Here is a 57,671-nt window from a genome sequence, read left to right as displayed (position 1 = left end):
GTTTGAAGTAATTTGTCATCACAGCCAGTACGTGGAGGGTCGACAACAATTACATCTGGACGCCAGCCTTCTTTTACCCATTTTGGAAGAAGGTGTTCTGCTTTACCTACTGCATAAGTTGCATTTTTAAAACCGTGGTTCTTGGCATTCTTTCTTGCGTCTTCAATAGCATCTGGTATTACTTCGATTCCTCGTATTTCTGCGGCTCCTTTTGCAAGCCATAGTCCGATTGTTCCTACACCGCAATAAGCATCAACGATTTTTTCTGTTCCAGTTAGTGCTGCGGCTTTTTTTACTTCGTCATATAATTTAATGGTTTGTTCTGGATTAAGCTGAAAGAATGCACGAGCAGATAGTTCAAACGAGAGATCTCCTAGTGTTTCTTGAATTACCTCGTTTCCGTGTAGGCGAATCGTTTCATCACCAAATATGAGGGAGGTTTTTTGCCCGTTAATATTTTGGATGATTGATTTCACTTCCGGTAATCTTTTTGTTATCTCTTCGATTAGCAATTGTTTACGAGGTATTTCTTTTTCTGCTGTAATTAAGACTAATTGAACCTCACCTGTTTGAATACCAACTCTTGTTACTATCGTTCTGACTAGTCCTTTTCGAGTCCGTTCATTATAGATTGAGATTTTAAAATCCTGTAGGATTGTCTTCACAGTTTGAGTTACCTTACTGGTTGCAGGATGCTGAATCATACAGTCTGCAATATCAATAAGTTTATGAGAGTTGAGACCATATAACCCCGCAATTACCTTCTGTTTTTCCTGTCCGACTTGGAACTGACTTTTATTTCGATAACTCCATGGATTTTCCATTCCAATTGTATCTTTAATATTGAGTTTTTCAATTGGCGTTTTACTGTATCGTTCAAAGGCTTGTATAACAATATCTCGTTTTTCTTTAAGTTGTTGTCTATAATCAAGATGCTGAAGCTGGCACCCGCCACATTGTTCATAGATGGGGCAAGGTGGCTTTACCCTGTGCTCAGATGGTTTTCTAATTTTTTTTATTTTACCCTCCGAAAACTTGGGTTGAACCTTGGTTGCTTCAACGACAACTTCTTCTCCTGGTAATGCACCCGGAACAAAGACGACCTGACGTTTAAAATACCCCACACCTTCTCCATTGATACCTAGTCTCTTTATCGTAAGGGGAAAGGTTTGGCCCACTTCAAGTTTTGCTTGGTTCTCTTTTTGTTGTTTCATCTATACACTCAACTTTCTTTATTCAATACTTCTCCATAGATATAAGGATGCGTAGCTTAAATACGGCTCCCACTTTTTACTTAAAAGCTCCATTTGTTCATAGGTTGGCTTTTTATCTATTTTATATAATTTTTTAATCGCATTTTGAATTCCGATATCGGCCATCGGAAAAAGATTTTGCCTACCTAAGGCAAATAACAGGAAATTCTGAGCTGTCCACTTGCCAATACCGCGGATTTTTACAAGAGCATCCATTACTTCGCTATCTGATTTTCGGGCTAACTCCCGGAGGTTTAATTCCCCTGAAGCTATTAGTTTTGATGTATCAATCACATATTCTGCTTTTCTTCCACTAAATTGAAGTTCACGAAGTTCTTCTATAGTAAGAGCTGCAACTTTTTCCGGTGTTGGATAGATCCATGTACCTTCTATCTCTTGTCCATATTTCTTCACAAAACGCGAAGTTAATGTATATGCAAACGACATATTTAATTGTTGATGAATAATGCATTTCATCAATGAAAAATAAGGATCAAAATCTAGTACTAATGGTGTTCCCCGATTTTCAATAAATATATTTTCTAAATCTGTTTGTAGAAAATGGTCTTGAATATCTACTAATGGAACGTCCCATTGAAAAATATGAGTAACACGACCTAAACAATATTCTTGAGAGTTATCCTTTTCACCTGACACAAAAAATGTAGGCTCGTCAATGGTTCCTGTTGACTTCACCGTCACAACAACAGGTTCCCCTTCATAATAAAAAGGAACATTTACACTACTTTCTTTTTGATTAATAGTTATAAGTGGATCTAATGATAACCGTTCAAGGACTCTGTCAAAATCATAAGGTGGCTGAATATCAACTTTTTTCTCCCACATGAAAAATCAATCCTTATACAATAGTTAGTACACATTATACCATTTGAGGATGATTTAAATCCCTTAATAGATTTATTAACGAATAAAAGCTACCAAATGAAAAAACCTTTGAACAATCGCTCAAAGGTATCTTACTTATTCAATATCAAGTAAAAGCTCTTCTTTAATTGACTTTTGCGCCATTAAATAATCTAGACTCCGGAATGTATATCCCTCTTCACGCAGGTCATCTATTGCTTTATCAAGCGCTTCTGCATTATCACTGGAAACGGTATGTAGAAGCAAAATTGCACCTGGGTGAATTTGTTTCATTATATTATTGTACGCATACTCCCACCCTTTTTGATTGTTAATATGCCAATCAACAAATGCAAGAGACCAAAATACATTTTGATACCCGAGCTCGTTTGATAGTGCTAACGTACGTTCACTAAAGATTCCTCGTGGTGGGCGAAGGTAGGATACGTCCTGACCAGTAAGGATTTTTGTTTCCTCTCTGACAGAGTCTAATTCCTTTTTTAAACGTTCATCACTCACTCTAGTTAAATCAGGATGATACCAAGAATGATTCCCAACTATATGACCCTCTTTTGCCATTCGCTTTACAAGTTCAGGCTGATCCTTTAAATAATGACCCGTTACAAAAAACGTTGCGGGAACTTTTTTATCTTTTAGTACGTCAAGCACCTTTTCTGTATATCCATTTTCATACCCATTATCGAATGTTAAATAAATATCCTTCTTTGTTGTATCACCGAGATAGAAGGCACCGTATTTTCCTAGAAGTTTATCATATTCCTCTCCAGCAGATGCGGGTTCATGATCTCTGCTTTTCTTAAAGCCCCAATGTATAGGTGTGTTGGAATATGCTGCTGCAGTTTGTGCACCTAGTAGTGAAAGGGAAACTGTTATGAGTAAAATTAAGCCGCAAACCCTTTTCAATGTAAAACCTCCCAAACTCCGTTTGTAGTAAGGTTAGTTTTTCCACAATTAGGGAGTCTATATTCAGGGAAGAGTTTTCCATATAACTTTCTAGTGAGGATTCCTTACAATTTTAATCATTATCATAGTCGTAATCATAGTCATTTGAGTCATCTGCATTTGAATTGTCGTCCTCTCGTTGATTATCATCGTCCTCATTTAATCGGTCAAGAATATCATCTTTATCGTAATGTGATGCTGACTGACCTCCCTTATTCCCCCACAATCTATTTAGAATACTTACAAATACCCACACAACTAAAATAACGCCACCTAACCATAATAGATCCCCCAACCTGCCACATCCCTTCACTTTGATACTTAAACTATATGAAGGAAAAACTAGGTCTTATGTATTAGATGAAAACTTTTTTCACTACTTTAGTATTATGTGCGATTAGTTTGTAAACTAAATTGGCGAAGGGATCTCAAGAAAAAAAGACCCGCTACTTTAATCGTAACGGGTCTGGAGACTTTATTAGAATACTCGCTCTTTGAATTGTTCAAGTTTTTCAAGGGATGATTTATCAACATCTTGATGTAGGCTATTTCCGTGTGAGTCCATTGTTACAACTGCAGTAAAGCCTTCAACTGATAGATGCCACATTGCTTCTGGAACACCAAATTGCATTAAGTCAACATCATCAACAGATTTAATACAATCAGCATAATATTGTGCGGCTCCACCGATCGCATTTAGATAAACACCGCCGTGCTCTTTCAATGCTGCAAGTGTTTTCGGTCCCATACCACCTTTTCCGATTACAGCACGAATGCCGAACTTCTTCATGATGTCCCCTTGGTAAGGCTCCTCACGAATACTTGTCGTTGGGCCAGCTGCTTTTACATGCCAGTTTCCTTCTTCATCCTTAAGCATAACTGGCCCACAGTGGTAAATAATTTGACCATTCAGATCAACAGGTGCATCATTTTCAGATAGATGTTTGTGAATCGCATCACGTCCAGTAAACATGCGTCCATTAATACGAACCACGTCACCTACTTTTAACTCACGAATTTGCTCTTCAGTGATAGGAGCTTGAAGAACAACCTCTTTCGATTCAGATTTTACTTCTTGTACTTCTTCTTGTTCCTTGGAGAAATCAATTTCTTCTCCTTCTTGGTATAACCATTCGTTGATGTCACCTGTTTCAGCATTTAGAGTGACACCCAAGCGGCGATATGCCCAACAGTTATAGGCAACTGAAACAAAGAAACTAGCAGGAATACGGTTCATAACTCCAACCTTACAACCAAGTAGAGTTGTTTCTCCACCGAAGCCCATCGTACCAATTCCAAGCTTATTTGCATTTTCCATTACATACTCTTCAAGCTTACGTAAATCTTCATTTGGATTTACATCTTCAACACTACGGAAAAGCTGTTCTTTGGCTAACTCGTAACCTGAAGTACGGTCTCCTCCAATGCCGACACCGATAAAACCTGCACTACAACCTTGTCCTTGAGCCTGATAAACAGAATGCATAACACACTTACGTATTCCATCTAAATCACGTCCCGCTCTACCAAGACCTTCTAATTCACATGGCAAGCTATACTGTATATTTTTATTTTCACAGCCGCCCCCCTTTAGGATCAGGCGAACATCAATATAATCTTTTTCCCATTGGTCAAATTTAATAACTGGAGTCCCTTCACCCAGGTTATCTCCACTATTTTCACCTGTAAGTGAGTCTACTGAATTTGGACGTAGCTTTCCTTCCTTCGTAGCCTCTGAAATTGCGTTTTTAATTGCCTCTTTAATTTTTAATTGATTTACACCAACTGGTGTCTTTACTTTAAATGTAGGAAGACCAGTATCTTGACAAATTGGTGATACATTTACATCTGCCATAGATATATTATTGGTGATTGTTGAAAGAGACATAGCAGCACGTGTACCAGCGCTCTCACTCGCTTTCGCACGAGCAACCGCTCTTCGTACATCCTTTGGAAGTCTTGTTGATGTCTCTACAATTAACTTGTACATACTCTGTTGTAGCTTATCCATCTGTATTCCCCTTTCCCAAAATCCCCTTGTTAGAAAAGCGCAAGCGCCTTGGTCTGCCCCGACAAGCGCTGGCCGACTAAAGTCGCCACGTCCTGCGGCAACGTCGGCACTAGCACATCCTGTGCGTCGAAACCCTGACGAGGAGGCTCGAAAAAAAGCAAAGCTTTTTTCCTGCGAGGATTATCCTCACGAAGCATTCCTTAGTGTTGCCGCCGCAGGAGGGGTGAAGCGACCTCTCGCTGCTTAAAAGCAAGCTTTTGCGCAAGATAATCGCAGAAGCCTCTTCAGAGTTGAAAACTGGCTAGGCGCTGGAGCTAGACATAACAAATTCTTTAAAAGATTTATCTGTAATTCACAATTTTCATTATACTCCTTGAACTTTACTTGCGAAAGAGATTTGCAAACGATTCCAGAAAATGATTTATTAAAAGGAAAACACATTTTTCTGGTGAATTCTAATTAGATAGGTAAAATTCATTCATGGAAGAGGCGTTAACATGACGGATATACAAGCAAAGATTGAAGAGCTCGAAAAAGAACTTTTGGAAAAGAAAAAAGAACTTGTTCAGTTACGAAAATCGTTACCTGAACGAAAAATAGAAAACTATTCATTTATTACGTCTACTAATGAGCAAGTGACCTTACTTGAGTTATTCGGGGAAAAGGATGAGTTGATTATTATTCATAATATGGGTAAAAGCTGCTCTTATTGTACAATGTGGGCAGATGGATTCAACGGGGTATATCACTATCTAATTGCGAAAGCCGGCTTCGCTGTTGCTTCTCCAGACACTCCTGAGGTACAGGAGAATTTTGCAGCAGAACGAAAATGGCAATTTCCAATGATATCTGTAAAAGAAAGTTCATTTACAAAGGACCTGGGTTTTATTAAAGAAAATAAATACTACTACCCCGGTGCTTCAACATTTCGAAAAGATGAGCACGGAAATATACTTATACACGCTCAAGCAACGTTTGGACCTGGTGACGATTACTGTGTTCCTTGGCATTTATTTGACCTACTTCCTTCAGGATCAGAAGATGTAAAAACTAAGAGAAAATTAAATGAGCATTCCCCATTCCAGCTTACAAACAATATTGCAGTTGGTGTTAGAAACTATGAGGAAGCATTATTATTTTACAAAACTGTTTTAGGCATGAAGGTTGAACAAACCTTTGATAACGAGACTAAGTTTTCTATTAGCGGATCAAATTTTTTCTTTGAGAAAAACGAAGAAAACTATGTATCCTTCGAATTCGCTGTGGATAAGATTGAAGAAGCAAAATCTATTCTATCTCAACATGGGTGTAAAATTACAAGAGAATATTCCTCAACTAGCATCATGATTCAAGATCCATTTGGACTGAAGTTTCATTTATATGAAAGTAAGTAAATTGGTTATTAAAAAAGCGCTTGGACATCCAAGCGCTTTTACATTATTTACTCATTTTTAAACTGATCATATTTGCCTTCAATATCATCCAGCATACTTATTAGGCGGTCAATATCATCAACGTCTGTTGATTCAGGGTCTAATGAATCAATTGTTTCTAAAAACATATTTAGACGGTCTTTTAAATACTTTAATTGTGAATCCTTATCATGAACTGCATTTTCCAAATTGCAACTTTCCTTTCAGTTGAATACTTTACGTTCGTTATTAGCTTATCCAAACAAGCCATGATTGACAACAACAAAAAACCAAATTAGATTTACCGACCTATTAAATCTAAAGAAAAATACGACAGAGCCCCTGTCGTATTTTATCTTGGTGTATCTGTTACAATGAACCCAAAGGATGCATGGTCTTGAACAGGTATCCATGCTCCTATACCTTGATGCGTTACATTTTTAACTACAATTAATTTTTTACTACCTTTCAATACTAAATAAACTTCACCATATGTAACCTTTCCTTTTTCATTAACCGCTGGTGCATATGAGTAAAGATAACCTAGTTTTTTAGGAGGAACATTATAAATTTGATCCTTTTTTGTGCCCCCACCAATTATAGTTGTAAATGAAAGTGGAAGCTTCGATTTCTGTGCAGCTTTGATTAACATCATTTTCTTAACATCATCTGCATCTTGAATTTCTGCCGTAAGTCCACCCTTTACAATCTTCTGCATCTCTTGTTTGTAATGAATCTTATATGGAGACTTTCCACCACGGTTATCATAATAGTTTGTATTGATCTTTTCATATTCCCAATTTGTACTAGTTTCAGACGATTCATAGCTTAACGGCCATTGTCCAAGATAAATCGTTGCTCGATACCCGAGTGCTAACGGAGTGGTTTGTATGGCTGATTCGTTAAGTAATCGAATCAAGTTTGGGTTCTCAATTGGAACATCTGCACTGTTGATCAGTTCTTGTGCAAGCTTACTTGGCTGGAGATACGGCAAATCCTGTGTGGGATTTGGATACGTATTGTCCTGCGAAATATCTAAAACAGAGCTAGGAATCTTTGCCTTAGCTTCTTCATCTTTCTTCTTATTGGTACCTTCTGCCATCACATTAGATGTCATTCCCACTAGCATGAAAACGATAGCAACTATAAAAAGAATATTTCGTTTCATAGACGGTACTCCTTTCGTTTACTTTGTGCATAGTTTTTTCGAAGTATCTATTTATTATCCACTCTTAAATTAGAAATATTTTACAGAAGGTAAATGCACAAGAACCGTTGATAAGGATTGATAAGGAAACCTCGATAAGATACCACCACATCCTGCGCAAATAAAAAAGCTAGTACAGAATTAATCCGTACTAGCTTTTATACCTTTTCCCATAAGGCGTTCAAAATAAGGGAAAAATAGTTGAATCAACGGTCCTATTGCTACTGTGCATAAAATTGTACCAATACCAATCGGGCCATTAAATAAGAAGGCTAAAATGAGACCTGTAAGTTCGGCCACTGTTTTTGCAACCCCTACTTTTAATTTAAACCTCGTGCTAATGGCGATCATTAGATTATCTAAAGGCGAAAGGGGGAACTTTGCTTGAAGATAGATTGCAATCCCAAGTGAAGCAACTACTAAACCTAAAAGAAATATAAGTAACTTCAGAATAAAGTCAGCCGGAGTTAATCCAACTAAAATAAATATCAACCAAAAATCAATAAAAAAACCAATTAGAATAATGGTTCCAATCGCTAAATAGGCTGGTTTTCTCTGAAGAAGAAATGCATTTAGCAACATAACCAACACTCCGACAATAATAACCCAGCTACCAACTGTAAGACCAAATGTTTTAGATAAACCAACATTTAGTGCATCCCAGGCACCTGCACCTATGTTTGCTTGAATCATTAAACTGATTCCTAACGATAAAATAAATAATCCTATAATAAAGAACAATAGTCGTCTTGTCATCACTTTTTATTTTATACTCCCTCTAGGTTTGAACCTTTAAAAATTGAATTATGATTGCGTTTATTATATCCGTGAAAAGGATATCATACGATTTTTTTACTTTTTTGTAAATAAAACTGAATATTTTTAATGTTAGGTAAATATGATGTAATATACCTTACTTAAAGGAGGGATAAAGAGAACCATACCTTTTACGGAGGGGGTATGCTATCGAAGTGCAGACCGAAGAGGACACCAATGAATGTTATCCCTGATTAAAAAATACTTAGGAACCTTGGTAATGGCTTGTCAGATGAAAAATTGGTATCGAAGTTGTTATGAAAGGTAAATGCAGAACGTAAAAAATAATACCAAACGACTCTGTGTGATTACACACAGAGTCGTTTTTTGTTTATTTACAATAGATAAAAACCAATTCCCATGATGGCATAAGCCGCTAATAAAGTACCACCTTCAAACCAGTTTGTTTCACCATCATTCGTTATAGAGATAGTAAGAAATACTGCAGTAATCATAGAAATTAACTCCGGCATCGTAAATACTAACGCCATTTTTGTATCAAAGAAGAGGGATATAAGTACGAGCAAAGGCGCTACAAACATGGCGATTTGCAGGGTTGAACCAATTGCAATTTCAACAGCTATATTCATTTTATTCTTATATGCCATGATAATTGCAGAAGCATGTTCTGCGGCATTACCAACAATTGCTACTATGATAATACCAATAAAGATTTCACTCCAACCGAAGGCTTCCGCAACAACTTCAAAAGTATGAACCAAGTTTTCTGATACATACCCCACAGCTACTGTGGCTAATGCCAAAATAGTTAGTGCCTTTCCCTTACTCCATTCTGGTTCCTCGTGTTCTTCTACTTGGTCCGATTCATGTTGATAAATACCTCTATGCGATACTAACTTAAAGAAAAGAGCCGCCAAATATAATAGGATTAAGATAATTGAGATACCGATACTTAAAGTAAAGGTTTCTGAATCAGTCATCTCCATCGAAAAAACTTCTGGAATAACAAATGCAAGAATGACAGAAAAAATCAACAATCCTGAATTATGTCTTGCATCATATACATTAAAAGATTGGCGTTTATATTTAACGCCACCAATTAAAAACGAAAGTCCTGCTACTAGTAATAAATTTCCTAATACTGAACCAGTCAGTGAAGCCAATACAACGGTAACAAGACCAGCTTTTAAAGCAAAAATGGATATAATCAGTTCAACCGCGTTGCCAAAAGTGGCATTCAATAGCCCGCCAATACGGGGACCTGCTACAATAGCAAGGCTTTCTGTCGCTCTTCCCATGTATCCAGCTAACGCAATAATTGTTAAACAGTAGATGACAAACATAAGTACAGAAGGCCAATGAAGAAGGCTGCCAATAACTGAGAGAGGTACCCCCACCGCAACCATAATAAAAAATATACGATTTACCATAAGTCACTTTCCCTTCTTTATTCTTCGATAATCTCAAACGTCTCGTTTATTTCGATACTTCCTTTGACGGATTGTGCCATTGAACAATTCTTGTGTGCAATTTCGATTGATTGTTGTACTTTATGGTCTGTTAGTTCTTTGCCTTTTATTATGTAATGTATTGATATTTTCTCAACACGATTAGCTTCTGCCTCATTTCGTTCAACCGCAGTCTTAATTGTAATATCTTCTACCTTCAATCTTTTTTTCTCAAGAATCTTTCGTAAAGTACCTCCACTACAAACCACTATAGAAGCTACTAATAATTGGTATGGCCGAAAACCATATTCTTCATCCCCCGCTACATGGAGTTGGCCATATTCTAAATCTGTGTAAAAACCTACTTCTTCTTTCATTTTAAAGATCACCGTAAACACCTCTACTTTTTATACATATTTAACCATATTTATCGCTAACTACAAAGAAAATTTTTCCACAAGAACTTTTTACAATATTTGATAAGCTTTTACATTTTCATCTTTCGTATATTTTTGTATGATTAGAAAGGAATTATTATGAAATCGGGGAAAAAAATAATGAAAATACGATTTTGGATTTTAGTGAGTATTGTAGCGATTTCTGGGTTCAGCCAAGGAATGCTTCTTCCGCTGATCGCTGTTATATTCGAGAACAGTGGCTTGTCCTCCACCTTAAATGGACTAAATGCAACAGCTCTTTATATTGGGATATTATTAATTTCACCTTTTATGGAGTATCCTTTACGAAAGTTTGGATATAAGCCTGTGATTATTTTTGGCGGATTATTGGTCGTGATTTCTCTTGCATTATTTCCATTATGGAAGTCCTTTTGGTTTTGGTTTGTTTTACGACTGTTAATCGGTATTGGTGACCACTCCTTACATTTCGGGACTCAGACGTGGATCACATCTTTTTCACCAGAAAATAAACGCGGAAGAAATATTGCTCTATACGGATTGTTTTTTGGGCTCGGTTTTGCAACCGGACCATTAATGACACCTTTAGTCACCATTAATGAGTCCCTACCGTTTCTGGTGTCTTCAGCCCTCTGTTTAATAGGTTGGGTCTTTCTATTTTTATTAAAAAATGAATACCCTGATCAAGAGCTTGGAGTTAATTCTTTTTCAGAAACCATTAAACGATTTTCGATGGCATGGAAGTATGGATGGGTTGCATTTTTACCACCACTTGCTTATGGTTTCCTAGAATCTTCGTTGAACGGAAGCTTTCCAGTCTATGGACTGCGAATTGACTTAAGTGTTTCCTATGTATCAATACTGTTAACTTCTTTTGCTATTGGAAGTATAGTTACCCAGCTGCCATTAGGTATTTTGAGTGACAAATTTGGCCGCAGAAATATCTTGATGGTTGTGTTATTTCTAGGCTTTTTAAGTTTTTCTACAGCAAGTTTCTTAGAAGAATCAGCTGTAGGACTTGCAATCTGTTTTACAGTTGCGGGGATGGTTGTAGGATCAACCTTTTCACTTGGAATTTCTTATATGACTGATTTAATGCCGAGAAACCTTCTTCCTACCGGTAACCTATTATGTGGTATCTTCTTTAGTATTGGTAGTTTGATTGGTCCTTTTGTAGGAGGTTTATTTATTCAGTTTTTCACAACGATAAGCTTCTTTACTATTATCGCTACTATCCTGCTGATTATCTTTTTAGTGATTACTGTCTTCGGCACAAGAACGTTAGACGCAGTGAAGGAATAAGATCTTATTTCTATATGAGGCTCCTGTTATACAACTATATACCGGGAGCTTCTATTTTTTTGCTTACCTAAAGAATGAAAGAAACTTACTGTGCCTAAGTTGTACATCATACTATTTTTGGCCTATTTTATAAAAATCCGTTGACCATTTTATTTTAACTGTTATATAATACATTAAAAGATAATACACTGTATTAAAACAGTTGTATAGGACGAAAAAAAACAAAGGAGATGGATGATATGAGTAGGCAAGAGCGCAAGAATATGGTGGAGTTTATTGAAAAGGTGAAAGGCTTTGATAAAACAGTTCTTATGTACATGACAGATGCAGATATCGAGCATATCTACAATACGACTTATTTCCATTTTGAAGAGATTGTTGAATAAATTAGGTTACAAGCCCACCATTTGATGGTGGGTTTTTACTTTTTTCAGAGGGAAACCTCCTGTCAATCTCCAACTCCATTCCTTATTTAAAATAATTTTAAAAAACTACTTTTTAACTATAGGTCGTTATGTTATAATTAATAATAATTATAAAGTAAAAATAACTAAAAGTAATTACTGCTTCTTAAAAAGAATGCAGTTTTCTTATTTTAACAGGTTATTGATTATGATTACTCTTCTCAACTAGAACTTTGATTGTGATTACCATTCTCATTTAAGATGTTTATTTTGATACTTTTTCTCAATTAGGATGTAATGGAGGCGAGAATTATGAATACAGAAGTAAAAACAGCACCAAAACAACAGGGTCTATTTAAAACACAACGTAAACCATATCCTTTTAAAGAGTTATTTAAGGTTCATGGTGAATTGATAGCGGCTATTACAAGTGGCGTGTTAATTGCAATTGGTTGGTTATTGAATCATTATGAACAGACTACACCTTCAATTGTGATTTATATTCTCGCATTTGTAATCGGAGGTTTTGCAAAGGCAAAAGAAGGTGTTCTAGATACGATTGAAGAGAAAGAGTTAAATGTTGAGATGCTTATGATTTTCGCAGCAATCGGATCTGCAATAATAGGATATTGGAATGAAGGTGCTATACTGATTTTCATTTTTGCACTAAGTGGCGCACTAGAAACTTATACGATGAACAAAAGTCATAAAGAGATCTCCTCTTTGATGGAATTACAACCTGAAGAAGCCACTCTTTTAGCATCAGGCATCGAAAAGGTCGTTCATGTTTCCACCTTAAAAATTGGCGACATTATTCTCGTTAAACCAGGCGAGAGAGTGCCTGCAGACGGTAGACTTGTTAAAGGTGAAACAAATATTGACCAGGCAGCCATTACCGGTGAATCCATTCCTGTACACAAAACAGTTGGTGATGAAGTATTTTCAGGTACCGTAAACCTCAGAGGCTCTATCTCGGTTGAAGTAACGAAACCTAACGATGACTCTCTATTCCAAAAGATTATTAAATTGGTTCAATCTGCACAAAGTGAAAAATCACCTTCACAGCAATTTATTGAAAAGTTTGAAGGTGCTTACGTAAAACTTGTATTGCTGGCAGTAGGTTTAATGATGTTCCTTCCCCATTTCCTACTAGGCTGGTCATGGACAGAAACCTTTTACAGAGCAATGATATTACTAGTTGTTGCTTCACCTTGTGCGTTAGTAGCATCCATAATGCCCGCTACTTTATCGGCCATCTCTAATGGTGCGAAGCGAGGAATATTAGTTAAAGGTGGCGTACATTTAGAACAATTAGGAAACTTGAAGGCGATAGCTTTCGATAAAACAGGTACTCTTACGATTGGGAAACCTGAAGTTACAGATGTGATTGTTGAAGAAGGAGTAAATGAAGACTATTTCCTACGTGTTGTTGCATCGATTGAAAATCAGTCAACACACCCGTTAGCTCAGTCAATTGTTTCTTACTCAAAAGATAAAGGACAGTCACTGATCTCTATTGAAGGAATCGAAGATATTCCAGGATTCGGAGTAAAAGCAATTGTGGATGAAGTCGTTTGGTATATTGGAAAGTCTGATTTTGTTGGTAAGAATGCTTCATTCTCATTTAATAATGGTATAGCTAAAAACCTCGCTGCCGAAGGAAAAACAATTGTATTTGTAAAACGGGACGATAAGATTGCCGGCATCCTTGCCCTAAAAGACATTGTACGCGATGATGCAGCAATAGCTGTTTCCGAATTAAAGAACTTAGGTATTTACACGGTTATGTTAACAGGTGATGGAGAAAAAACTGCCGAAGCGATTGCTGGCGAAAGTAAAGTGAACCAGTATATATCTGAGTGCTTACCAGAAACAAAAGTAAATTATATTAAAGATTTAAATTCGAGATTTGATACAGTCGCAATGGTTGGAGATGGTATTAATGACGCACCTGCACTCGCAACTGCAAGCGTTGGAATTGCAATGGGGCAAGGCACAGATGTAGCACTTGAAACAGCGGATGTTGTACTAATGAAAAATGACCTGCCACAAATTGCAGAAGCGGTTAAACTCTCAAAACGAATGAACCGCATCATTAAACAAAACATCGTCTTTTCAATCAGCGTCATCATGCTCTTAATACTCTCAAACTTTTTCCAAATCATCGACCTCCCATTCGGAGTCATCGGACACGAAGGAAGCACCATCCTCGTCATCCTAAATGGGCTGCGACTCCTGAAATCTTAATGGTGCCAGGCACCATAAAAAGACATTTGTCTTTCTGGAGAGGACACCTAGAAATAAGTAAGGACTTGGGCGACGATGATGGCCCAAGTCCCTTTTTTCTAATGGTAGCCGTTGCTGCCGTTAGCAGAACCGCTCGTTTTATGTTTTGGATGATTCTTTTTACCTTTTTGTTTTGTGCTACCGTCTTTTTTCGTATGTTTTGTCATGACGAAAGCCTCCTGAATGTATGAGATTGGGATACTAATTCCAATCCACATTAAGTGTTAAGACATATTCTGTCTTACAACACTATTATCTCTCCTATCTCTTTAATCCATGAAGGTAACTTACGGTAAATTACCTACCGTCTCTTACTCGGTGACAATTAAGAATTGCATTGATTTCTCCACCCAAAATAATGATCATTCCAGAAAGATAGAACCAAATCATTAGTACAATAATTGCCCCAAGGCTTCCGTAGGTAGTCGAATAATTACCAAAGCTGTTTACGTAGTAAGAAAAAGCAAGTGAAACAAACATCCATCCAAATGTAGCAAAAAAAGACCCTGATATGACCTCTTTTGGTTTTAGTCGTTTATTGGGAGCAATAAAATATAGGACTGTAAATACGATAAACAGAATTGTTGCACTGACTATCCATCGAATAGCGTTCCAAATATCAAGGAACTCATCGGACAACCCCATTGTTGAAAAGATAAAAATCCCAATTTGTTTTCCAAACACAGGTAGCAATAGTGCAACAATTATCACAATAATCATACCGAAAGTAAGTAAAATGGAAATTAGTCTTGCTACAAAGAAATTCCGACTTTCCTTCACATCATAAGCTCGATTAAATGCTCGTACAACAGCATTGATTCCATTTGAAGCTGACCAAATGGTACCAATAATACCAACCGATAAAAGGCCCTTATTCTGTGATCCAATAATAACACTTAGATTTTCATCCATCATTTCTACTGTCCCAGCTGGTGCATATTGACTAAGAAATTGAAAAACATCCACCTGAGTTATGGGAAGATAACCTACCAATGTTACTAAAAACAGTAAAAAAGGAAATAAGGATAGCAAGAAAAAATACGCTAGTTCAGCCGCTAATCCGCCAACCTCATCTTCCTTATATCGTAGTATTAGTTCCTTAATAAACCTCAAATCAAAAGTCTTTATTTGGGTCATTTTTTCACCTCTCTATATTATCCTCCCTAACTAAATCCGATTTATTAGTAGCAAATACGTCCTTTGTTTCTTTGACTAATTCAACAATTTCGGGTGTTGTCTCAGCAATTTCATTTACCTTTGTGGTTACGAAACGCACATCCTCTGCAACTTGCTCCACAGTTGTACGGACTGTGTTAAACTGGTCCTTTACAAGATCTGTGTACACCCCAGGGTTCTTCAAGATATCCACAGTCTTTTTCCCTACTCTTTTACTAGTATGTAGAAAAGACTCTCTTGTTTCCTTATCAAATAAAGATATAGCAGCACCAATTGCTGCACCTATTAACATACTCTTTACCATTTTGTTTTGGTTTGACATGAAAAGACACTCCTTTTAAGAAAGATGGTTCTCTTTTTTTATTACCTCAAGCAAATTATTACAACCACTGCGTACTAAGTCATATACTTCTTCAAAGTTCCCTGTGAAATAAGGATCCGGTACATCTGCAATTTGACTATCTGCTACAAAGTCAAGGAGTCTACCAATGAAGCCTGTTTTGTCATATCCGGCCATACGTCGAAGGTTTCCTAAATTCTCCGCATCCATTGCAATAATATAGTCAAAATTCTGGAGGTCTTGTTTTGTAACTTGACGGGCTTTTATCCCATCAAAAGAAACTTTGTTCTTTGTAAGGATAAGTTGTGTTCCTTCATGAGGTGGTTTACCTATATGCCAATTGCCAGTACCTGCTGAGTCAACCTGAATCTGGTCTTGAAGTCCTTCCTTTTCAACAAGATTACGAAATATTGCTTCAGCCATAGGTGAACGACATATATTGCCCAAACAAACAAATAGTACATGTATCATATGAGATTCTTCTTCCTTTCTTTTCTTAGGTGCAACATTGCATTTCTGTTATATTTTTCTTTGTTCTTCCATATTTAATAATAACAGAAATCGAAATGTAGGATTTATTCTTACTAAAACATGCTACAATAAGAATACACTGAAAAACGAAGGGATGAAAATATGGATCTTTCACAAAAGTCGGTAGAAAATGTGGAGTTTATGATAGAACGCATAAAAGAGAAGCTTAAAGTTTTAAACCTGGGAGCGATTAAGCCTTCACATTTTGATGAAGAAATGTATGAGGAATTAAAGGATATTTATGATTTAACGATGAGAAAAAACTCTTTTAGTCCTAACGAAATGCAAGCACTCGTTGAGGAACTTGGGAGCTTACGTAAAAATAAATAATGTGGATACATACCAAGTAAGTGGCGGTTGTCACTTGCTTTTTTTATTTTCTTTTTCTTGATGTCAGAGTCCTTTACTATGCAATATAGCCTTTGGCTATTACCACAAATACTGAATTTTGTGTGAATTTAAGTGTTTCCTATGCATATATGTATAAAGAGTGGTTATACAGCCTGTGTAAATTTAATTACATCGCGCATTTTTGTACTTATGGTTTTCTTACCACTAACCACCATCAAAAAGGGGGAATGCACATGGTAGGTCTTTGGCTAACCTTAATTGGATTTGTCTTCTTACTATTTTTAACAACCGGAATTTTCGTATACTTTCTAGGCACATCCCTTAACACCCACGACGCAAAAAAAGTCGACCCACTACCCAAAATCAAACAATAACCCAGCGCATGCACTATCCACATATCCACATTACTCACAATGGTGTTCAGCTTTAGCGCCTAGCCAGTTTTCCTACCTGAATAAGCTTCTTTGAGTATCTTGCGAAAAAGCTCTGCTTTTAAGCAGATCGAGACAAGCTTCACCCCTCCTACGGCGGCAACATTAAGGGATGCTTCGTGAGGATATCATCGCAGAAAAAATGCTTTAGCATTTTTTAGAGCCACCTTCGTCAGGGTTTCGACGCACAGGACGTGCTAGTGCCGGCGTTGCCACAGGACGTGGCGACACTAGCCGGCCAGCACTTCTCGTGGCTGAACAAGGCGCTTCAACATTTCGGCGTGTCAGGCACCAAAGAAATACATTTGTCCGCCTCAGGAGGACACTCATAAAAAAAGCCGCATTCTAAACAAAGAACGCGGCTTTTGTTTATTGCTTTTTCAAATGATATACGACTGATTCATATGGTCGGAGCTTCATCCCGTTTGTAATATCTGTTACTGAGTTACTATAGTTAGATATCAATAAATCACTAGTATGGCCATTAATATCTAATTCAGTTGGAATGTCAAACTGTGTTTCTTTACCATAGAAGTTGTTGATTACTAGTAACTTTTCATCATTCCAATTTCGGATATATACGAATAAATCAGGATGTTCTTCTAGTAAGAGTTGATAGTCACCATATGTGATGATATCGTACTCTTTGCGTAGTTTTATTAATTTCTGATAGTGGTAAAAAACTGAATTTTTGTCTTTCACTGCATTTTCAGCATTAATCGTTTTGTAGTTGGAAGCAACGTTTATCCAAGGTGTACCTTTTGTAAATCCAGCATGCTCACTTGCATCCCATTGAACTGGGGTACGCGAGTTATCTCGAGATTTACTTTTTAGAATCTCAATGATTTCTTCCTTACTCATTCCCTGCTCACGTTTTATTTCATACATATTTAAAGACTCTACATCACGATACTCAGAGATATCTTCAAATTTCGGGTTTGTCATGCCTATTTCTTCGCCCTGATAAATATAGGGTGTGCCTTGCATCATATGGATTGTAGTCGCGAGCATCTTAGCAGACTCAGTTAAATAAGTATCGTCGTTACCGTACCTAGAAACAATACGAGGTTGGTCATGATTACACCAAAACAGTGCATTCCAGCCGCCACCCTTATTCATCTCTTCCTGCCAAGTTGATAGAATGCGTTTTAAAGCAAGAAAATCAAAGTCTGCTACTGACCATTTCTCACCATTTGGATAATCAACCTTTAAGTGATGGAAGTTAAACGTCATGCTTAGTTCATGGCGGTCCGGATTTGTATATTTAACGCAATGATCAATCGTAGTAGATGACATCTCTCCAACAGTCATACTATCGTATTTTGAAAATACCTCACGATTCATTTCCTGCATAAATTCATGGACTCTTGGTCCATCAGTGTAAAATTTGCGGCCGTCTCCTGGCGGCACTGAACCATCATCATCAGGGAAGCGCTGATCTTTAGAAATAAGGTTTATAACATCTAAGCGGAAACCATCTACTCCCTTTTCAAACCAAAACGTCATCATATCATAGACTTTTTTCCGGACCTGTTCATTTTCCCAGTTCAAATCTGCTTGCGTTACATCAAAAAGGTGTAAATAATATTGACCTGTTTGTTCATCATACTGCCAGGCATTCCCACCAAATTTAGATTCCCAGTTTGTAGGCTCATGGCCATCCTTTCCGTCTTTCCAGATATAAAAATCACGATATGCGTTATCCTTCGATTGTCTTGACTCAATAAACCACTGATTTTCTGTAGACGTATGGTTCACAACGATATCCATAATTAACTTAATACCCCGAGTATGTGCTTCTTTTAATAGACGGTCAAAGTCTTCCATCGTTCCGTACTCTTCGTGTATAGCAAAATAATCACTAATATCATATCCATTATCTTTTTGAGGAGATTTGTAAATTGGCGTTAACCAAATTACATCTATTCCTAAGGTCTTTAAATAATCTAGCTTCTCAATTATTCCCTGAATGTCTCCGACACCGTTCCCAGTTGTATCATTGAAACTTTTTGGATAAATTTGATACACAACTGATTTTTTCCACCATGGTTCTTTCATTACCGACACCACCAATTATTATGATCATATGTAATAAAGCATTATCTTTACGTATCTAACTCCCAAATAGTATTTGTTAAACATTACTATCTTATGAAGCATTCAACTAGTAGTTTAACTTGTATATACAAGTTAGTCAAAACATAACCATATCTATCAGCTTAAGTGTCTTTCTAGGGTGGACAAATGTATTTCTATGGTACCTGACACCATAGAAATACACGCTACAAAAAAGAACTGTCCTCTAAAGTCATTTCTGGAATGGTTTTAGAGGACAGTTCCCTGGGTCTACGGATTATAGGTGTTTTTCGTACATATTGCATTCGTGGACACGCTGGTACTTCGCCTTTATTTCTTCCTGTTGGTCTCCTGTGTAATGAGCAAAGGTATAAATTGGTTTTAGGTCTGGTAGCTTACTTTCAACTATTTCTTCATGTTCTTTCCCTTCAAGATAAACATGTAAATACGATTTCCCCTTCGAAAATCCATGTTTCTCATACCAGTCATTTACCCATTTGTCATCTCGGGTCCATGCTTCTAACCGGTGAACGCCTTGTTTATGCAGACGTTGCTCAGCCTCTTTTAACAACGAAGCTGCAATTCCTGACCGTTGATAATCAGGATGTATCGCGATATGCCAGATCATCCCGCTCCGAGTTTCTGAGTTTGAACAAACTTGTCCTGGATTGTCTTCAACTTCAATATCTAGAATTCCAACAATTAGATTATCAATTTCTGCCACTAATTCAATAGCCGGGTATTCATATTTTTCTTTTTTCTGTAACACATTATCATGATAGGCCGTGTTAAGAAATGCTAGCACTCTACATCTAATCCACCCATTTTCATCCTTCTCCTGATAGTCCCTTATCCTCATGCACACTCTCCTTTAATAGAACATCCCTTAACACAACAGCATGATTATTCTCTCTATCTTTTGCTGCATATAATAAGGTTATCTTTTCATTCCTCAAAATTTGCAAAAGCTCGTTTACCTTTTCTAACTTCTCCACGTCTTTATGCAATTCCTCTATGTATTGAATCCTAAATTCATCGAACAGTTCAGGTTTATGATTAAATTGCTTCCTTAGTTCCGTACTAGGCGCAACATCCTTCATCCAAATATCCAGGTTAGCATTTTGTTTAGAAATTCCTCTCGGCCATAACCGGTCAACTAATATCCTTTTTCCATCTTCAATTGATATAGGCTCATAGATTCGTTTTATTTCAATTATTGATTGCACGAAAATCCTCCTTAAATCACGGTGTCTTCATATTTTTTTAAGACGTCACAAATACGTCGATCACTATCCTTTTAACCTTATATAATAGAAAAGGTCAAAACCTAAATCCGTTTTGACCTAAATAGCATTTATTATTTTGTATACTTAGTATCATATAACATTCCCATTGCTCTTAAAAAGTCCGCTTCGTCAAATTCCTTTGCTTTCCGCAATAAGAGCTTAGCTTTCTTTAGACCAACCTCTTTCACGAGTTGTTCAAGCTCATCATCAATACCAGTTGGATTAGCATAGTATATTTCTTCTGACAACTCAGATGCCGGAACATCTAATACAGTTGATATACGTAGAAGCGTTTGAATGTCTGGAGCTTTAGCACCCTTTTCATATTTTTCGATTGTACCAGAACCAACTCTAACATTAAGGGCAAGCTCTTGTACGGTCATATTCTTTTGTTCACGAACCATTTTAAGGTTTTCTCCAAAGCGATTCATGACCCAACACCTCCATAGCAGCATAATACCTCTACTTTTAGCATATCAGTTCTACTACCTTAGGATGTTATATGTTCATGAACATTCTGTGAGAATTACATTTCGTCTTTCAGTCAGTTCAATGGGATACCTGTATTATTTAAATTTATTGTGTAGTTGCATTTGATAATCTTTAAAAACACTAGAGTGCGTCGATTTTCTACTATTTAGCACTTTGTTTAAACGGAACTGCTTCTCATTAAGTTTACCTAGTAGAACTGCCCTCTGCGCTTCATCCTGACAATTATCCAGCAGATTCTCTATTGTAAGTAGTTCTCTTTTTAATTCGGTTTCTTCATTTAACATTCCGGCATTTTTCATAACCTTGTAAGCCATGCGCAGTTCTTCAGGTATTCCAGATAAATCATCCAGCTTCAAAGGCTTACCATAACCGGGTAGGTTTTTAAATTCCCCATCATCTAAAGCTTTGCGAATCTTATCTTCTACGATTTTTGAAAAATCCATCCTTCAGCCCTCCTTAATTGGGGTGCATAAAAACAACTTCTCATACTTATATTTTACATTTTTTTCAAGAGGTTTGCCATCTATTAGAATTACCATTTTCATAATTCAATCGAACTATATTTCTAACATATTAAAATTATTACAAAGCGACAACAACCCCCAAAAATCGACAGAAAAACAGGAACTTTATAAAGTGAATGGTACAAATGGCGGATGTCCATTCCACTTACAAACTACAGTTACTAAAGGCTCAGGAAAAGATAAAAAAATTTTCTTTTGCCCATTTATACAAAGCTAAAAATAACTAACTCAAACTCTCTGAAGGGTGGAGACACATATGTTTTCAAATGTTGAAATAGGAATCGATTTAGGTACAGCAAATATTCTAGTATATAGTAAAAATAAAGGTATCATTCTGAACGAACCATCTGTAGTCGCAATAAATACGGAAGATAACAGTGTGGTTGCAGTTGGTACCGATGCAAAAAGAATGATTGGGAAAACACCTGGTAAAATAGTAGCAATTCGCCCATTAAAAAAGGGCGTTATCGCGGACTATAATGTCACTTCTGATATGCTTCGCCATGTTATGAAAAAAGTGGGACAAAAACTTGGATATTCAATCAGAAAACCGAATGTTGTCGTATGCACACCTTCTGGTTCTACATCTGTTGAAAGACGCGCTATCCAAGATGCAGTCAGAAATTGTGGAGCAAAACAGGTACATCTTATTGAAGAACCAGTTGCAGCAGCAATTGGCTCTGACCTACCAGTAGATGAACCAGTTGCAAATGTGATTGTTGATATTGGTGGTGGAAACACTGAAGTAGCAATCATTTCCTTTGGTGGAGTTGTGTCCTGCAATTCAGTTAGAATCGGAGGAGACCAACTTGACGAAGATATCATCCAATATGTACGTAAAAAGTATAATGTTCTTATCGGTGAACACACTGCGGAACAAGTAAAAATGCATATTGGTTACTGCCTGATTGACCATCCAGTAGAAACAATGGATGTTCGTGGGCGTGACTTGGTAACAGGACTTCCGAAAACTATTACGTTACGTTCAACTGAAATTCAAGATACATTACGTGAGTCATTATTACACATCCTAGAAGCAATTCGTTCAACACTAGAGGATTGTCCGCCAGAACTCAGTGGGGATATTGTGGATCGTGGTGTAATTTTAACAGGTGGTGGTTCATTGTTAAAAGGAATGCAAGAATGGCTTAGCCAAGAGATATTTGTCCCGGTTCATCTTGCACCAAACCCGCTCGAATCTGTTGCAATCGGTACTGGCCGTTCACTAAGTATCATTACTAAGCTACACAAATTAGCTAAATAACGAATAAACACCACCCTAAAATGGGTGGTGTTCTTGTATTCTCCTATAAATCTTCCACTTAAATCAGTTTTACAGTCGTTATTATTAAGATACTGTCGTTATTAGAAAACTCGGCGATTGCCGAGCCTTTGGCGACAGCAGAGGCGTAGTTGCACTTATGCAGATAGGAAAGAATTTTATGCTTTCCCTATCTGCAAAAAAATTCACTGTCGGTTAGCTGTTAACACTAATTTTTCTGTCAATAATAAAAAGATACTGTCACTACCCCAAAATAAAAAAGACAAACCCGAAGGCTTGTCCACAATGCTATGCTGTTTGCTGTAGCTTTTGTTTAGCCGCTGTGCGTTTATTTTTAAAATACCCAGCGCCTAATATAAACACAGTTAGAAATGCAACAATCACATATGAAACTGGGCCATGATGAATATGCATGAAATCAGTGAATCCCTTATCCTTCATCATCATTTCTCCAGCAGTCCAAGCAAGAATACCTGCACCAACATATGCAATCCATGCATAACGATTCATTGCTTTAACAATAAATTTAGAACCGAAGATCATAATAGGTATACTAATCGCAACACCTAGTGCAATCATACCAATATGTCCATCTGCAGCACCTGCAACTGCAACAACATTGTCCAGGCTCATAACAGCATCAGCCATAATGATTGTTCCAATAGCAGACATCAATCCATTAGAAGATTTAATATGTGCTTCGCCCTCTTCTTCTATTAATACTTTATAAGCAATAAAAAGAAGTAAGACGCCTCCAATTAGATTTACATACGGAATTTTTAGTAAGTAAACAATTATCGCAGCAAACAATACGCGAAGAATAACAGCTCCTGCCGTACCCCAGAATATTGCTTTATTTTGTTGATCCTTTGGTAGATTTCTAGTTGCCATTGCGATAACAACGGCGTTATCTCCCGATAGAATAATATCAATTGCTATAATCTTTAATAAAGCAATTGTTGCACCAGAAGAAATAGCTAGACCTAAAATGCTTAGCACATCCATCAGGTCCGTCCCCCTTAATATAGTAAAATAGTAAATGATATAATTTAGCATAAACCTATTTCCTAACACTTTCAACTTTTTATCTTAGTAAAAAAACCATAAAAATCCATATTAAACACTTATCAATTAGGTAACGATATAGTAAGAAGTTTTCTAATTTACCGATTTTCCCCACTAAATCTAAAAAAGGTTGACATGAAACCATTTGGTTTTATATCATTATAAATGCAACCATTTGGTTTCACTTTATTTTAAAGGAGAATATATATGACAAAAGTTCCTGATATTAAACAAGCAATTGTTATTGATGCACCAATACAAAAGGTTTGGAACCTTGTTTCTACTTCAGAAGGAATTAACTCTTGGTTTATGCCAAATGACATGGAGCCAAAAGTGGGACATGAGTTTCATCTTCAATCTCCGTTTGGTCCCTCTCCGTGTAAAATAACTGAGGTAAACCCACCTCACAAGTTAGCTTTTACATGGGATACAGATGGCTGGATTGTTGAATTTTTATTGAAAGAAGTCGAGGAAAAAACTGAGTTCACTCTAATTCATAGCGGTTGGAAGGATTCTGACGAAATGATTACTAAGGCTAATGAACATGCATCAGTTATTCGTGAGCGTATGAATCAAGGCTGGTCAGGCATTGTTAAGAAGCTTGCAGAAGTAGTTGAAGGCTAAATGTCAGCAACAGCTCAAAATCATGATGTTTTCCAAGCTATTGCAGATCCGACTCGCAGAGAAATTCTACGGTTAATCGCTGATAAAGAGCTCCCTATCTCTGAGATATCCAGTCGATTTCCTATGAGCCGTACCGCAATCAGTAAACATCTTCTTATCCTTTCAGAAGCTAACTTAGTTAGTAGTGAAAAGGTTGGAAGAGAAAAACGATTTCGATTACAGCCTGAAGCTTTTACCGAAATCCAGGACTGGTTGTCTTATTTTGAACAATTTTGGCACAATAAATTATCTATCCTAAAATATGTAGCTGAAAATGATAAAGAGTAAAAAAATCCTGAATGTTATTTTTCTATAATAACATTCAGGAGCTTATGTTCTCTCAGAGTATGTAGGTAATGACATAATTACAGTAGTTCCCTTTCCATTTTCACTTTCAATTGTTAACTTTCCTCCATGTTCATGAATAATAGAATGACATATCATCAAACCTAGTCCAGTGCCTTTTTCCTTAGTGGAAACAAATGCACTCCCAATCTTATCTAGCATCTCTTTTCGTATTCCACAACCGTTATCAATAATTCGGACGATAATGCCTTGACGTTGATGCTCTACCTTTATCTCAATGATGCCGCCATTTTCAATTGCTTCGATTCCATTCTTAATAAGATTTATGAATACCTGTTTAAGCTTATTTTTCTCACAGTTTACATAAACCTCTCTTGAATAATATTCTGTATGGATTTGTACGTTATGTAAAATCGCTTGGGTATTCAGCAGAATAACCACGTCATCTATTAATATACTAAGTTTCGTCTTCTCAAGATTAATCTTTTTAGGTTTTGCTAATAATAGCAGTTCACCAACAATCCCATTAATTCGTTCAATCTCCGCATCCATTATTTCAGAATAACTTTTAATAACCTCTTGCTTACTATCCTTATGAATAAGCTGAGCAAACCCTTTAATACTAGTTAATGGATTCCTAATTTCATGAGCTATTCCTGCTGCTAGTTCTCCAAGCACGGAGAGTTTTTCAGATTGTTGAATAAGCTCTTGGCTTTTCTTAAGCTCTGTAATATCTCGAATGACAATATATTCACTAACGCTTCCCTTGTATACAAACGGCATAAACTTTACCTCTACAAAGAATTCCTGATTATCAGCTGGGTGTATTAACCTTCCCTCTAGTATCCTTGTGAACTTCGTCTTACCTTCACTATTTCGAATTGAAGGAGTAAAATCCTTCAAATAGACTTCTAATGGCTTTCCTATAATAAATTTGCCACCTAATAGTTCCGTACCTTTTTGATTGATAAAAACGATTTTCTTCTTTCTTGTTATAACGATTCCATACGGAGCTTCCTCTACTAGCCTTTGAAACTCATCATTACTTCTTGCACGCAAAATCGCAAAAACCACTACAACTACTAGGAGGAGAAGTATAAAAATTCCCAGATAACGTAAAAAGCCCAATTCAAATAGATTGATAATTATCACAGCTAGAAAGCAAAGAAAAACAGTACAGTAAATAGCCAGTCTTCTCTTGTTTATCAATAGTCTTATCCCCCAGTATTATGAAGTGCAATCCTAATAGTTGTGCAATCACTGATCATAAAACATAAAAATACCCTACATCAAATAAGATGTAGGTCATGCTAAGGCTTTACTTTTTGAGTAATCCTCTCATTTACCAAGGCTATTTTAATACAAAGCAAATAACACTGTTATTTTCTCTTAAATTCCAATCGATGAATATATCTTGTACAGGTCTTTTAAAAATATCATTAAAATTCCCATCACGATGAAAAAAACTTTTTTCCAGTTCATCCTTCGTAAGGTACAACTCATTTTCAAAACCTTTTTCTAGTAAAGCCTTTTCAATTGCTACAAGTATACCTATCCGCTTAACGACATACATTTTCGGAGTTACTTGATAGGTCAAAATTTCATCAGGAACCTTTTGAACTAACCAACTAAGCCTACTAACTTCCGCTTCTAGAGCCGCTAAGTCGACATCAACATTTTTATCCGTTTCACTAACGGTCTCTTCAAATTCAACAATAATAACTCCAGTATTGTTCGGATAGATCCAATCATGATTGATTACAACTACCTGTTTTTCCAATGTAACCTGAATGACACCCTTTAACTCATCAAGGATACTTTTGATAACAACATACCGAAGATAATCAACTTGGGTATCTTGCTTTTCTTGTATAAGTACCTCTTCCATTGGAGATACGAATCCTTTTATATATAAAACCAGAAATTTCTCACCTAGAGATGCAGAGCAAGATTCAGGACCTCTTCCAAATTTACTACGTAATAATTTACTCGTATAACTACTAATATAATTTATTTGGTTTTGGACATCCATTTTGTTCCCACCTTAAGGGGCAGTACGTTACACAACTTGTAGCGATCCTCCCTTACTTTCCAACATTTTCAATATAAGTTTATTATCTCTAACTCATAGTAAAATATGTAGGGAAATCACTTACAGTAAAAAATAGTGTACAGAACATCCTCTTGGTAATCCCAGACAAGAAAAACTCCATCTAGTTCCTTAAGCAGAATCCTCTCAAAACGGCCAATATTCTTTAAGTAGTTGTTGCGGATTTCTATTTCCCTTTCTTCAAGTAGATATAGATAACCTTTTTCGTAAATAGTTCTTTCAACGGGAACAAGGTAACCTGCACAGCGAGCAATATAGATATCATTCCCTAGATTCGTTACATCAAATTCTCTAGGTTGATTAAATGAAAACTCACTTCTTTTTACTATTTCATTTTTAAGTAATTCAGCTTTGAGTCCGAGGTCACGATTCTCTCTACAAGCGTCACCTTCCAAAACAAACAACAATATCCCTGAATTATTACTGAAATTCCAATCTTGATAGACTACTGAAACTGTTTTCTCAAACCTTTCCTGTAGTTTCTCTTTCATACCTTCAAAAAGATCTTCTGTCAAAGAGGTTCTTATTATTTTTGCTGCCTTATTTTCATTTTTGTTTATCAACTCTTCTTCTATTTGCGTCATGAACCTTCTTACATGCACAACAACATAATTATCAGAAAAAGTTGTATAACAGGTCTCTGGACCTTTGCCGAACTTCGTTTTAATAAGCTTACTTATAAAACTACTTATATAAGTTAGCTCCTCCTGTTTGTGTATAGTCGATTTCATCTAGTTAATTTCTCCCTTTAAAAAATAAAAAAATGGCCTAACCTCAATAATGTATAGAGGTCAGGCCATGGTTAGACTTCAGATATTCTACCATTTACCATCAAAGTAAATATTTATCATTGTTTCAATTCATTAACATTTTTGGGTGATTAATGACAGCTAGACATTAATCTTTGTAATCATACCATGAAATTATAATTAGAACAAACAAAAATACTTTTAAAGAGCTTCCTTCAATTTTTTCATGCCAATTACTGAGATTCCTATCTTCCTACAGATAGTAACATAATGTAGAAGCGCCAATAGAACAGCCCCCATATTCATTCCGATGATGATACCTTCCATTTGTAAAGATTGTATCGAACCTAAAATAAACATGATTGAAAACGATATAAGAGTTGACCAGATATTATGAATAAATGCATCTTTTACAAGACCTAACCCAATTAAATAGGCTTGCATAGGTATTAGGAAGAAATGGAATAAGAAATATGGCCAAAGCATCTGTAGGTATACGGTTGCAGCAGTCGACTCAAAGAAAATGTGAGTGAGTGGATCTGCAAAGTAATAGAAAACGACACATACTGGTACTCCATATAAAAATGTCAGTCTCATTACTTGTTGTAATAGCGTTTGAAGCAATTCTGTATCGCGCTTTGCGTACGCTTCAGAAACTGTAGGGATTAGTACGATCAATAAGGAATGAGCAATAAATGCCGGAAAAAAACCAATTGATAAAGCAACACCTGACATCAGTCCAAAATGTTCTGTTGCTACCGCTGCAGGTAATCCTGCTTTTAAAAGAGCTGCCTTAATTAAAAATGGCTGAACAGCATGGGAAATCGCATGGAAAATCCGCATTCCTGTTGTTGGTAAGGATACCGCTAAAAGATTTTGCCGAACCATTTTTCCACTAAGAAACGACGCTGGCTTCTGTTTCATTCTTTGATACTGAATTATATACTCGTAGCCTAAATAAGCAAATACAATGATGTCACTTATGACCAATGTACATAATGCTATTAAAATCGAGGTTTGGATCTGAAAATCAAGAATTTGAAAAATAAAAACCAATAGGATAAGTTGAATCGCTTTTCTCAAAAAGTTCGCAAATGCAATTCTCCCCATTGACTGAATTCCCATAAAGTACCCTCTGGCAATAGATGTAAATGAGATAACTGGTACCAGGATAACAACAATCCAGCGAACAAGTGAGTGATAATCATCAAACACTGGAACTAGTGGTAAAACGACAATTGCCACTGAAAGGACCACTGCAGAAAAAACGGTGGTTAGTATTGTTGCATGCTTTAACATACTTTGGTGATACCTTTGTTCTTTCTCTGCTACAAACTTTGAGATGGAAACAGGAAGCTCCAGACTGGCTAAAATAACAATTAAAAAGATCGACGGTAAAATGGTCATGTAGAGTCCCATTCCATGACCACCAAGTTCTTTCGCTAACACAAGATTTATTAGGAATTCAACACACTCTCCAATAAACGCAGCTATAACAAGTAATAATGTTCCCTTGAAAAACGTCTTCATCCTGTAGCCCCTTATCTGAGTAATTTCGATACTCTATAGATATGAGACAAGGTATAAGATTATTTTCGATTTAATGAAAAAGGTGGACAAATTAATTCACCTTATTAAGAAAATATTAACAAGCTTAACAATAAAGCCCCCTTTAAACCACTCGCAATCTCGTTTATAATCGTTTTATGTGTGACATTTTTCAGACCATTATCTCTTATGAAAAAGGTGTATATAGATGAGTATATTAACAGTAAGAAATGTAAGTCATGGATTCGGTGATCGAGCGATTTTTAATGATGTATCTTTCCGCCTTCTAAAAGGTGAACATATCGGATTAATCGGTGCTAATGGTGAAGGTAAATCTACCTTTATGAATATCATTACAGGGAAGCTTGAGCCTGATGCAGGTAAAATCGAATGGTCAAAAAAGGTTCGTGTTGGGTATCTGGACCAGCATACTGTTCTTGAAAAAGGTATGACTATTCGTGATGTGCTGAATAGTGCATTTAAATACCTTTTTGACATGGAAACAGAAATGAATGAAATCTACGGCAAAATGGGTGACGCAACTCCAGAAGAACTAGAGCAGATGCTTGAAGACGTTGGAACCATCCAGGATGTTTTAACCAATAATGATTTCTATATCATTGATGCAAAGGTTGATGAAATAGCACGAGGTTTAGGTCTAGAGGATATTGGCCTAGAACGTGATGTTCAGGAACTAAGTGGTGGACAGCGTACAAAGGTTTTACTTGCTAAGTTATTACTTGAAAAACCTGATATCTTATTACTGGACGAACCTACAAACTATCTTGATGAACAGCATATCGTTTGGTTAAAACGTTATCTACAAGAATATGAAAATGCATTTATTCTTATTTCTCACGATATCCCATTTTTAAATAGTGTTATAAACCTTATTTATCACATGGAAAATCAAGAATTAAATCGCTATGTTGGAGATTATGATAATTTTAAACAAGTCTATGAAGTGAAAAAGCAACAGCTTGAATCAGCTTATAAAAAGCAGCAACAGGAAATATCTGAGCTTAAGGATTTTGTTGCTCGTAATAAAGCACGTGTATCAACACGTAATATGGCTATGTCTCGTCAAAAGAAGCTTGATAAAATGGATATTATCGAACTAGCTAAGGAAAAACCGAAGCCGGAATTTCATTTTAAACAAGGGAAAACATCTAGTAAATTAATTTTTGAAACGAAGGATCTTGTTATCGGCTATGATGAGCCACTTTCAAAACCTTTAAATCTCCGCATGGAGAGAGGTCAAAAAATTGCTTTAGTTGGAGCAAATGGTATTGGTAAAACCACTCTTCTACGAAGCATCTTAGGTATGAACAAACCTCTATCAGGAACAGTCGAACTGGGTGAAAATCAAGAAATTGGATATTTTGAACAAGAAATGAAAGAAGCAAACTACAATACGTGTATCGAAGAAATTTGGAATGAGTTTCCTTCCTTTAACCAATATGAGGTTCGTGCAGCGCTTGCTAAATGTGGTCTAACTACTAAGCATATTGAAAGTAAGATTGAAGTGCTTAGCGGTGGAGAAAAAGCGAAGGTACGTCTATGTAAACTAATTAACAAAAATACGAATATTCTACTTCTTGACGAGCCTACAAACCACCTTGATGTTGATGCTAAGGATGAATTAAAGCGTGCATTAAAGGAATATAAAGGCAGTATAGTATTAATCTCACATGAACCTGAATTCTACAATGAAGTTGTAACCGATGTTTGGAATGTAGAATCTTGGACAACAAAGGTATTCTAATAAAGTAAACGCAGAGCTTATAGGCTCTGCGTTTTTTATACAAGCACCCTTATTCTTTATTTGATGCTAATTTATTTCTATCTGCAGCTTTAGGCGGTTGTTCCATCCATCCTTTTTCAATCATTATCATGGCTGCTTCTTGCACAAACGTCCCAATTTTCAATAATGATTTTGTATAAATAAGGCTTACATCACGCCTTCCGTTTACCGCCACTGAGTTTCCAAAGGCTCTGATTTTCATTGTAAACATATCCATTTTATGAAAGAGCATCAATTTATCCGAAAAAGGTGAAAAAGTCGATGTTGTTACTAAATCATCAAGAAAAGTTGGTGTTGGCAAATTTTCATCATGTAGCTTTTTCATATAATTTTCAATATTTGACGTTGTCATATCTCTGCCTTTTTCAAATAATTTTCGAATTTTTTCATCCTTTGCTACTTGAGCAAACGACATTATGAGTGCCTTACTTGTTACATTATTTTCAATATTATCGTAAAAATGGGCAATCTCTAGTGCATGTAATGGCCGCACATGTCCAAAATATCCATTTAAAAAATCCTGATGAACAAATTCTACTTTCTCTGGAACCGGGATAATCGGCGGCTTAATAATTAACCCTTTATTCATCAAGATATCTTTAATTTGGTCAATTAAATCCATAGTTGAATCTATACAATATCTAAAGAATTCTTTTACATCTTGTCTATAGACTAAAGGAATTCCAACACTATATATGCTTAATCCTGCTTTAGCTGCATATTTCAGGTAATGGACATAAAACTCATCTTGATATAAACGTGGAGCACCCAGATTTACGTCTTCCTCACCAAAACCTTTCGGAACCGGGAATTTATCCTTTTCAAAAATTGTTTTTGATTTATTAAGGAAGTCTTGACTTAAATGTAGAGCATTTTCTAAAAGAGCTTTGATATCCTGGTCTTCTACATGTTGGAGAAAATACTTTAAGATGCAGATCGACATGCTGTTCCCAGTATAGGTAGCCCAAAGTTTTCCCATCTCAGCAGACGTTAATTCTTCGTTGGTATTTGTTTTATATGAACCTACTTTTATTGGTTTTATTGTTTTCATAATAACTCCTTCACCAACTTTTTCCTTTATTATTTACCCTGCTTAGGTGTACTATTCGGCTTTTTGACATCATGATTTTTCTCAAAAAAAAGCGAATTCAAATATGAATTCGCGGAGAAAAATTAATTATTATTTTTTTTATCGTAGTTATACCTTTTTATCCAACTTCTCGTTCTTCATCCCTTACATCCTCTAACTTACTATTACTTCGAGCATATAGACTTTCCTCTACTTCATGTAAAAGGAAGTTTGAAGCCTCTGTTCCAAAGAAGTGTAAACGGTGCAATGGTCGTGTCATTGCTACATAAAGCAACTTAATATCGATCTCATTTTTATGAAACTGTTCGTTATTGGAATAAATCAAAACTGCATCGAACTCTAAGCCCTTTGATAGATGAGAGCTAACAATTACGACTTCTTCCTTATTAATCTCTTCATTCTCTTTTAATAATTGAACTGGTAGATCACTATGTTTTTTAAAGGCCCTTGCAAGCTTTTCACATTCTTTATTCGTCTTTCCAATAATTGCAACTGTCTTCATTCCTTGGTTATAGAAACCTCTGATTTCGTCGGTCATTAGATTAACTGTATCTTGCTCAGAGTGTGGAAGCTGGTGAAAGATTGGTACGTCACCATGCCTAACAACAGGTTCTACCATCGGTAAATCTAACTGTAAAAGTTTTAACAACTGATTTGCTGTATTCATAATTTCAATAGTCGTTCGATAGCTTTTCTGCAGGGTTTTGTAGGTTGCTCTTGGGAAGATTTCTTCGAGAACAGGATCCCAATTGTTGATACCCCGGTAGGAATGAATACCCTGAGCCAGGTCGCCTACAATCGTAAACATATCTGTTTCAAGGGCACTTTTTAAAGCAGCCAGCTGAAAGTAACTATAGTCTTGCGCTTCATCAATTACGACATTACGAGCTTTTAATTCCTTTTTAAGTCCGTAAAGCTTCCCTTGTAAATATAGTAAAGCTGGTAAATCCTCTAACTCATAAACTCTTTCCTTAGTAAGCTTTTCTTGATACTTACTAAAAAACGTGATTTGCTCTTCTGAAAGAATTCCAGTTGCATAAGAAGGAAATAACTCATTTACGAACTTTTTATAATAATGGAATACATCGTGTCGAGGTATTTTCTTGATATAAGAGTTTACCGCTGTTCTCGATTGCTTCGTTATTTCCTCTATAAGTTCTGCCTGCTTATCCATCGCTTTCGAAACATATCGACGTCGTTTCTCGGGATCAAACTTCGTTTTGAATAATGCCTTGTCAAGCTTGTCATCATAAAACTTTGTAACTTTCTGTATCATTTTCTTTTTCTCTAGACGAACTGTATTTTGAAGAACATTCTTTATCTTCTCTACTCGCTTATAGTACGGAAGATAACGATATTCATAAGTCATTAAATGGCTAATATCTTTGGCTTTATACAGCCTGAATTGTGACACATAAAAATCTTCCTGTGGTAATAAAGAGCGTAAAATATCCTCTACATAATGATCAATAATATCTCTATACTCTAAGGATCCTTTAAAGGAAGATATCCACCGAATCATTTCTGGTTGTTCGAACTCATCATTAATAAAACCTAGAAGCTTAGATTCTGGTTTCGTTAATTTAATTGGTTTGCCAAGGCATTTTTTTACGTAGTCAACAAAGGTCGTCTGTAGGATATGGTCAACCCCGAGCTCTGGAAGCACCTCAGAGATATAGTCAATAAATAACCGATTTGGTGCTAGAATCATGAGTTGATCTGGCGAAAAGTATTCAGCATATGTGTAGATAAAATAAGAAATACGATGAAGAGCAATTGTCGTCTTTCCGCTTCCCGCTGCTCCCTGCACGATAATCGGTTTATTTAGATCCGCACGAATAATATTGTTTTGCTCTTCTTGAATGGTAGAAACTATATCCGTAAGTCTGTTGCTTGCACTTTCTGATAACGACTTTTGCAACAGCTCATCAGTTGTTGTTAAATCAACATCTCTAATCTCCGCAAGCTCTCCATCTTCAATAATAAATTGGCGCTTGAGCTTTAGATATCCATTGAACTCTTCTCCCTCAGCTTCATATGAAACCTCTCCAAGCCTGCCATCATAATAAAGATTAGCCACTGGAGAACGCCAATCCACAATAATCGGCTGTTGTGTTTCTTTATCAAACAAAGACACCTTGCCAAAATAAAGTACCTCTTCATTTCCCGTTTCATCTCTCGTAAAATCAATCCTAGCAAAATAAGGCTTACTACGATTTCGCTTTAGATTGCGCACCTCTTCATTTGTTCGTCTTAACAAAGTAGAGTTAGTAAGCATATTCAGGTAACTTAAACTACTATCCTTAAAATCTACCCCTTCAAGAGCACCCCTTAAGTTTTCCTTAAAATTCTCCTCCGACGACTCCGAAGCCCTAATCACAATATCCATATACTGCTTCGTAAACCGTAACCTCTCCACCTCATCCTCAAAATCCCGATGCCTCTCCTCCGACATCCAACCACCCCCCACTCACTTATCCACATATCCACATTATCCACAATGGTGTCAGGCACCTTAGAAATACATTTGTCCATCTCAGGAGGACACTTTAGTGTTTGCCCTGGTTTTGTTCCTTGTTTGCAAAGTGAAAAAACCATGAATTAGGTTTTAATTCATGGCGTTTGCTTTATGGGCATTGAAAGGAACAGTTATTAATCAGTATGCGTTTTCAAAAGACGTATTTTTCATTATATGGTATTAATTTGAAATCCGCAATTGATTTAAGAACTTTCTTATCTATATTATGAACAATTATTCTTCTTCATAGTCAATACTAACCAACTTGTCTTCAAGCCCTGTTTTACTTTGTTCCATCTATCACGAGATCTGCTCGAAGGTCAGGACGGTGAGATTCCACATATAACTCTTCTGCAATCATCCAGTTTTTCTCCCACATATCTCTGGCTTCTTCACCATCTCTTGCCAAACCTCTTGCTAGGCGAATTTCTCTAGGTGTGTCCACAAAGACTTTATAATCATAGTAATCAGTCATTTCATTTCGCGTTGAAGAAATGCCTTCTATTATTACAACTCCACCAACTGGAACTTGGTGCCATTCCGCTAAGGAATCTGTATTCCAGTCGTATCTCTGGTAGTTTCCGGCTCTATTTTCATTTAGAGGTAAGATAACTTGAGCCATCAATCGTTTCCAATCAAAATCTGCTCCAACCGGTTTCTCCTTTGGGTCAGCTTTAATTATTTGAGATGATGGAAAATAGAAATCATCAAAGTGTATGAGTGTCGCATCCTCAAACGAATCTTTTAATTTCCGTCCAAAAGTGCTTTTCCCAGATCCACCGCAGCCATCTACACCTATTAACAAGGTGTTACGTTTTCTTGGCAAAGCTAGAATTCGATCAGCTAGCTCTTGGTAACTTAAAATACTACCTTGTATTGTCACTAAACTCATTAACGTATCTCCTTTTTAAGTAAAAATGCAATCCTATACTTAGACATCAATTAGCTCTAAAAAGTTACGCGAGCCCTCTATTTATATAATGGGCACCAACCGGAGTTGCTCCTAGCTCTCTTGCCCACACCGATAACTGCCCAATATGATGAATTTCATGCGCAATTACATGATGCATCACTTCTTCATATGTAAATTGCCTCTTTCCATTTTCTAGTATTAATATCTTATCATTCATATCATCGGTCCATGACTCAACAAAACCCTCTACTACTGAATGCCACTTCAAATGAAGGGCCACAACATCCTCAAGAGTTGTATAGTCCTCAGGCTTTATGACAACCTCCTCACCGCCAATTAAATCATTAATCCAATCAAACTCAACTACTACAATATGTAGCAGCGTATGAAGGATGTTTCCCATACCACCTGTTCTTTTTTCTAATAGCTCTTCTGCAGAAAACTGCTTACACCACTCAAACCATTCACTCCGAACCTGCCAATTGTAATAGAATAACCTTTTCATATGTGAACTCCTTTATCCGACTTATCTAACAGCCATTATCATAAAATCTATTATTCTAGTTTATGATTCTAAGTGTCTTGTACAGTTATATAATTCAATATCCCAACTGTTTTCTTTGTATGTAATTACCGTTATGGATGTGTTTTTTAGCTTGTCTTCCAATGACTGTTGTGGAACCAGCCGCCTTAGCATATGCCTGATAAACGCACCATGACTTACAACTAATACATTGTCACTAGGATGCTTACCCTTTATTTCTTCGATAAAAGAAATCCCTCTATTATAAACGCTGTCTGGCTGCTCAACTCCTAGTTCTACCTCTCTCCAATTTACTCCCCATTTACTTATCCTTTCTTCCTCAGTAGTTCCTTCTATTAAACCTCCACCAACTTCCTGAAGTCGTTTATCAAAGTATATTTCCTGGTGTTTTAGATTCTTTTTAATTGTTTCTGCAGTTTGGCTCGCCCTCTTCAGTGGACTGGAGTAAATAATATTCCACTCTTCACCGCTCAAACGTGTTGCTAGTTTAATAGCTTCAGCCAATCCTTCCTGATCTAAAGGAATATCTGAACTTCCTTGAGCACGCCCTGCTTTATTCCATTCTGTGGTACCATGCCGAATAATACCTAATCTCAACATAATTGATCTACTCCAATCTACTATATTTTAAGCTATATCTAACAATATCTACCATATAATAATATAGGAACCTAGCTATTTTTATCCATAGCATATCAAATATTTAGTTCTACAAAAAACCTCTCTTTAATTACCTAAAATTACTATATAATGATATGTAGAAAAGATTCCACTGCTTATTTATTAATTAATAGAAAGGAATTTCCGATGACCACTGAACTTGTTCGTAAAAATAAAAAGCCGAAAAAATCAACTAAAATACTAAGTTTGTTACTGCTTATTATTGTAATTTTATTTTTGTCTGTGAATTTACTGCCTGTAAAAAAACAGGCCACTTGGAAACCATTTGATAGTGAGCGCCCACTTGTAATCGCCCACCAAGGTGGAGAACAGCTTGCACCATCAAATACAATGGAAGCTTTTACTCTTTCAAAAAAGCTAGGAGTAGACGTACTAGAGTTTGATATTCACATTACGAAAGACGGCCATTTAGTAACAATCCATGACCCAACAGTTGATCGTACAACGAATGGTAAGGGGGCAGTTGCTGACTTTACTCTAAAAGAACTGCAAGACCTTGATGCCGGTTACTCTTTTCAAGATTTAGAGGGAGAATACAGTTTTCGAGGAAAGGGTGCCTTTATTCCTAGTGTAAAAGAAGTATTTGAAGTATTCCCCGATACGCCAATGATTATTGAGATAAAGGATGATAACCCTCCTGAACGAATGAAGGAGGTTGCTGAAAAGCTTTGGCTATTAATTGAAGAATATAATAAAGAGGAGCAAGTAATTGTTGCTTCATTTGATCAAGCAATCATAGATACTTTCCAAGAATTTTCTAAAGGAAAAACACCCGTTGCTGCTGGTAGACAAGAGGTTACTAAATTTGTTGTGTTTCATAAGTTCTTTTTACGAAACCTGTATCAACCTCAAGTTGACTTTCTTCATATACCGACAAGCGATAGTGGATTTGACCTCGCTGATCAAACCGTCCTTAAAGGAGCACATAGAAGAGGTGTTGATATCCATTATTGGACAATTAATGACAAAGAAACAATGCAACAACTAATCGAATCAGGTGCTGACGGCATTATGACTGACAGACCAGACCTGATGATTGAAGTCCTTGAGGATTTGGGCTATTAGTAGAAACTTTATACGAAACGCAAAAGAGGCTCTCAACTTCGAGAGCCTCTTAAATATTATGAATTTGTAATTGTTGTGTCTACATTACCGCGCTTAATCATTTTGCGGATATATGGTAATACATAATAATCCGCCCCGAACTTTCCAGCGTTTGCGCCTGCTACTAAGATGAAGAATGTTAATAGGACCATTTGAGGGTTTGTGCTAGTTGTACCTGAGAACATGAATGCGAAGTTCATAATTGCTCCCATTAGAGCTGAAAATGTTGTAAAAATACCTAGTATGAGTGCTATACCTACTAAAAACTCTCCCCATGATACTATGAAATTAAATAACTCAGCATTCGGAAGTGCGAAGCCTTCTAAAAATGATGCCCACCAGCCAGATACTGCCGGGTGATCACCGGAAGATTTTGCAATTGCTCCTTGTAAAAACCCAGCTGACTCAAAACCACCTGTTATTTTTCCCCATCCGGCTGTCATCCAAGAATATCCTAGATACAATCTTATTACTGTTAAAATCGCAGATGCACTTATATGTTCCCTTAGCCATTTTACAACCATTTTCTTCACTCCCATTCTTTGTTTTAATTTACTTTCTTATTACACTTATATCATATCATTCTTAAATAATATTGGATGTTGTTTCCAGTGCGTTTCAACTTTTCGTAAAAACAATGTGTACTTTTTATTAATTCACAATTTATCCATTGCATTTAAGCAAAACACTTTTCTTTTGCGTTTTTTTATGTTATTATTCAAATAGTCAGAAAACTCAAAGCTACATAGGGGGATTACCATGATTCGTACAGGGGCAGCTGCATTTTTAAGCGTCTTTTTATTAATAATTGAAGGCTTTATTGTCATGAAAATAAAGAACTATACAGCAATTCAATTCGATAATATGCCATTACTTTTAAGTGTATTAGCAATGAACTTTTTCTTAGCCTTTTCAATTCTTACTCACATTAAGATGTGGATGGATAATAAAAGTGTGGATGAAACAGAAGCCGAACATTACAAATAAAATAAAAACAGGACCCCCTAGGTCCTATTTTTTTTCATATTTTATTGTTGAAAGCTTTCGTTCTTTCTTACATCAACCCATTGTTCCGTTTGCTCCAACGTTCCAGCCACACGGAAAAGTAAATCCTCTCTACCCCGTGCTGCCATGAACTGCACTCCACACGGTAGTCCGTTAGAAGTCATACCCATCGGGACGGAAATAGCTGGTTGACCCGTTAAATTAGCAAGCTGGGTAAAAGGAGTTCTTGAAAGACTCTTTTCCACTAATTGTTCTACCATACCAGATTTTTTTAACATACCACCTAATCCTAACCTACTGACTAATCCGATTAGCCTTTCTTCACTCGTTTTTAAGGCTAGCTCACCAATTGCAGATGGAGGGGCGGCAGTAGTAGGTGTCACATATAAATCGTATGTTTCATGAAACTTTTCCATTGCAATTGCTGCAATATCCCATTCTTGTAAACTTAGCACAAATTCACTTGCTGAAACACTATTTCCTAATAACCCCAATATCCAAGTAGAAGGCTCTACATCTTGGATGGTTGGCTTTCGTCCAAGGACATCCTTAAGTATTGACAGTGCAGCACCTACTTCCCCAAAGTATAGGGTCATATAACTATTCCCGATCTTCTGACCGTTTATTGGCGCATTTTTTTCCTCGACACTATGACCTAGTGATTCTAATAGTTTTACAGTTTGAATAACAGTCTCCTTACAGTCCTGATCAACCTCGGTCCCTAAAGGTGATTGAGTTGAAAATGCAATTCGAAGCTTTGGTAAAGGCTTAGATACTTCCTCAAGATAGCTCCCATAGTAAGGAATGGGGGTAAATGCATTTGTATTTTCCGGAGCACTTACTTCATCCAACATCGCTGCTGAATCACGAACTGACCTACTCAAGATATGATCAACAGAAGCTCCCTGCCATACTCTCCCAACTGATGGACCAGCGGGTGTTCGACCACGGGTTGGCTTTATGCCAAATAACCCGGTATAAGCTGCAGGTATACGAATTGAACCTCCTCCATCATTCGCTCCTGCAATCGGAACCATACCAGAAGCTACTGCAGCCGCAGAGCCTCCACTAGATCCACCAGGAGTATGTTCTGAATTCCAAGGATTTCTAGTTGCTCCATAGTGTTTAGGTTCTGTAATACCCATGAGAGCAAACTCTGGTACGTTTGTATGGCCTAGGATAATCGCACCCGTACTCTTTATCCTTCTGACAAACTCAGCATCCTGTGTTGCAACGTATCCACTATAAGCCTTCGAACCATGTGTGATTGGCTCTCCTTTTACTTCCTGCTGGATATCCTTCAACAAAAGCGGAACCCCACCAAATAACCCATCACCGTTGTGATTTCTTGCTAGATCCACCGCTTTTTCATACATTTCATGAATGACAGCGTTCAATTTTGGATTTAATTTTTCAATCCTTTGAATTGATGCTTCAACAAGCTCCATAGGATGAACTTCTTTATTTCGAACCAACTCTGCTAAACCCAGCCCATCAAACTGTTTAAACTCCTGCTCCTTCACCATATCCCTCCTTTTTATAATAAATACTTCTATGTAGGGATGCTAAACACCTTCATATAATGATTACTAACATTCTATGCTTTTTGCCTTAAAACAGAATATAGTAAGAAAACTCATCGATTGCCAATCCTTTAGGGATATTAGAGCACCATTATGGAAAGTATTTTAAAAAAAGCTGGTCTCTCATAGAGGCCAGCTTTCCTAGTTATTCATTATTTTGTAATAGGTAACAATACTTCCATCACTGTACCTTTATTAACTTCGCTATTAATATTAATTTTACCGTTATGGTCCTCTATTATTTTTTGAGAAACCATTAATCCAAGACCAGTTCCATCATTCTTAGTCGTGAAAAACGGTTCAAATAAGTGCTCCATATCTTCCTTTGATATACCACTACCCTGATCAATTACACAAATAGAAATCCAATTTCCCTGCTTACAAGCCACTTTGATCTGTAATTGACCACCTTTAGGCATCGATTCTAAACCATTCTTTATCAGATTAATAAAAACCTGTTTTATTTGATTGTCATCTATTTTTATAGCTGGTATACCATCATCTATCTCAACAACTATTTTCTGATTTTGTTTATTAGCCTGTTGCTCGGTAATTGACACAACATAATCAATAATATGTCGAATTTGATGCTGTTGAAAGTGTGAGCTTTTTGGTTTTCCTAGTAATAATAGGTCATTAACGATTGCATTAATTCTATCAATCTCTTGATCCATTATTGAAAAATAATATTGATCTTCTGGATACTTCTCACGCTGAAGCTGTGTAAATCCTTTTAGAGAAGATAAAGGATTTTTAATTTCATGGCCTACTGTAGTAGCCATTTGACCTACAAATGCCAGCTTTTCTTTGTGGCGTAGTTCTTCGTGCATCTTTGTTAACGAATTAACGTAAGCTGAGAAACGAATTAATAGAATATAAGCAATAATCGCCAAGACAGTAATTAAAACGGTTGGTATAGCAACAACCTTCGAATGTATAACAATACCAACAATTAAATATCTTGAAATAGCACCAATTGATACAAACCAAAAAAATCGTTTATTAATAAAGATTGGGGAAAATAATACTAAAATCAGTTCTGCTATATTTCCGCTAGCATATTCAAGAGGTTTTTCCATAAATACGGTACAGTCATAAATGATAGCTAATGAAAAATATATAGCTACATGTAAGTACTTTATTACATGCTGATTTCCCTTTTTAAATAAAAAATACGAGAATACAAGCAGACATAGTAAAAAAAAGTAATTAGCATATCCAAGGTAATTGCCAAACCCTGGAGTTACTTTAGCTACGTATTTTTTAAAGAAAAAATAATAAAATAAATCAAACAGGACTAAAGTAACATAAAAAGCAAATAAATATGTTTTTATTGCACGCTTTTCTTCATGAAGTAACAGTGGGTGTACATTTATTTTTCGCATTCTTAACCTCACGCAGCAAAATAATCAAGTTGTATAACATAACTTATTATATACCATAAGTCCTAGTAAATGACAAATTTTATCAATTTTCGACTACTTTTTCACGATATGATTTATATAAAGAATGTGACAAAAATCCAACAATAATTAGTATTTGAATTGTAAAAACAACTGCATCCCAGAAATATGGATCAGAAATAGGTTTAACATAACCAGGCAGCATGCTAATCCCCATATATATAAGTTGAGGAAGATAGTATATCACCAACAAGGCCAACGTTATAGCTACACCAATGAAATAAAAAACACTATACCATTTAACTACCTTCTCTTCTCCAGCAAACAACTCTTTATTCGTAGACTTTCTCTTTAGAAATAAATTTTTTATTGAATGAATACCATTCTCCATTATGTTATAAGTTCCGGATAAATTCTCAAATAAGAAGTAGAAATCTGTTTTCATATAAATACAGCATTGGTATATAATCCTTACGACCGTATCAAAAATAATTAATCCAACTATCCCTATAATTATTTCGGATTCAATTGGGATAAAGAGATTAACCATAAGGGCAATAAATAATGAAACCGTATCAAAACAAACACCTGCTAAATAAAGTATATTCCTTTTTTTTGAAGGCAGTTTCCAAGCAAGAGTCAGATCCGTTTCAAAAACAATCAGATATAATCTACGCCCCACCTCTAATCTAGTAGGTAAATTGAATGACCTAATGGCAAGTATATGGCCAAATTCATGAATAATTACCATTAGAAAAGTGAGAAAACCAAATACTAAAATATTGACCGACATTATATCAAATACAAACAGATCAGTATAGTGAGGAAACAAAGATGGCTTCCAAACAAATATTAGGATATTTGAGATAAATAAAATTGCGTACAGATATTTTGTATAGGAGTTAAAAAATACTTTACCTAACTTTTGTGGTATCCATTCAAAGCCTAATTTAGTCTTATTCTTCAAGCTACGCTCAATCTTAACACCATTAATTGTATCAATTAAATCTAAATCTACTAACTGTTCCGTAAAATCGATTATATCAACTTCCTCATTAGGGTATTCTTTAATTAATGTTCGTTCAATTTCACCTAATGTAATATTCTCTTTCATTAATCCGAGAGCATCTATACAAATTTTTGGCATTTCAAAGAATTCTTGAGTAGCTAGGTCTTCTACAATGTAATGCTTATTATCCTTGCGAATATCTATATCACGTAAATATAACGTAGTATCCATTGTAATTTTCATGTATTCACCTTTTTTCAAGATTCATATTTTAAGCATAAAAAGAGGATGCAAAGCCCGAGAGCAAGCATCCTATAAAATCAATCTGGTACACGAGGTGTGAAAATACACCACCAACAAGTTGTTTTAACCTTTTTTAGTTTTCTAATTTTCATAGTTTCTCCTCCTTAACTATTACTTGCAAATCTCATATCCTAAAAACATAGCTTAGTTTTTATGAATATCTAGCCATGATGGATACACTTTTTGAAAAACTTCAACTAAATCAGGGTCAAATTGAGTTCCCTTACCTTCTATTATTCTATTATACGCCTCTTCCATAGGAAGAGCACTTCGATAGGATCTAGAAGAAGTCATTGCATCAAAAGCGTCCGCTACTGCTACGATTCTAGCAAGTAAAGGAATATTTGTACCCTTTAACTGATCTGGGTATCCTTTTCCATCCCACCTTTCATGATGGGAACGAATCACAGATATATTACCTTTTAGGCCATCAATATTTTTAACAGCATCAGCGCCGACTACCGGATGTGTTTTTATAACTTCGAATTCATCTTTAGTCAATTTAGAAGGCTTCATTAAAATTTGATCTGGGATATTTACCTTACCAATATCATGTAATAAGCAAGCATAGTTAAATGCCATTAATTCATCATTCGAGAACTGCTTTACTTCTTTAGCTAGAGATAAGGCATAACTTGCAACACGCTCACTATGACCTCGAGTATAGGGATCCTTTAGTTCCAGAGCTGCTATAACGCCTTTTACCATACCTTCTAGTTGCTCATCATATGAAGTTTTAACAGCTTGTACATAGGACTTAAATCTAGATAAAAATATAAAAGCTATTAACATAAAAACCATTGTTATTACTGCTGGAAATATTACATCCGTTGACTGAAGAGCAAAACCTGTTAAAAGATATCTAATCATTGCTCCAATAGAAACAACATAAAAGAAACGACTATTTACGAAAATAGGAGAAAATAATACAATAAACATTTCAGCTACATTACCACTTTTGAATTCAGAAGAGTTATAAAAGTAGAATGAAAGATCGTTACCAATTGATAGTATAAGATAAGTGATAACAATCAAATATTTTACTATATATTGCTTTTCTCTTCTACTTAAGTAAATTGAAACAGGGATTAATGATAGCATTATAATATAAACAAAGTAGCCAAAATTACTTGGTAGCCCTACCTTGCTATGGATAATGAATTTCGGATATATATAATAATAAAACACGTCATAGACGATCATAATTAAGTAAAAAAGCCCAAGGAACCACTTTAATGTACCTTTTTCTTCAGTACTTAGCGTAGAATTTTTTTTCATTTTTCGCATCTCTATTTCTCCATTTTTTCTTATATTTCTCTATAAGTAGGTAAATTACCTGCTAACTTTACAAAAAAGGTACAAAAGACTCAGTGTTAATTCGTCAAATATCGACTTTTTTCTTTCATTTTCCTATTATATATCAAATGTACTATAAACTAAATAGTTATTTAGGCAGAAAAATTCTTCCAAATTAGCATAATATCGTCTATTTCATAAATAGTCCTATATACCTAAAAATAAATAATGATAGTAATATTTTACTAGAAGTCAGTTTTTGTCAGAATATACAAACGAATAAAAACACAGTTTCCTGTGTTTTTATTCATTGATACTATACTATTTTTTAGGACCTATTACTAGTTTTAAATTCTTCCTAATAAGGTAAGTATGGATTATTTTACAAGGGAATGTTTAAACGCATAGATAACAGCTTGAGTACGATCCTGCACTTCTAATTTACTTAAAATATTACTTACATGGACCTTTACTGTTTTAAGAGCGATAAATAACTCATCCGCAATTTCTTGATTTGTTTTTCCGTCTGCTATTAGAAGTAATATTTCCATCTCGCGGTTTGTTAACTCTTCGTGAGGTAGATGAGTGTCCTTCTGTCTCATACGAACCATCATTTTCCCTGTAACTTCCGGCTCAAGAACTGATTCACCGCGGAATGTTTTTCTAACTGCATTTGCAATTTCACTTGCTTTCGACGTTTTAAGCATATAACTTGTCGCACCCGCTTCTAATGCAGGGTATACTTTTTCGTCGTCAATAAAGCTTGTCACAATTATAATTTTTGCTTCTGGCCAGCTTTCAATAATCCTTCGAGTTGCTTCGATTCCGTCCATTTCCTTCATGACAAGGTCCATTAATATGATGTCTGGTCGTAGTTCTAACGCGAGCTCAATTGCCTTTTTTCCATCGTCTGCCTCTCCTACAACGTCAATATCTGGTTGAGCAGACAAGTAGGAGGAAACCCCAATTCGTACCATTTCGTGATCATCTACAAATAACACCTTAATCATTTTCTTCACCCTCTAATTTCATCATTGGAACCTTTACTTCAATCCGTGTTCCCTTATTCTTCATACTCACAAGCCTCATTGTTCCACCAATTTCAACTGCACGCTCATGCATATTCTGTAAACCATATGAACCAGTTTTTGTTTCTTCGACGTCAAAGCCAATGCCATCATCAACAATTCGAAGAATAGCAAAACCATCTCGGTTAATTAATAGGACTTCTAACTGATTTGCTTTAGAATGACGGAGGGTGTTAGAAACAGATTCTTGAAGGATACGAAATAAATGGTCCTCTACGCCCTTATCGATGTGAAAGTCCTCTATTTTCATTTCAATTAATACTGGTACCTTCTGTGAAAGTTCGACTAAAAGCTCCTGAATCCCTTCTTGAAGAGACTTTCCTTTTAGCGCTACAGGTCGTAAATGAAGTAGCAAAGCTCTCATTTCAAGCTGAGATTGATGAATCATTTCTTCTACCATTTTTAGTTGCTTGGTTTCACGTTCATCTGTTGGAGGTTTGGTTTCATTAATGGCTGACATCATCATTGACGCAGCAAATAACTGTTGACTCACTGAATCATGCAATTCTCTTGCAAGTCTATTACGCTCTTCAGATACTATCTCTTGTATTCGTTTTTCCTGGTCGATTGCTTTTTCATTTGCTAACTTTTGAGAAAGCTTGGCTTGTTCAGTTATATGATTCTGAACCTTTTTTAAACGTTCCCATACCGTGTTCATCTCTGCCTGCTGTTTTTCAATCGGGTGACTAAGGTTTCTTCCTTGTTCGATTTGGTATAAAGCATCTGAAATCGATAATAACTGTTTTCTCCAAAGAAAACCTGATATAGTTCCGAAACTGAGACCCCCAAGTATGCTAATACTAATTGCCATGATAATGAATGGAAGGTCCATTAATTCCGTATTCCATAGTGATGACCAATTAGCTAAAGGAAATGCCATAAAGGACATACCCATTGCGATTATGAAAATAACTACTGAAAAGGCTATTCCTACAACTATCTGCCTCTGGACTGTACTCATACTCGTTTCACCTCTAAATTTCCAATTCCTATAGAGGTGATAATTTTAATCTTTCGGTCAGCTTGGTCATACTGTTCAGTTTGAAAATGAAGTGTTTGATTAAATGTCTTTGTGTCATGATTATCAAAGATTGTCGTTGAACCCACAAGTACAGAGTGATTTACATTTACCTCGACTTCGTAAGGAACAAATACTTGAATATTGCCAATAAAACCTCTAATGAAGATAACTGATTCTCCTTTTGGTAGAACCGTATAACTTAAGTCAATAATAGAATCACCAATACCTGACTGGATATTAACATCATTCCATTCATAGACATAATCGGGTGTTTGTTGTCGACCAAACAACAGATTTTGTAACAATGGCTTACGATCTACAATAGGTTCTTTAACCGGTTGTACCATTGTTTCCGTAATTTCTGGTTTTATATAATTCGGTTTTTTCTTGGATTGAACATATTGAAGTAACAGGTAGATAAGAACTGCAAGTAGTAAAAATTTTATTGTCATCATGTTTAGGAAAGTAATAGCTAAACTAATCCATCCAAACCAGAAAAATAGCTTTCCTGATGTACGCGGTATTCTCTTACGCCCTATATAAATACATCCAATTGATATGATAAGGGAAAATACTACACCGCTATTGAAAAATGAAATTTCTATAACAAGTAAGATAATTGCCAGTAATAGTAAAAAGTTCAAATTGTCAGCTTTCATCATTTTATCCAACATGCGTGAATCCTCCCTTCAAATGGATATATATCATAAGAAGGCGTAGAATACCCTACGCCTAATTTTTTGAAAACCTAGTTATCTTTAGAATACCATTTTTTCTTTATGAAATAGAATGAGTTTCTTCTTTTTTCATATCTTTTTCGAGTTGTGCAATACGAGCATCAATTGTATTACGATGGTATGACGAATTAATTTGGTGTTCTAATCTATCAAGATAATTTTCCATTTCCTCAAAATTTGTAGACCCATTCCCTGCATACTTATTTGAATCTAAGACCTGATTGATTTTCTGATTTGCTCGTGCAATGTTTTCACGCCCCATTAATTCCATGCGTTTAATGTACATATCTTTTAATTTATGCTTCATTTCCTCATATTTCTTTTCCAGTTCTACTAAATGAGTTGATGCGCTATTCAACGCTTCTTTTAAACGGTTTGAACGTTCCTCATAAGCAATTTGCTCTTGTACTGCAAATTCGTAGAGCGCATTTTCTCCCGCTTGCTTTGCTATTTCTGCTTGGTGTTTTCTTTTTTCAGACAACTCTCGTGCTTCGCGATACTCACGAGTAAACTGATCCTTTAAAGAATGTTGACGCTCAACAAGTTTACGAACTTTTTCTACCTCTACTTCACATTGTCTCAAATATTGGTTAAGCAATGCGATTGGATTTTTCTTTTCCTTATCATCTAATAATTCGTGGAAATCAGCAGCGATTGAATCCTTTAAACGTGTAAATAAATTTGCCATTAGTATCATTCTCCTTTTAGAATATAGTGTCTTTTCCCTATTACTACTTGTTTAGTTCAGCCCATTGTTTTTCAAAGTTTGTAAATGGGTCATTTGATTCTGAAACAGAAACTTTCTTTTCTTTTTTCCAGTTTTTATAGACAACATATAAGATATATGCAGCTGCGATGCCAAGAATCGCCGGTACGTTAGAAGCGGAAGCACCTAAAGCAAGAATTCCAATTGCTCCCCACAGGATTTTACTACCTGTTGAATCCGCCTTAATAAATTTTCTAAACGCATAATATAGAATCGCTAGACTGATCACGAGCCCTACCATTGGTCCAAGCTGTGATAAAAGCACGATTGCTGCAATACCTCCTACAATAAATAAACCAAATTTTCTCATGGTTCCTTCCTCCTTTCATGTTTCTATCTTATCTTGGTTTTAAATAAGTCATAATGAGCCTCAGTTATATTTTTGAATAGGACCTGGGGCTTAGTAGTTGCTAAACAAATCTATATAAGTAAAAAAAGCCAACCAAGTATCAACTTGATTGACTTCATTTGTTTAACCAAAATAAGTTAGGATTAAGGAACAAAGAACGCCCCCTGCTGATAGTAATCCGACAATTGGCCCGCCTTCTTCAAATGCTTCAGGCATCATCGTTGCGGAAACCATTGCGATTATACCACCTGCAGCAAATGCACCGACTGCTCCTTGTACAACTTCCGAGGATGGGCCTATTAGTGCGTAACCTACCATTGAACTTAATGATGATAATACTAACACCACAAACCATAAGATAAGAATTTTCTTTTTTGAGTAGCCATCTTTTTTTAGCCCAATGCTGCTTGATAGAGCTTCTGGAAAATTACTAATAAAAATCGCAATAATGATTAACCAGCTAATACTATGATTCTCTAATAGACTGACGCCAATAATAAGTGACTCAGGGATAGCGTCTATAATTGTTCCAATAAATATAGCCATTCCGGAATGATGTTCGGGGTTAATGTTTGAACGCTTCCGCTCATTTCCACCCTTTTTACTTATAATTAGTTCAGCGACAATAAAGATGACTGCTCCTAGTAAAAAACCAAGTGACGAATAGAGTAAACCTCCTTCGTTTACAGCATTTATGAGCAATTCAAAAGTTGCCGCTCCAATTAATACCCCTGTTCCAAAAGCCATAACAAATGCCGAAACCTTCTTAGGAATCTCTTTATATATCCCTAACATAGCCCCAATAAAAAGAGAAGAACCAGCAATTCCTCCCCATAATGCAGCTTGTAACATGCGACCACCTTATTGTTAAAAAGTATGTAACTAAGAAGTTTGTTGTACTATTATATGTTACCGAGTTCACCCTTTACTCTCCTTCTCGGGCACATAGAACGCTCCTAAGTAACCTTCCCATCATAAGCGTGTTCCAACAATTATCCTTTCCTCGAAACAAACCGATTTCCAGTAATCCAAAATCTCCAAGGATAGTCTTTAGCCTCACCCGAATTATCAATTCCAATTCGAGGACCAATTGATATATGCTCGGGAACATAACCCGCTGCAATATAGATTGGAGGTTTGAAAAACGGACGACCATAGTCCTCCATGTTAATTCCTAAAGCCTTTGTTAGTTTTCCAGGCCCATTTGTGAGGTTCTTTTCCTCCATTTGCCCCCTGCGCTCATACATTAATTCGATACCCTCACACGGCTCAACTGCTCTAATTAAAATTGCTTCAGGCTTTTCCATTTCACCGCTCACAACATTTACAAGACAATGAGTATGCATTTGATAGGTATATACAAACCCCGCCTCTCCAAACATCACTTCTGTCCGTTTAGTTCGTCGATTCTCAAAGCTGTGTGCTGCACGGTCTTCAGGCCCTTTGTAAGCCTCTGTTTCAACAATATAACCAGCCGTTATTCCGCCTTTTGTTTGTTTGACTAGCTTACATCCCAATAAAGACTTTGCTAATTCTAAGGTTGGTTGTGTAAAAAATGATTGACTCAAAATTTCTTCCATAGGATCTCCTCTATATCTACTCTCTTTCTTTTATAATAATCAAATGTTTCCTCAGCTATCCAAAAAGGGAGTAGAATTGGATAAATTCTACTCCCTCTCATGCGTTACCATTGGCAAATCAATCATTACCTCAGTGCCTTTCGTAAGCTCACTTTTATATGTAATGGTACCCTTCATTGCTTGTACAATCCTAGTTGATACGGTAGTTCCTACTCCAGTTCCTTTTTCCTTTGTTGTGTAAAAAAATGTACCAATTCTTTCAAGTTGTTCCTTATCCATTCCTTTACCTGTATCTCGTATGATAATGACTGCTCGATCTCCGTAAGAGGTCAACTCGATTGAAACCATACCACCTTCGTTAGTTGCTTCAATCCCATTTTTTATTATATTTATTAGTACTTGTTTTAATTGATTTTTATCTGTTCTAAGAATTGGGTTGGCCTCGAAATTTGTTACTAACTGAATACCTTCCTTAGAAGCTAGTGGATCGACTAGTTGTTTGACACTACTAATAACTTCTTTTATATGAAATTCTTCAATTTTTTCAAACTGAGGTTTTGCAAAGTTTAAATAGTCACTAATGATTGATTCAGCACGAGCCAACTCGCTTAATACAAGAGGATAATAGGATTCCTTATTTTTCGCTTTCTCGTCATTATGCATAAGCTGGAGAAAGCCCTTCACAACTGTAAGTGGATTTCGAATTTCATGTGCAATAGACGCCGCCAGTTCTCCTAGTGTATTTAATTTTTCAGCACGTTGAATTTCTTGTTGCATAATTCTACGCTCAATTCTAGATTCAATTAAAAAGGTAGCTAAAAAGATTCCAATAATATTTATTATTCCAATTACCGATACAATAAAAAGGACATGTCTGAAATCATACACTGATTGACCATGTGTAAAAATATGAATTGCCATAACAACAATAAAAGAAAATGCCGGCCAGATCCCAATGATTACTGATGCTCTTATACGACGTTTCGAATGAAAACTCCAAAACTTTTTTGAATATATCCACGGTACTATCGACGCAAGAATAACAATCACATACGTCAAATAGACAAACTCACCACCCATTATTGTCCTCACAATGCAAATGACGGCAATAACGATTCCTCCAGCAAGTGGACCGCCATATAAAAAGGACAAGACAAGTGGCACATAACGCAAATCCCAATTTAACCCGAAGCTATAATAAGGGAAAATCATACAAAAGAGGGCTACAAGCCCTGAGGAAATACCGTAGCTTAATGAATTAAATATTTGTCGCTTATTTTCAAATAATACACTGTAAACAAAAATAGGTAGCAGAACAATCAAAACATGTAACAATAGCTTTTCGATTAGCATTATTGGTCCCCATTTCAGATGGATATCTTAGAAATACGACAAAAAGTCACTTTTCCCTTCAAATTTTTCATTATTATACGCGCTAACGCCCTATAACTTTTAAGAGTAAAAACTTTTTCTTTGAAGCGTAAAAATAAGTATTGCATTTAAACGTAAATTGATTTACTCTAAAAAGTAACAGGAGGTGTAAATTTTGGAAGATATTCGATTAAATGTTTCTTTACTTCGTAGAAGAGTGCCTAATTTAACAACAGCCGCACGTTCAGTAGGATTACGCCCTGCTACAGTTTCAAATCTTTGTACAGGAAAGATTCCGATTGCTAGATCAGAGGTTCGAACATTGGTGGCACTTGCAGATTTGGCAGAATGCACATTAGATGAATTGTTAATTAGAGGGGAGAAAATTGAGATGATTGAAACTGGTATTAAAACGCTTGATGTGTTTGCTCCATTAGCCAAAGGAGGTACGGTTGGTTTAGTTGCACGACCTGGTATGGGCCAATTAGTTCTACTTGCAGAAATGCTGCACAGATTACGTAATAACGGGTATGTAACTGTATTATTAACACCAGAAGGAAATCCCTCTGAAGTAAACGACCTGCTAGATGAAGTAATGGTTGTAACTCACTCAATTGATGAGGCTTATGAGGAAATTGCTAAAATTGGGAATTCTAAAGAAATTGCATTTACTGCTGACCGTTCACATGTAATAACAGGCGAAATCCAACAATTACAAGAAAGACTACAAGACATTGGTATAGATTCTGTCACTACCTTCCTAGTAGATTTAAAAGGCGAAGTTGTCGACGAGGATTTACCATTCGGACCCCTTGAAACACTTTGGCAGTTTGATGCTGACCTTACCGCTAGACATCAATACCCAGCGGTGAACCCAATCTATTCAACATCTTCTGTACTAGAAGGTGCACACCTAGACCAAACCCACTTAACCATTCAACAACGTGCAAAAAAGCTATTACGAAGATATCGTGAGTTACGCTCTATTGTTAGTGTACACGGTATTGAAAAGTTACCAGAAACAGAGGTTCAAACCTATAAGCGCGGTGAGCGACTAGAAGCTTATTTGACACAACCATTTTACGTCGCAGAAGCTTTCACCGGAAAAAAGGGTGAAACCCTCACTCTACATGAAACATTAAATGATATTCGTAAAATCCTGGACGGAACTGCAGATTCACTGGACGTTAAAGAGTTAGCTTATATTGGAAAACTAAACTAATCGTTATAGGCACTGAAAAGGAGTCCTAACTGCTAAATACAAAAAGGGAAATACACACTTAATTATGTATTTCCCTTTTCCTTATTTCCTTTTACTTTTTAAATATAGAATAAGTGCTGCTACTCCAAAAATGAGAGCTTGAGATACGAAGAGAATAATAGCTCCGTTTTTTTGCTCTGATATCGGCGGATATGGTAACAGTGTTTCTAGGATATCCGGTGGAATTTCTTCTCCAAATGGCATACAAAGAGCCAAGGAAGCTAGCATTTGGGTTGTATCGCTATAAACTTTATATAATTCTTGGTCAGCCAATAGTAAAAACAAGACAACTGGCGTAAATAATACAATATTTACAGCTATATAGATTAGCTTTTTTCTAAGGCTTAGTACGTCCATCTCCTTTATTGGTGAAATAATCGGCCACCAAAGGAGAACTGCTGCAATTATTAATCCTATTAAGAAAAAGTAATTTGTAAAATAGCCTGTGCGGATCCAATCAAATAAAACTGGGATGTGATAAACAATAAACAAACCATGAAATAATGCAATCGTAAATATGGGATGAGTGAAAACTGTATATATTTTTCTAGCGATCTTTCGTTTTAACAATTTCTCCAACAAATCTACTTTTAGACCAAGTACAATTAGCGGCGCTACAATTAAGAGTAAAATAACAACTTGAATAATATGTGCGCGAAATAGCATTCTTCCTAAAAGATTTAATGGACTTCCTACAGTAAATAGAATAAGAAGCATACTAAGTACAAAGGCAAGTGTTTTAAACAGTGTGTGATCCTTGGAAGTGGGTAAAAGAAACAAATACAATACAACGAGTATTAATGTAAAAAAGATGATACCGCCGTTCCATTGTGAATGAAAACTAAATCCCTCGAGGAGTTGTGCAATCATAGTTATCACCAATCTTTAAGATAGTAAAATACATATATATATTAATTGTAAAGATAGTTGAAGCAAAAACATATGAGAAATATCACATGTCGTTTTTTCGACAAATTTCAGCCAAAAAAAAACCATATTTATATAGAGAGCTTCTATATAAATATGGATATATACTTTTATAGTGGTAATAAGTTTACAGTTTCTTTCAAACGTAGTCCCTCAACCATCTCTTGCCAATCAGCTGGCTTGTTAGGAAGAACTGTATAATAAGTAGTTAAAAAGTCTACTACTAATTTAGCTGGCAGTTCTGAAACTGAATCATCGCTAGGCATGAAGCATAAATCAAGCCCTTTAACAGCTTCCCCATCGTTATTCCATGATGGATGAACATAAGCCAAGTCCAGGCGTTTGTAGCCAAGGTGTGATAAAACCTCTCTACGTACGAATGGATCCATTGGCTTTACAGTGCCAAATTCATAATGTGAAACTTGGTAAGGATCATATATTTCAGCAAACATACCAAATAATTCTTTGCCATTTTCGTTCGCTAATGCTTGAAGGTCCTTACTACGATTTGTTGCTAGGAAACGTCCAATGCTTAATCCTGGTTGTCCGATGATTGTAAAGTCTGTCATCGCAATATTCCAATCAGGATAGTAACGATACTCAGTTGCCCCAACCACTTGATCATCAAGAACAGCAACAAACACGCGAATACTTGGATCTTCTAAAGGCTCCTTCCAAAGTTCGAAATCTAATACCTCTTCTTTCGGGAATACCTCTTTCATTAACTCATGCATCTTAAAAAATAATGGATCTTGAATACCAGTTATACGTTTATATTCCATATTCATCACTCTCTTTCCTAGCAAAATTAGTTCCAATCTGTATAAAGATCGGTACGACGATCGCGCCACGTGGTAACAGAACCACGCTCACGTACTTCATATAAAAGGTCTAAATCAAGGTCAGCCGTAACAATCATATCATTGTTGATTTCACCTTCTACCAAGATTCCTTTCGGTGGGAAAGGTATGTCGTTAGGAGTGATGACAGCTGCTTGCCCAAAATTAGCACGCATAAAATCAACTGTTGGCAGTGATCCTACAGTACCGGTTCCGACAACATAGACTTGATTTTCAACTGCTCTTGCATGGCTTGTGTAGCGTACACGATGGAAGCCATGACGGTCATCTGTACAAGATGGACAGAAGATAACATCAGCCCCTTTAGCTTTAGCCATTCGTACAATTTCAGGAAATTCAATATCATAGCAAGTAAGCATAGCAATACGACCTTTGTCAGTGTCAAAAACCTGAAAGTCATCACCAGGAGACATATTCCACTCATGTACTTCTGTTGGTGTAATATGAAGCTTAGCTTGTTCTGCGATTCTTCCATCTGGATAAAACAAATGTGCAACATTATAAAGTGAATCAGCCTTTCGAATGACATGAGTACCACCAATAATGTGGACATTTGATTGTTTTGCTAGTGATGAAAAAAGACTACGATACTGTTCAGTAAACCCTGGTAGATCATTAATTGTTAACTTTGTACCATCTTCACTACCGATTGATAAAAGCTGTGTTGTAAAAAACTCCGGAAATAAAATAAATTCAGCACCAAACTCTTCGGCTGTTTTTATATAATGCTCACACTGTGCCGCAAAATCATCAAACGAACGAATCGTATGAAGATGGTATTGCACAGCAGATACTCTCATTTTCAATGACAAATCCTCCCTTATATATTCAAAACGCGATTTGTAGCCATCAAATGCAGAAATCAACGTCTTTACTAAGTATTACATTTAATAAGTGCAAAAAGATTTTCTAAAAGTGATTATTCTATATTTTCATCTAATAAACAAGTAAAAAGAAACAAATTTAAAAATAAATTCTTAACTCAACAAATGAATTATTGGTAGATTTCAATAGTATCATCAAACGAACATGCATGTCGTCCAAACTACCAAATATTATTTATATATACACTCAAAAAAAGTATGTTACCCTTAGTAAGGATTGTTAGAAAACTCGGCGATTGCCGAGCCTTTAGGAGACAACAGAGCCGTAGTTGCACTTATGCAGATAGTAAAGAATTTTTACTTTCCTATCTGCCAAAAAAGGTCCCTTAGTTTTAGTAAAATTGTCGTAATAAAACTGAAACATTTCTGCAACATGAAACGTCTTATCTAATGAAGAATATATCAGCAAAGAAGGTATGCATAATGGCAAGTGAAAAAAGAACAAAGAAAACAAATTATCTTAAAGTAGTTGGATTACTCAGCTTTATCATCTTATTACTTTTGTATTCTTTTTTCCTACTACAATCAAAATTTTTCCTTGAAGCAGACGCATCTACTCCTGCACCCATAAGCGAAGAAAAAGACACTTTAGAACATGTAATTGATGATATATTGAAACCCGACCAACAAGAAAAGGAAAGTCCAGAATCTAAACAAGAACAAACTCCTGCCGAGGAAAAACTAGAACCCATTAAAGAAGTTGATAAACCGATCGAACCAAGTGTTGAAGAACCGGAACAGCAAACACCAATAGAAACCCCTGCAGCTCCTGAACGTGCAGTATATCTTACATTTGATGACGGTCCACATAAAGTTTCCCTCGATATTCTTGCCTTACTAGATAAATACAATGCAAAGGCAACATTTTTTATGTTAGACAACAATATTAAGGCGTACCCAGATGCTGTGAAGCAAATGGTTGAAAAAGGACACAGTGTTGGCCTTCACGGTGTTTCACATGATAAACAAAAATTCTATCAATCTTCTAATTCTGTTCTTGGTGAAATGAACCAAACACAACAAACAATTTTGGATATTACTGGGATTGAAACGGATCTGATTCGTACTCCTTTTGGGAGTTCCCCTCACATGACAGACGCTTATAAGGACGCTGTTGCTGCCCAGGGCTATAAGCTATGGGACTGGAATATTGATAGTCGGGATTGGCAGTTTCGAGATGGCCGCTATGTTGATAGTGTCATAGACCAATTAAACAAGTTAAATAGAATTAACGAACCAATTGTTATTTTATTACATGAACGACCGGAAACACTTGAACATCTTCCAAGATTACTAGACTACCTCAGCAAGCAGAATTATGAGTTTAAAGCTTTAGATTCCTCTATGCATCCAATTCAGTTATACTAGGTAGTAGAAAAGGTGACAGGTAGCTTTTTTAAGTTACCTGTTTTTTTATTTTTCATACAAATGAGGTAAACTAACCTAAAATAAGTTTTAATGGAGAAAAAAATATGAATGGTCAAAATCGAGCAAATATTTTTCCAGGTTTAAAAGTCAATATCGTTTTAAAGAAAGACCAACGCACTGGTGCGTTAACAGAAGGAATTGTGAAAGACATCTTAACAAAGTCAAGTAATCATCCACACGGCATCAAGGTCCGTCTAGAAGATGGACAGGTTGGTCGTGTAAAGGAAATCCTAGGGTGAAAAGACAATACATATGAGAAATGAGGACAAATAACATGTTATCTTTTGAAGAAAAATTACAGATAATTGAATCGTTCCCTGAACTAGAACGTAAAGACGTATCTATGAAGCGAGTGAACTTCCATTACAATGATAGCGCCTTTGAGAAAAAGGTCGTTGTTCAGCATCTGCATCCAAACGGCAATGGTTTCGTCTATGCCGGTAACCTGAGCGGCTATCCTGTTGATGAAAAAGGGTTCGTAAATATACGTGAGTTCTCTGCGGAAGAACTTAGGAAGATTGTGAAAGCGTCTATTAAGTCTCTCTCTTCTAACTCTGCCGCAGTAAGAGAAGCAGCAATCGTCGGCGAAGGGCAAGAAGAGCATTGGATTAATGATGCAGGAAACGTTCTTTTACTTGTCTTAGAGGATGATTGGTGGAATGTATACTCTGGTTTAAATCTTGAGGCTGCATTCGGCACTTATGACGAGGCAGAAGACTACATGTTTGAAGAAGGATTTAGGTTAAAGTAAGTGACTTAGTGGCTAAACAAACATAATTATTAGCTGACCTACAAACATCGAGTAGGAGGATAATCATTATTTGACTATCCGACCTCTCACACCACCGTACGTACGGATCCGTATACGGCGGT

General features: G+C 36.1%; 59 protein-coding genes (1 of these 59 running past the window's edge). 15 read left to right on the top strand and 44 right to left on the bottom strand.

The window, feature by feature from the left end:
• From rlmD to AB3M96_RS07700, 5 genes are all read right to left on the bottom strand, one after another.
• Window positions 1-1,214: the 5' portion of a 23S rRNA (uracil(1939)-C(5))-methyltransferase RlmD gene (rlmD, locus tag AB3M96_RS07720; protein ID WP_412967007.1), read on the bottom strand. Its footprint begins 181 nt before the window's first position; only the first 1,214 of its 1,395 coding nucleotides appear in the window; the start codon lies at window positions 1,212-1,214; its stop codon lies beyond the left edge, outside the window.
• An 18-nt stretch (window positions 1,215-1,232) separates the two neighbouring features.
• Window positions 1,233-2,099 carry a DNA-3-methyladenine glycosylase family protein gene (locus AB3M96_RS07715; protein WP_412967006.1) on the bottom strand — a complete coding sequence of 289 codons (867 nt, stop codon included), beginning with the start codon at window positions 2,097-2,099 and terminating at the stop codon, window positions 1,233-1,235.
• A gap of 135 nt (window positions 2,100-2,234) precedes the next feature.
• The gene (pdaA, locus tag AB3M96_RS07710) at window positions 2,235-3,020 is read right to left on the bottom strand and encodes a delta-lactam-biosynthetic de-N-acetylase (RefSeq protein WP_412967152.1); all 786 of its coding nucleotides are present in this window, start codon (window positions 3,018-3,020) and stop codon (window positions 2,235-2,237) included.
• Window positions 3,021-3,153: 133 nt separating this feature from the next.
• Window positions 3,154-3,375: a hypothetical protein gene (locus tag AB3M96_RS07705; protein ID WP_412967005.1), complete on the bottom strand. Its 222-nt coding sequence runs from the start codon at window positions 3,373-3,375 to the stop codon at window positions 3,154-3,156.
• Between the two features lie 183 nt (window positions 3,376-3,558).
• Window positions 3,559-5,091 (bottom strand): fumarate hydratase, encoded by a 1,533-nt coding sequence (locus AB3M96_RS07700; protein WP_412967004.1) that lies wholly within the window; start codon window positions 5,089-5,091, stop codon window positions 3,559-3,561.
• Window positions 5,092-5,588: 497 nt separating this feature from the next.
• Between AB3M96_RS07700 and AB3M96_RS07695 the strand changes: the two genes are divergently transcribed.
• The gene (locus tag AB3M96_RS07695) at window positions 5,589-6,485 is read left to right on the top strand and encodes a DUF899 family protein (RefSeq protein WP_412967003.1); all 897 of its coding nucleotides are present in this window, start codon (window positions 5,589-5,591) and stop codon (window positions 6,483-6,485) included.
• Window positions 6,486-6,532: 47 nt separating this feature from the next.
• On the opposite strand, the gene AB3M96_RS07690 is transcribed toward AB3M96_RS07695, so the two are convergent.
• From AB3M96_RS07690 to AB3M96_RS07670, 5 genes are all read right to left on the bottom strand, one after another.
• Window positions 6,533-6,712, bottom strand: a complete 180-nt coding sequence (locus AB3M96_RS07690; RefSeq protein WP_412967002.1) for an SE1561 family protein — start codon at window positions 6,710-6,712, stop codon at window positions 6,533-6,535.
• 143 nt (window positions 6,713-6,855) lie between these two features.
• On the bottom strand, window positions 6,856-7,671 hold the full coding sequence (locus AB3M96_RS07685) for a YfkD famly protein (RefSeq protein WP_412967001.1): 816 nt from the start codon (window positions 7,669-7,671) through the stop codon (window positions 6,856-6,858).
• Window positions 7,672-7,851: 180 nt separating this feature from the next.
• The gene (locus AB3M96_RS07680; protein ID WP_412967000.1) at window positions 7,852-8,466 is read right to left on the bottom strand and encodes a YczE/YyaS/YitT family protein; all 615 of its coding nucleotides are present in this window, start codon (window positions 8,464-8,466) and stop codon (window positions 7,852-7,854) included.
• 395 nt (window positions 8,467-8,861) lie between these two features.
• Window positions 8,862-9,917 carry a calcium/proton exchanger gene (gene cax, locus AB3M96_RS07675; RefSeq protein ID WP_412966999.1) on the bottom strand — a complete coding sequence of 352 codons (1,056 nt, stop codon included), beginning with the start codon at window positions 9,915-9,917 and terminating at the stop codon, window positions 8,862-8,864.
• Between the two features lie 17 nt (window positions 9,918-9,934).
• Entirely contained in the window at window positions 9,935-10,324 is a 390-nt protein-coding gene (locus AB3M96_RS07670; protein ID WP_412966998.1) for an OsmC family protein, read from the bottom strand.
• A 168-nt stretch (window positions 10,325-10,492) separates the two neighbouring features.
• Between AB3M96_RS07670 and AB3M96_RS07665 the strand changes: the two genes are divergently transcribed.
• From AB3M96_RS07665 to AB3M96_RS07655, 3 genes are all read left to right on the top strand, one after another.
• Window positions 10,493-11,653, top strand: a complete 1,161-nt coding sequence (locus tag AB3M96_RS07665; RefSeq protein ID WP_412966997.1) for an MFS transporter — start codon at window positions 10,493-10,495, stop codon at window positions 11,651-11,653.
• 239 nt (window positions 11,654-11,892) lie between these two features.
• Window positions 11,893-12,039 carry a BH0509 family protein gene (locus tag AB3M96_RS07660; RefSeq protein ID WP_412966996.1) on the top strand — a complete coding sequence of 49 codons (147 nt, stop codon included), beginning with the start codon at window positions 11,893-11,895 and terminating at the stop codon, window positions 12,037-12,039.
• A 330-nt stretch (window positions 12,040-12,369) separates the two neighbouring features.
• Window positions 12,370-14,304 (top strand): heavy metal translocating P-type ATPase, encoded by a 1,935-nt coding sequence (locus AB3M96_RS07655; RefSeq protein ID WP_412966995.1) that lies wholly within the window; start codon window positions 12,370-12,372, stop codon window positions 14,302-14,304.
• A gap of 336 nt (window positions 14,305-14,640) precedes the next feature.
• Here the strand turns inward: AB3M96_RS07655 and AB3M96_RS07650 are convergent, their stop codons facing one another.
• Genes AB3M96_RS07650 through AB3M96_RS07640 form a run of 3 tightly spaced genes read right to left on the bottom strand, consistent with a single transcriptional unit; the run spans window position 14,641 to window position 16,330 of the window.
• The gene (locus AB3M96_RS07650; RefSeq protein WP_412966994.1) at window positions 14,641-15,480 is read right to left on the bottom strand and encodes a YihY/virulence factor BrkB family protein; all 840 of its coding nucleotides are present in this window, start codon (window positions 15,478-15,480) and stop codon (window positions 14,641-14,643) included.
• 4 nt (window positions 15,481-15,484) lie between these two features.
• On the bottom strand, window positions 15,485-15,841 hold the full coding sequence (locus tag AB3M96_RS07645) for a YtxH domain-containing protein (RefSeq protein WP_412966993.1): 357 nt from the start codon (window positions 15,839-15,841) through the stop codon (window positions 15,485-15,487).
• A 15-nt stretch (window positions 15,842-15,856) separates the two neighbouring features.
• A complete protein-coding gene (locus AB3M96_RS07640; RefSeq protein WP_412966992.1) occupies window positions 15,857-16,330 on the bottom strand; it encodes a low molecular weight protein-tyrosine-phosphatase in 474 nt (157 codons plus the stop codon).
• Window positions 16,331-16,492: 162 nt separating this feature from the next.
• On the opposite strand from AB3M96_RS07640, the gene AB3M96_RS07635 reads away from it, so the two are divergent.
• Window positions 16,493-16,720, top strand: coding sequence for a DUF1128 domain-containing protein (locus AB3M96_RS07635; RefSeq protein WP_412966991.1), 228 nt, complete (start codon window positions 16,493-16,495; stop codon window positions 16,718-16,720).
• A gap of 821 nt (window positions 16,721-17,541) precedes the next feature.
• Here the strand turns inward: AB3M96_RS07635 and treC are convergent.
• The 5 genes from treC to AB3M96_RS07610 all read right to left on the bottom strand — a co-directional run bounded on the left by treC (window position 17,542) and on the right by AB3M96_RS07610 (window position 21,469).
• On the bottom strand, window positions 17,542-19,230 hold the full coding sequence (treC, locus tag AB3M96_RS07630) for an alpha,alpha-phosphotrehalase (RefSeq protein WP_412966990.1): 1,689 nt from the start codon (window positions 19,228-19,230) through the stop codon (window positions 17,542-17,544).
• Between the two features lie 295 nt (window positions 19,231-19,525).
• On the bottom strand, window positions 19,526-20,107 hold the full coding sequence (locus AB3M96_RS07625) for a GNAT family N-acetyltransferase (RefSeq protein ID WP_412966989.1): 582 nt from the start codon (window positions 20,105-20,107) through the stop codon (window positions 19,526-19,528).
• Entirely contained in the window at window positions 20,076-20,474 is a 399-nt protein-coding gene (locus tag AB3M96_RS07620) for a DUF488 domain-containing protein (protein WP_412966988.1), read from the bottom strand. The genes AB3M96_RS07625 and AB3M96_RS07620 overlap by 32 nt, the downstream gene beginning before the upstream one ends.
• A 131-nt stretch (window positions 20,475-20,605) precedes the next feature.
• Window positions 20,606-20,965 carry a helix-turn-helix domain-containing protein gene (locus tag AB3M96_RS07615; RefSeq protein ID WP_412966987.1) on the bottom strand — a complete coding sequence of 120 codons (360 nt, stop codon included), beginning with the start codon at window positions 20,963-20,965 and terminating at the stop codon, window positions 20,606-20,608.
• Window positions 20,966-21,100: 135 nt separating this feature from the next.
• Window positions 21,101-21,469, bottom strand: coding sequence for a DnaJ family domain-containing protein (locus tag AB3M96_RS07610; protein ID WP_412966986.1), 369 nt, complete (start codon window positions 21,467-21,469; stop codon window positions 21,101-21,103).
• A gap of 337 nt (window positions 21,470-21,806) precedes the next feature.
• On the opposite strand from AB3M96_RS07610, the gene mreBH reads away from it, so the two are divergent.
• A complete protein-coding gene (gene mreBH, locus AB3M96_RS07605) occupies window positions 21,807-22,814 on the top strand; it encodes a rod-share determining protein MreBH (RefSeq protein ID WP_412966985.1) in 1,008 nt (335 codons plus the stop codon).
• A 306-nt stretch (window positions 22,815-23,120) separates the two neighbouring features.
• Here mreBH and AB3M96_RS07600 read toward each other — a convergent pair whose 3' ends face one another.
• On the bottom strand, window positions 23,121-23,837 hold the full coding sequence (locus AB3M96_RS07600; RefSeq protein WP_412966984.1) for a TerC family protein: 717 nt from the start codon (window positions 23,835-23,837) through the stop codon (window positions 23,121-23,123).
• 267 nt (window positions 23,838-24,104) lie between these two features.
• Here AB3M96_RS07600 and AB3M96_RS07595 point away from each other — a divergent pair, with 267 nt between their 5' ends.
• Window positions 24,105-24,521 carry an SRPBCC family protein gene (locus AB3M96_RS07595; RefSeq protein WP_412966983.1) on the top strand — a complete coding sequence of 139 codons (417 nt, stop codon included), beginning with the start codon at window positions 24,105-24,107 and terminating at the stop codon, window positions 24,519-24,521.
• Complete coding sequence (locus AB3M96_RS07590) at window positions 24,522-24,848, top strand: ArsR/SmtB family transcription factor (RefSeq protein WP_412966982.1); 327 nt, start codon at window positions 24,522-24,524, stop codon at window positions 24,846-24,848.
• A gap of 42 nt (window positions 24,849-24,890) precedes the next feature.
• Here AB3M96_RS07590 and AB3M96_RS07585 read toward each other — a convergent pair whose 3' ends face one another.
• The 4 genes from AB3M96_RS07585 to AB3M96_RS07570 all read right to left on the bottom strand — a co-directional run bounded on the left by AB3M96_RS07585 (window position 24,891) and on the right by AB3M96_RS07570 (window position 29,255).
• Entirely contained in the window at window positions 24,891-26,075 is a 1,185-nt protein-coding gene (locus AB3M96_RS07585) for an ATP-binding protein (protein WP_412966981.1), read from the bottom strand.
• Between the two features lie 142 nt (window positions 26,076-26,217).
• A complete protein-coding gene (locus tag AB3M96_RS07580; RefSeq protein ID WP_412966980.1) occupies window positions 26,218-26,898 on the bottom strand; it encodes a Na-translocating system protein MpsC family protein in 681 nt (226 codons plus the stop codon).
• Between the two features lie 116 nt (window positions 26,899-27,014).
• The gene (locus AB3M96_RS07575; protein ID WP_412966979.1) at window positions 27,015-27,707 is read right to left on the bottom strand and encodes a Na-translocating system protein MpsC family protein; all 693 of its coding nucleotides are present in this window, start codon (window positions 27,705-27,707) and stop codon (window positions 27,015-27,017) included.
• A 219-nt stretch (window positions 27,708-27,926) separates the two neighbouring features.
• Window positions 27,927-29,255: a polysaccharide biosynthesis protein gene (locus AB3M96_RS07570; RefSeq protein WP_412966978.1), complete on the bottom strand. Its 1,329-nt coding sequence runs from the start codon at window positions 29,253-29,255 to the stop codon at window positions 27,927-27,929.
• A 226-nt stretch (window positions 29,256-29,481) separates the two neighbouring features.
• On the opposite strand from AB3M96_RS07570, the gene AB3M96_RS07565 reads away from it, so the two are divergent.
• Window positions 29,482-31,038 carry an ABC-F family ATP-binding cassette domain-containing protein gene (locus AB3M96_RS07565; protein WP_412966977.1) on the top strand — a complete coding sequence of 519 codons (1,557 nt, stop codon included), beginning with the start codon at window positions 29,482-29,484 and terminating at the stop codon, window positions 31,036-31,038.
• A 49-nt stretch (window positions 31,039-31,087) separates the two neighbouring features.
• Here the strand turns inward: AB3M96_RS07565 and AB3M96_RS07560 are convergent, their stop codons facing one another.
• From AB3M96_RS07560 to AB3M96_RS07540, 5 genes are all read right to left on the bottom strand, one after another.
• Window positions 31,088-32,128 (bottom strand): DUF3231 family protein, encoded by a 1,041-nt coding sequence (locus AB3M96_RS07560; protein WP_412966976.1) that lies wholly within the window; start codon window positions 32,126-32,128, stop codon window positions 31,088-31,090.
• Between the two features lie 157 nt (window positions 32,129-32,285).
• On the bottom strand, window positions 32,286-34,622 hold the full coding sequence (gene helD / locus AB3M96_RS07555) for an RNA polymerase recycling motor HelD (protein WP_412966975.1): 2,337 nt from the start codon (window positions 34,620-34,622) through the stop codon (window positions 32,286-32,288).
• Window positions 34,623-34,968: 346 nt separating this feature from the next.
• Window positions 34,969-35,577, bottom strand: a complete 609-nt coding sequence (locus AB3M96_RS07550; protein WP_412966974.1) for a uridine kinase family protein — start codon at window positions 35,575-35,577, stop codon at window positions 34,969-34,971.
• Between the two features lie 64 nt (window positions 35,578-35,641).
• Window positions 35,642-36,103 carry a DinB family protein gene (locus AB3M96_RS07545; RefSeq protein WP_412966973.1) on the bottom strand — a complete coding sequence of 154 codons (462 nt, stop codon included), beginning with the start codon at window positions 36,101-36,103 and terminating at the stop codon, window positions 35,642-35,644.
• 60 nt (window positions 36,104-36,163) lie between these two features.
• The gene (locus AB3M96_RS07540; protein WP_412966972.1) at window positions 36,164-36,742 is read right to left on the bottom strand and encodes a histidine phosphatase family protein; all 579 of its coding nucleotides are present in this window, start codon (window positions 36,740-36,742) and stop codon (window positions 36,164-36,166) included.
• A gap of 207 nt (window positions 36,743-36,949) precedes the next feature.
• Between AB3M96_RS07540 and AB3M96_RS07535 the strand changes: the two genes are divergently transcribed.
• Window positions 36,950-37,888: a glycerophosphodiester phosphodiesterase family protein gene (locus AB3M96_RS07535; RefSeq protein ID WP_412966971.1), complete on the top strand. Its 939-nt coding sequence runs from the start codon at window positions 36,950-36,952 to the stop codon at window positions 37,886-37,888.
• A gap of 56 nt (window positions 37,889-37,944) precedes the next feature.
• On the opposite strand, the gene AB3M96_RS07530 is transcribed toward AB3M96_RS07535, so the two are convergent.
• The gene (locus AB3M96_RS07530) at window positions 37,945-38,451 is read right to left on the bottom strand and encodes a DoxX family protein (protein ID WP_412966970.1); all 507 of its coding nucleotides are present in this window, start codon (window positions 38,449-38,451) and stop codon (window positions 37,945-37,947) included.
• A gap of 235 nt (window positions 38,452-38,686) precedes the next feature.
• On the opposite strand from AB3M96_RS07530, the gene AB3M96_RS07525 reads away from it, so the two are divergent.
• On the top strand, window positions 38,687-38,914 hold the full coding sequence (locus AB3M96_RS07525) for a hypothetical protein (RefSeq protein ID WP_412966969.1): 228 nt from the start codon (window positions 38,687-38,689) through the stop codon (window positions 38,912-38,914).
• A gap of 41 nt (window positions 38,915-38,955) precedes the next feature.
• Here the strand turns inward: AB3M96_RS07525 and AB3M96_RS07520 are convergent, their stop codons facing one another.
• The 12 genes from AB3M96_RS07520 to AB3M96_RS07465 form a co-directional block, all read right to left on the bottom strand.
• Entirely contained in the window at window positions 38,956-40,458 is a 1,503-nt protein-coding gene (locus tag AB3M96_RS07520; RefSeq protein ID WP_412966968.1) for an amidase, read from the bottom strand.
• A gap of 209 nt (window positions 40,459-40,667) precedes the next feature.
• Window positions 40,668-41,900 carry an ATP-binding protein gene (locus AB3M96_RS07515; protein WP_412966967.1) on the bottom strand — a complete coding sequence of 411 codons (1,233 nt, stop codon included), beginning with the start codon at window positions 41,898-41,900 and terminating at the stop codon, window positions 40,668-40,670.
• An 82-nt stretch (window positions 41,901-41,982) separates the two neighbouring features.
• A complete protein-coding gene (locus AB3M96_RS07510; protein ID WP_412966966.1) occupies window positions 41,983-43,170 on the bottom strand; it encodes a hypothetical protein in 1,188 nt (395 codons plus the stop codon).
• A gap of 204 nt (window positions 43,171-43,374) precedes the next feature.
• Window positions 43,375-44,508 (bottom strand): HD-GYP domain-containing protein, encoded by a 1,134-nt coding sequence (locus AB3M96_RS07505; protein WP_412966965.1) that lies wholly within the window; start codon window positions 44,506-44,508, stop codon window positions 43,375-43,377.
• Between the two features lie 395 nt (window positions 44,509-44,903).
• Complete coding sequence (locus tag AB3M96_RS07500; protein ID WP_412966964.1) at window positions 44,904-45,536, bottom strand: response regulator; 633 nt, start codon at window positions 45,534-45,536, stop codon at window positions 44,904-44,906.
• Complete coding sequence (locus AB3M96_RS07495) at window positions 45,529-46,575, bottom strand: sensor histidine kinase (protein WP_412966963.1); 1,047 nt, start codon at window positions 46,573-46,575, stop codon at window positions 45,529-45,531. The genes AB3M96_RS07500 and AB3M96_RS07495 overlap by 8 nt, the downstream gene beginning before the upstream one ends.
• Window positions 46,572-47,309: a cell wall-active antibiotics response protein LiaF gene (liaF, locus tag AB3M96_RS07490; protein ID WP_412966962.1), complete on the bottom strand. Its 738-nt coding sequence runs from the start codon at window positions 47,307-47,309 to the stop codon at window positions 46,572-46,574. Before liaF ends, AB3M96_RS07495 begins: the two co-directional genes overlap by 4 nt.
• Window positions 47,310-47,412: 103 nt before the next feature.
• Window positions 47,413-48,060, bottom strand: coding sequence for a PspA/IM30 family protein (locus AB3M96_RS07485; protein WP_412966961.1), 648 nt, complete (start codon window positions 48,058-48,060; stop codon window positions 47,413-47,415).
• A 43-nt stretch (window positions 48,061-48,103) separates the two neighbouring features.
• Window positions 48,104-48,448: a lmo0954 family membrane protein gene (locus AB3M96_RS07480; protein WP_412966960.1), complete on the bottom strand. Its 345-nt coding sequence runs from the start codon at window positions 48,446-48,448 to the stop codon at window positions 48,104-48,106.
• Between the two features lie 162 nt (window positions 48,449-48,610).
• On the bottom strand, window positions 48,611-49,339 hold the full coding sequence (locus AB3M96_RS07475; RefSeq protein WP_412966959.1) for a ZIP family metal transporter: 729 nt from the start codon (window positions 49,337-49,339) through the stop codon (window positions 48,611-48,613).
• 140 nt (window positions 49,340-49,479) lie between these two features.
• Window positions 49,480-50,067, bottom strand: a complete 588-nt coding sequence (locus AB3M96_RS07470; RefSeq protein WP_412966958.1) for a DNA-3-methyladenine glycosylase — start codon at window positions 50,065-50,067, stop codon at window positions 49,480-49,482.
• A gap of 87 nt (window positions 50,068-50,154) precedes the next feature.
• Window positions 50,155-51,420 (bottom strand): ATP-binding protein, encoded by a 1,266-nt coding sequence (locus tag AB3M96_RS07465; protein ID WP_412966957.1) that lies wholly within the window; start codon window positions 51,418-51,420, stop codon window positions 50,155-50,157.
• Window positions 51,421-51,613: 193 nt separating this feature from the next.
• On the opposite strand from AB3M96_RS07465, the gene AB3M96_RS07460 reads away from it, so the two are divergent.
• A complete protein-coding gene (locus tag AB3M96_RS07460; RefSeq protein WP_412966956.1) occupies window positions 51,614-52,660 on the top strand; it encodes an ATP synthase beta subunit C-terminal domain-containing protein in 1,047 nt (348 codons plus the stop codon).
• Between the two features lie 81 nt (window positions 52,661-52,741).
• Here AB3M96_RS07460 and AB3M96_RS07455 read toward each other — a convergent pair whose 3' ends face one another.
• The 3 genes from AB3M96_RS07455 to AB3M96_RS07445 all read right to left on the bottom strand — a co-directional run bounded on the left by AB3M96_RS07455 (window position 52,742) and on the right by AB3M96_RS07445 (window position 55,292).
• Window positions 52,742-53,569 (bottom strand): cytochrome c oxidase assembly protein, encoded by an 828-nt coding sequence (locus AB3M96_RS07455; RefSeq protein WP_412966955.1) that lies wholly within the window; start codon window positions 53,567-53,569, stop codon window positions 52,742-52,744.
• Between the two features lie 167 nt (window positions 53,570-53,736).
• On the bottom strand, window positions 53,737-54,408 hold the full coding sequence (locus AB3M96_RS07450; protein ID WP_412966954.1) for a GNAT family N-acetyltransferase: 672 nt from the start codon (window positions 54,406-54,408) through the stop codon (window positions 53,737-53,739).
• Between the two features lie 26 nt (window positions 54,409-54,434).
• Window positions 54,435-55,292: a carbon-nitrogen hydrolase family protein gene (locus AB3M96_RS07445; RefSeq protein WP_412966953.1), complete on the bottom strand. Its 858-nt coding sequence runs from the start codon at window positions 55,290-55,292 to the stop codon at window positions 54,435-54,437.
• A gap of 501 nt (window positions 55,293-55,793) precedes the next feature.
• On the opposite strand from AB3M96_RS07445, the gene AB3M96_RS07440 reads away from it, so the two are divergent.
• The 3 genes from AB3M96_RS07440 (at window position 55,794) to AB3M96_RS07430 (ending at window position 57,549) form a co-directional block, all read left to right on the top strand.
• Window positions 55,794-56,738: a polysaccharide deacetylase family protein gene (locus AB3M96_RS07440; protein ID WP_412966952.1), complete on the top strand. Its 945-nt coding sequence runs from the start codon at window positions 55,794-55,796 to the stop codon at window positions 56,736-56,738.
• Between the two features lie 104 nt (window positions 56,739-56,842).
• Complete coding sequence (locus tag AB3M96_RS07435) at window positions 56,843-57,037, top strand: YwbE family protein (protein WP_412966951.1); 195 nt, start codon at window positions 56,843-56,845, stop codon at window positions 57,035-57,037.
• 35 nt (window positions 57,038-57,072) lie between these two features.
• Window positions 57,073-57,549, top strand: a complete 477-nt coding sequence (locus tag AB3M96_RS07430; protein ID WP_412967151.1) for a hypothetical protein — start codon at window positions 57,073-57,075, stop codon at window positions 57,547-57,549.
• The last annotated feature ends 122 nt before the right edge of the window (window positions 57,550-57,671 follow it).

Source organism: Ferdinandcohnia jepli, assembly GCF_047246645.1.
GTDB lineage: Bacteria > Bacillota > Bacilli > Bacillales > Bacillaceae_L > Ferdinandcohnia.
The sequence above is the reverse complement of the archived record's forward strand: the minus strand, read 5'-3'. Positions and strand labels throughout refer to the sequence as shown.

Excerpts from the sequence above, each read along its gene's own strand:
- AB3M96_RS07595 (WP_412966983.1), top strand. The coding sequence starts at position 24,105 with ATGACAAAAGTTCCTGATATTAAACAAGCAATTGTTATTGATGCACCA.
- AB3M96_RS07625 (WP_412966989.1), bottom strand. The coding sequence starts at position 20,107 with ATGAGGATAAGGGACTATCAGGAGAAGGATGAAAATGGGTGGATTAGA.
- AB3M96_RS07520 (WP_412966968.1), bottom strand. The coding sequence starts at position 40,458 with ATGGTGAAGGAGCAGGAGTTTAAACAGTTTGATGGGCTGGGTTTAGCA.
- AB3M96_RS07610 (WP_412966986.1), bottom strand. The coding sequence starts at position 21,469 with ATGGATTTTTCAAAAATCGTAGAAGATAAGATTCGCAAAGCTTTAGAT.
- AB3M96_RS07455 (WP_412966955.1), bottom strand. The coding sequence starts at position 53,569 with ATGATTGCACAACTCCTCGAGGGATTTAGTTTTCATTCACAATGGAAC.
- AB3M96_RS07715 (WP_412967006.1), bottom strand. The coding sequence starts at position 2,099 with ATGTGGGAGAAAAAAGTTGATATTCAGCCACCTTATGATTTTGACAGA.
- AB3M96_RS07685 (WP_412967001.1), bottom strand. The coding sequence starts at position 7,671 with ATGAAACGAAATATTCTTTTTATAGTTGCTATCGTTTTCATGCTAGTG.
- AB3M96_RS07550 (WP_412966974.1), bottom strand. The coding sequence starts at position 35,577 with ATGAGTTTAGTGACAATACAAGGTAGTATTTTAAGTTACCAAGAGCTA.
- AB3M96_RS07565 (WP_412966977.1), top strand. The coding sequence starts at position 29,482 with ATGAGTATATTAACAGTAAGAAATGTAAGTCATGGATTCGGTGATCGA.
- AB3M96_RS07495 (WP_412966963.1), bottom strand. The coding sequence starts at position 46,575 with ATGAGTACAGTCCAGAGGCAGATAGTTGTAGGAATAGCCTTTTCAGTA.
- AB3M96_RS07480 (WP_412966960.1), bottom strand. The coding sequence starts at position 48,448 with ATGAGAAAATTTGGTTTATTTATTGTAGGAGGTATTGCAGCAATCGTG.
- AB3M96_RS07580 (WP_412966980.1), bottom strand. The coding sequence starts at position 26,898 with ATGGATGTCCAAAACCAAATAAATTATATTAGTAGTTATACGAGTAAA.
- AB3M96_RS07590 (WP_412966982.1), top strand. The coding sequence starts at position 24,522 with ATGTCAGCAACAGCTCAAAATCATGATGTTTTCCAAGCTATTGCAGAT.
- AB3M96_RS07505 (WP_412966965.1), bottom strand. The coding sequence starts at position 44,508 with ATGAAAAAAAATTCTACGCTAAGTACTGAAGAAAAAGGTACATTAAAG.
- AB3M96_RS07535 (WP_412966971.1), top strand. The coding sequence starts at position 36,950 with ATGACCACTGAACTTGTTCGTAAAAATAAAAAGCCGAAAAAATCAACT.
- AB3M96_RS07665 (WP_412966997.1), top strand. The coding sequence starts at position 10,493 with ATGAAAATACGATTTTGGATTTTAGTGAGTATTGTAGCGATTTCTGGG.
- AB3M96_RS07615 (WP_412966987.1), bottom strand. The coding sequence starts at position 20,965 with ATGAATCGCTTTGGAGAAAACCTTAAAATGGTTCGTGAACAAAAGAAT.
- AB3M96_RS07500 (WP_412966964.1), bottom strand. The coding sequence starts at position 45,536 with ATGATTAAGGTGTTATTTGTAGATGATCACGAAATGGTACGAATTGGG.
- AB3M96_RS07435 (WP_412966951.1), top strand. The coding sequence starts at position 56,843 with ATGAATGGTCAAAATCGAGCAAATATTTTTCCAGGTTTAAAAGTCAAT.
- AB3M96_RS07510 (WP_412966966.1), bottom strand. The coding sequence starts at position 43,170 with ATGAAAATTACAATGGATACTACGTTATATTTACGTGATATAGATATT.
- AB3M96_RS07475 (WP_412966959.1), bottom strand. The coding sequence starts at position 49,339 with ATGTTACAAGCTGCATTATGGGGAGGAATTGCTGGTTCTTCTCTTTTT.
- AB3M96_RS07575 (WP_412966979.1), bottom strand. The coding sequence starts at position 27,707 with ATGAAATCGACTATACACAAACAGGAGGAGCTAACTTATATAAGTAGT.
- AB3M96_RS07530 (WP_412966970.1), bottom strand. The coding sequence starts at position 38,451 with ATGGTTGTAAAATGGCTAAGGGAACATATAAGTGCATCTGCGATTTTA.
- AB3M96_RS07570 (WP_412966978.1), bottom strand. The coding sequence starts at position 29,255 with ATGAAGACGTTTTTCAAGGGAACATTATTACTTGTTATAGCTGCGTTT.
- AB3M96_RS07525 (WP_412966969.1), top strand. The coding sequence starts at position 38,687 with ATGATTCGTACAGGGGCAGCTGCATTTTTAAGCGTCTTTTTATTAATA.
- AB3M96_RS07650 (WP_412966994.1), bottom strand. The coding sequence starts at position 15,480 with ATGACCCAAATAAAGACTTTTGATTTGAGGTTTATTAAGGAACTAATA.
- AB3M96_RS07645 (WP_412966993.1), bottom strand. The coding sequence starts at position 15,841 with ATGTCAAACCAAAACAAAATGGTAAAGAGTATGTTAATAGGTGCAGCA.
- AB3M96_RS07440 (WP_412966952.1), top strand. The coding sequence starts at position 55,794 with ATGGCAAGTGAAAAAAGAACAAAGAAAACAAATTATCTTAAAGTAGTT.
- mreBH (WP_412966985.1), top strand. The coding sequence starts at position 21,807 with ATGTTTTCAAATGTTGAAATAGGAATCGATTTAGGTACAGCAAATATT.
- AB3M96_RS07560 (WP_412966976.1), bottom strand. The coding sequence starts at position 32,128 with ATGAAAACAATAAAACCAATAAAAGTAGGTTCATATAAAACAAATACC.
- helD (WP_412966975.1), bottom strand. The coding sequence starts at position 34,622 with ATGTCGGAGGAGAGGCATCGGGATTTTGAGGATGAGGTGGAGAGGTTA.
- AB3M96_RS07600 (WP_412966984.1), bottom strand. The coding sequence starts at position 23,837 with ATGGATGTGCTAAGCATTTTAGGTCTAGCTATTTCTTCTGGTGCAACA.
- AB3M96_RS07430 (WP_412967151.1), top strand. The coding sequence starts at position 57,073 with ATGTTATCTTTTGAAGAAAAATTACAGATAATTGAATCGTTCCCTGAA.
- AB3M96_RS07540 (WP_412966972.1), bottom strand. The coding sequence starts at position 36,742 with ATGTTGAGATTAGGTATTATTCGGCATGGTACCACAGAATGGAATAAA.
- AB3M96_RS07470 (WP_412966958.1), bottom strand. The coding sequence starts at position 50,067 with ATGGAAGAAATTTTGAGTCAATCATTTTTTACACAACCAACCTTAGAA.
- AB3M96_RS07450 (WP_412966954.1), bottom strand. The coding sequence starts at position 54,408 with ATGGAATATAAACGTATAACTGGTATTCAAGATCCATTATTTTTTAAG.
- AB3M96_RS07680 (WP_412967000.1), bottom strand. The coding sequence starts at position 8,466 with ATGACAAGACGACTATTGTTCTTTATTATAGGATTATTTATTTTATCG.
- liaF (WP_412966962.1), bottom strand. The coding sequence starts at position 47,309 with ATGTTGGATAAAATGATGAAAGCTGACAATTTGAACTTTTTACTATTA.
- cax (WP_412966999.1), bottom strand. The coding sequence starts at position 9,917 with ATGGTAAATCGTATATTTTTTATTATGGTTGCGGTGGGGGTACCTCTC.
- treC (WP_412966990.1), bottom strand. The coding sequence starts at position 19,230 with ATGAAAGAACCATGGTGGAAAAAATCAGTTGTGTATCAAATTTATCCA.
- AB3M96_RS07655 (WP_412966995.1), top strand. The coding sequence starts at position 12,370 with ATGAATACAGAAGTAAAAACAGCACCAAAACAACAGGGTCTATTTAAA.
- AB3M96_RS07695 (WP_412967003.1), top strand. The coding sequence starts at position 5,589 with ATGACGGATATACAAGCAAAGATTGAAGAGCTCGAAAAAGAACTTTTG.
- AB3M96_RS07465 (WP_412966957.1), bottom strand. The coding sequence starts at position 51,420 with ATGCTAATCGAAAAGCTATTGTTACATGTTTTGATTGTTCTGCTACCT.
- AB3M96_RS07635 (WP_412966991.1), top strand. The coding sequence starts at position 16,493 with ATGGATCTTTCACAAAAGTCGGTAGAAAATGTGGAGTTTATGATAGAA.
- AB3M96_RS07485 (WP_412966961.1), bottom strand. The coding sequence starts at position 48,060 with ATGGCAAATTTATTTACACGTTTAAAGGATTCAATCGCTGCTGATTTC.
- AB3M96_RS07545 (WP_412966973.1), bottom strand. The coding sequence starts at position 36,103 with ATGAAAAGGTTATTCTATTACAATTGGCAGGTTCGGAGTGAATGGTTT.
- AB3M96_RS07640 (WP_412966992.1), bottom strand. The coding sequence starts at position 16,330 with ATGATACATGTACTATTTGTTTGTTTGGGCAATATATGTCGTTCACCT.
- AB3M96_RS07700 (WP_412967004.1), bottom strand. The coding sequence starts at position 5,091 with ATGGATAAGCTACAACAGAGTATGTACAAGTTAATTGTAGAGACATCA.
- AB3M96_RS07660 (WP_412966996.1), top strand. The coding sequence starts at position 11,893 with ATGAGTAGGCAAGAGCGCAAGAATATGGTGGAGTTTATTGAAAAGGTG.
- AB3M96_RS07515 (WP_412966967.1), bottom strand. The coding sequence starts at position 41,900 with ATGCGAAAAATAAATGTACACCCACTGTTACTTCATGAAGAAAAGCGT.